The following is a 55,103-nucleotide window of genomic DNA, read 5'->3' on the forward strand; positions in this document are numbered from 1 at the left end:
TGAGTTAACCGCTGCATGCACTGCCGCTATCAGCTCAGACGAGGCCGTGCCGTCTCCGGTGCGCGAAAGTACGTAAATCAGTACCTGGCCCGGCATGCCATGCGTTTCCGGGCCGTAGGCCTCAACGTCCAGCACATCCCCATCAGCACCACTGGCAAAATATTTGTAGGCATCCCATGCTCCTGCCGTGCTCAGGCGAGACCAGGAAAGCTGTATGCGCTCGCGATATGCATCGTCACTTTCATATACTGCATCGACAGGGGGGATCGCATCAGGCTGGGCTGGCGCGGTTATCAGTCGCTCCACGCCAAAATTACCGCCAAGCTGGTCAAGGTCATCACCTTTGGAGCTGGCGAGCAAAACGGCGCGAATGGCCTCGTTGACGCGCTGGCGCAGCAGACTTTCGCGATTGCTGATGGCCTCCCCCTGAATATAGGCAGGGTCGGACTCCAGCAGGCCATCGTAAGCGGCGTCACCTGCAACAAGCGCGGCGATCCACTCCTGAAGTATTTTCTCAGGGTCAATATTTTCAACAATGTCCGGCGGTGGAATGCGGGACAGATCAATCATTTTTGTGCTCACGTTATCCTGACTCCGCTAGTGCGAAATTGCGCGCCGCTTTCCAGGCTTCGCCCCTCGATCACGATCTCGATAAAACCGTTACCTGCGCCAGTCACATACACCCGCGTTACCCGAATTCTTGGCTCCCAGCGGTTCAGGGCGTCAGCGGTAGCGCGGCGAATACGGCCGACCAGGGCGGCATCGACAGGTGCATCAACCAGTTCAGGAAGTTCGCTTCCGTACTCGCGGCGCAAAACGCGGGTGCCGACAGGGGTGGTCAGAATATTCAGAATGGACTGACGTAGATGGTCGTTTCCCGACAGCGCTCGCCCCGTCCTGGCATTCATACCTTTCATCGGATTTTTCCCATAAAAAAACCCGCCAGAAGGCGGGTGTAATGTAATTAATTACAAATAAATTTATATTCTAAGTATTGGGATTCAGAAAATGAATTACTGTTTTGTTACGACCATCATTTGCATAGAGTCGTTAATTTGCATATTTTTTATTTCATAACCATCTACATACGTTACCCTAGATTTATCTCTTCTAGTCCCAGGCACACTCATCACATATGGTATAGAATTATCCTTGTAGTTATCTGAGCCGATTACTGCTTTTATAAGATGCACTCTAGCTGTCAGGAGAAACTGCGGAAGCCCACCTCTTGATGATTGATATAAAATGCCTGCGCTCTCAATTACATCATTGAGATTCTCATCTTTAAGATACACAAACGCACTTCCACCACAACCAGTCATCCCCCCTTCGTTTCCCAGGCGGTATTTCTTTAATTTACTTATTTCAATATCACCATCTTCAGATGAACTAGTCAAAATTGCGCAATATTTATCATGCTGCTCGAGACTGCTTTTACCTTCCATAAAAGAGTGATATTTTTTCATGAAAGACTCAACAGTTAGATCCAGTTCTCCTGAAAAGCATAAAAATGGAAACATAGCTAATATTATGAATAAAAAATTAAAGAGTTTCATCGATATCCCTTGCAATCAAAAAAGGGCGTTATCATCTCAGAGAATTCATTAATCACTTTATTTTTTGTGCTCAATTGTTTTCCGTCGGAAAATGATATATTTAACTATCAAAATAACACTGATGCATATCCCTCAGAATGGATGTAAGAATCTCTAAGAGCAATCAGCGTACCGCGATTGCTGGATTTTTTTGTGTCTGTCATTCAGAGAGCATTGCTTGCGCATTCACCATTTCAGACCAGGGGTTACATACTCTGATTAGGCTTCAGGGTGACGCTGTCTGTCTCGTCATGGTCGTGCTCGTTGTACGTCTCACGCACCTCGCTCAGGCTGCCCTGACTGTCTGACAGCTCCGCCTGAGTCGAGATATTCCCTTCCGCCGCCAGCGTTTTTTCGCATGTCACCGCGTCTTTATGGGTGGTCTCATCCTCAAAAGTCACTTTTCCCTTAAAGAACCAGCCGTCCGGCGTCGCCGTCAGACTGACAGCACCATCAAGCAGGGATATACCGAACGCTTTTGTGTTGATGTCGTAGGTGAAGTACGTTCCGTCAGCATAACGGGTGGTGTGCACGCCAGGCTCACTAACCGGTGACGGGTTATCGTCATTGTGCAGGCCGGGATAGACCACGCCGTTTCGCAAATCACCCGATTCACTGAACACCTGAACCGCCTCCCCCTTCACCGGCAGGCGCGCCTCGTTAACATCGCCCGCAGCGGGCATGTGACAGCGTAACCAGTCAGTCAGCAAATCGCCGATCTGCACACGGCAGCGCAGTGGTTTTGCCTGGACGGAGTGCACCACTCCGGAGGTAACCAGATTATTCAGCCTACGCTGCAGGTCGGCCAGGATAGCCTCACTCACGGCGCACCTCCGGCAGCAGGGCGAGGTAATCCTCCTCGTGCCCGCGACCAATGTCCGGTGCTTTGCCCAGCCACACCTGCTTCAGCGGCGCGCGGGCAATATCATGCGGATCGACACCAACGGGCAGCTGCACGCTGAAATCAATCCGCCACAGGTGATAGTCGTCCATTTCCGTGTCGAACTCGTCCACTTCAGCGCTCACGAAGACAGAGGGTTCAATATTAAGGCCGAACGTCTGACCGTCCACAAGGCAGGTCAGCTCATCGGCAAGATCGCGGGCATAAAGCTCTGGCGACATGCTTCCCGCAATGTCAAGGCTTCGGTTGACGGCAAGATAGACGGAGCAGTCAGTATCAACATGAAGCTGATCGGTGCCCGCGTCCGCCCGGGACCAGGCGTTAATTGCAAAATAAAGCGCCGGGGTCACCAGGGCCGTTTTTATCTCCGGGTATGCGCCGACATCTCGCTGCCAGGAGACCCCCTTAAGGTGTTCCAGGACGGCATTATGAAGATCAAACACTGCCACTCTGGCCATTAAATTCTCCTTCCTCTTCCGTCTGTTCTCAGGTTCGTGGCCACGCGATACTTAATCTCATGCTCATACTGCTTCATGAAATAAGAAGGCATCTCGCGGATCAAATCGGAAATGACATCCCTTTCCATCGGCTCCTGGATGTCTATCGTCGCCTCACGGGTGCGGTATTTCCCGCGCACAAAAATGGTTCGCCTGCCGGCATAAGGCCGGGTCACATAACCATCCTCAAAGGCGGTATCGGGCAGGCTCATTCCGTCAGGTGAGAACACGGGCGCAGCGCTGCCTTTACGCCGCTTAATGAAGCGACCCGTTTTTTTATCCCGCCGGGCGTGGCGCTTTCCTCTCTTGCCGGTTATCTTCCCTTTCAGGTCGCTGACAGGCATGGCGTTCAGGCCAAACCAGAACTTCAGGGCGTCAGGATCGCCCGCAGCCGCCTTCCTTCGGTAATACCCCATGCGCTTTCGCAGGGTGTCGAGCTTTCTGACCTTGATACCCTCTCCGGCCATTCTGGCGGAGCGGGTTTTAAGCCACGTCGCCGTGCGGCCAAGCGCGCGTCCATACGCCTGCAGCATCTGCTTTTCAGTGGCCTTCAGATAAACAGCGAGATTGGATATATTGCCGAGGTCAATTAAAGGCTTATTTTCTGAGGTCATGGCGTGCGTCCCTCGCGCAGGGGGGCCGGATCACCGGGCTGACCACGCGCAAGCGTAACAGTGCACGTGCCGGTATCATCAGGCCCTACTTTCACCACCCAGAAAGGTTCACCGGCAACGCTTACCGCATCGCGCTTTTTAAGTCCGGCTATAAGCGCTGTTTTAACAAATAGCGTGGGGGCGACATCTTCAATTGTCGCCGCGCCACCGGGCAGGGAGGAATCAGCGGCAGGCTCGTCAAAAACCGCCCTGACCGGGGTGTCCACGCCATGAATCGACACGATGATATTTTTTCCCATCGTATCAATGATGCGATCGTCCGCATCGCTGAGCGCCTCATCAAAGAGGTTATCGAAATCCATAGCACCTCCATAAGTTCAGGCCAGACACGTCAGCCCGCCTTCACTTAAACACGAATAATCTGCTTCCCGAGATTGCCTGCATCATCAGTGGAGATAAAAACCTCACGGCCGGGTTTAACAATGTCGCCTTTCCAGCGGCCTTTACTGAAGATATTCAGCTGCAGGGTTTTGGTCGTGCGGATAAGCACCACGCCGGACGTTTCATCGTCAGTACCAGGCTGAATTTCCACGCCGGAAGCCACAGATGTCGACGCGGTGCCGGTTGCCACATCCGGATCGTCCGTCAGTGAGGCCAGCTCTTCCTCAGCCTCAAGCAGCCGGATTTCGAGTTCAGCAACAGTCCCGGATGTATCAATATCGCGCCCGAGCAGGGCCGATAGCTCGCCAAGGCGGGCAATCATTTCTGTCTTTGTCATGGGTTTTCTCTGGGCGGCAAGCGCCGCCCGTCAGGGAGGGTTACGCCAGGGTGATAACCACAAAGGCATTCGGGTCTGGCAGAACGATCAGCGGCGCAGACTGCGTCATGGTGAACTCGCTGCTGACATCGCCCTGAGTGATCCAGTTTTTAGGGTAACGCTTCGCTGCGGTGATGCCTTCAGCAAACGCCTGAGCATCATGGATCATGCCGTAACAGCGGATGCCGCCAGTCTGGGTATTACCCATAACGATGGTATTTTCAGGCATATAGCGCTGCTGCTCGCCACCCTCATCCACGTATTGTGCCTTTGTAACCACAATAGCCAGATCGCCGTAGTACCCCTTGAAGGACACGAGAGACCCGAGGTCTTTCAGCGCGGTTTCCAGCTGGGAATTCGACCCGCGACGGGTATCCATTTTCTCGCGGAACAGCTTAAAGCTGTTCAGGGTGCGCCAGGCCTGCCCGTCCATAATGGCAATATCAATCGTGCCGCTGGCCTGATCTGCGTATAAATCCAGATCATACGTTGGGTCGAAGGTCTCAGTGTCCTGAACGGACCACGCTGCGCTACCGGCCTGAGTGATGTTGTTTTCAGGATTTCGGCCAAAGTCCACCTCAACCGGCGCAAACTCCTCACCTTCCATGATAAACCGGCCATACAGAACCGCCTGGGTGGCCTGCATTTCCTCAACCTGAACGATGGACTGCTCCTCGAGCTGCAAATTTTGGGCAATGATGCGTTCACGGCGATACGCCGGGTCATTCAGCATCGCCGGATCTTCGCCCGGCAGACGCTCCACCACCATGTCAGGCGTAACCTGGTGTTTTGGCTTCACGTAGCCGGGCTTAAGAGTGCGCGTCGAGCCGCCAAGGTTACGCTGCACCCTGCCCTGTACCGTAGGGGACACGTACACGGCGATCGGTGCCTTGCCTGTGATTTTGTCCAGCATCACTTCTGCGGTATCGAAGGTGATCTCACGCTTGAAGAACATATTCAGGAACAGCGCGTTGAATTTAAGCTTGTCCTGCGTGACAGCGATAAGCTGTCGGGTGGTGAAGAGAGACATGTATTTTCCTCGGGAAACAAAAAAGCTGCCGAAGCAGCCTGATTTAATGGGTTATAGCAGCGAACTGTCAGGCCACGCTGATGGCTGTACCCGCAAATGCATTCCGTTTTTTAGCCCCGGAAACGCCTTCAGGCCAAACCAGCTCATTGATGTCAAAGGTGCCGGTTTTGTAATACGACGCCATCGTGGAGATACCATCGTGGTCAAGTGCCAGAACGCCCACGGCTGCACCAGCACTCGCACCATCCCAGGGCAAAAGAACGCCATTGGTTGAATCAAGCATGAGCGGGGTGAGTGCCGGTGTAGGTTCCGTAATGTAAGCTTCCCCCAGTGCGGTATGTGCCGGATCACTGCCGGCGAAAATACGATGTTCACTGCGTGTTTCAAAGGTCATGGTTATTGCTCCTGTCGTCCGATAAATGAGCCTAAGCGCGCGGTCTCTTCATCCCTGCCGTCAACATCATTCCCGACTGAAGGGGCGGCGTCTGAAGTCATAAAGCGCTCAAAGCTGGCTGCCAACACGCCGGTGCCGGTTGCAACTGGTGCGAGAGACAGCAGCTCAACCGCGCGATCGTGTGTCATGCCCGGATCAGAGGCCAGCGCCTCCGCCAGCGCTTCACGTCCCTTAGCGACAGGGCAGGCAAGCAGCTGATCGCGAAGCGATGCAGTCTCTACGGCAGCGGCCGGAGATGCGCTTAAAAGCGCCTCGGCTTTATCCAGCGTCATTCCCGGATCGTCTGCCAGCAGTGATGCAAGCGTTTCGCGTCCCTTCGCCGCCGGAAGCGCCATAATACGTTCGGCCACTGTCGGTGAGCCCTCAGCAGATGCCGGTGCAGCGTTAAGGATCCCCTCAGCCTGGACTACCGTCATGCCCTCCTGCAGGGCCAGCGCGTTCGCCAGTGCCTCGCGTCCTTTTGCGGCGGGGCTCCCAAGAATACCCATCACGCGCTGACGCTCCTGTGCGGCCAGCTCTGCCGCCTGTTGTGGTGTTGTCATGCTATCTCCTGTCGGTAAAGTTTTATTGGTAAGTGCGGCAGCCATCAGTTCGACGGCATCAACACTGTTAACAAGCTCATCGGCAAATCCCACCGCCACTGCCTGAGCGCCATCGTATACGGCGGCCTCCGTTGCCAGCACAGCCTCAACGGACATCCCGACCCCCTGCGCCACTTTCTGTGCGAACATCAGGCGAACGTCCTCCATTTTCGCCTGGAAGGCAGCGCGAATGGCATCCGGAAGCGGTGAGTAAGGATTGCCGTCAGTTTTGTGGCTTCCGGAAAAGATGAGCGTTATTTCTCGCCCCTCTTTTTCCAGTGCGCCAGCAATATTGGTGTGCGCCATCAGCACACCCACCGAGCCCATGCGCCCCGTCTGCGTCGTCAGCCTGCGGGTACAGGCCGATGCCATCAACATCGCCGCTGAACAGGCCATATCATTGGTTAATGCCCAGATGGGCTTCTGCGCACGCAGTCGGGTTATCAAATCGGCACAGTCAAACGCACCGGCTACCTGACCGCCAGGACTGTCGATATCCAGCATGACGCCTCGCACCTCCGGATCAGCCATCGCCTGTGTGAGCCGCGCGATAATTCCGTCGTAGCCGGTCATGCCCGAGAAAGGCCGCATTGCACCAAGTTTATGGACCAGCGATCCCGTCACGGGGAGCACGGCGATACCGTTGCGTACTTCGTAGAACCGCGCAGCCTTGCGATCGCCCGACATAAATGAAGCAGTGACCGCCTCCATGTCCTGCGCGCTCAGCAGGGCGTTTTCTTGTGGGATGATCAGACGCTCGGTGCCAGTCTCTTTTCCCAGCGCAGAAAAGAAAACCCGCGCATAGGCAGGCTCTAACATCAGGGGTTCGTTAAACGCCGTACTGGCGATGTGGGCCAAATTACGTGGCATTTTTATTGCCCTCACTCTGTTGTTGGCTGTTTACAATTTGCTGATTGTAGGTCTGCGCTATCCAGCTCGGGGATCGAAGCCCCGCATTTTCGCGCTCTTTCGACTCCCTGGTCTGCTGGCGGAACACTTCCTGATAATCCTCGCCCAACTTCGCCAGCTCCTTCTCGTAGGTGCTGAGTCCGGCCTCGATCAGCATAACGGATTCCTGCACCTCTTTAAGGCCGTCGATCGCCATGCGTCCTGCCCCAATCCATTCGGAACGGCTCCAGGCGCTGCGGGCCTCATAAAACCCAAGACGCGCAGCAGGCGGAACGAGAAGACCACGCAACAGCACCTCCTCGAGCCAGCAGTCGAACATTTGCCACGCCAGACGCGCAGCAATGAATTTGCGCTGCCCCATAAAGTAACGCCACGACTCGTTCGCCGAAGCGCGGGCGCTGGAGTAACTGACCTGGCTGTAGTCGTGGGAAAGCTGCTCGTAAGAAACACCGAGTCCGGCAGCGATATAGCGCAGCAGAGCCTGTTCAAACACCGAAAACCCGTTGTCCGAGTCCTGGGCTGACTGAAGGTTCAGCGAGTCGCCACTCATCAGGTGCGGGATTTTGACACCGCCCAGCCTGATATTGGTGTTGGCGTAATAGGCCGCCCGCTTCATCAGCATTTTATCAAGCGCACTCTGAGTGCCATTTTCTGCGCCGCCAATAAACGCCAGCGCCTCTTTGGTATCGAGGTCAGACTCAATCGTAACCGCATACATCGATTTAACGATTGTGCTCTGGAGCTGAGTTTTTTGAAGCGTATCGAGCATTTTTAACTGCTCCATTACGCAATAAAACTGATTGGCACCGCGCGTCTGCCCGTCCTCCGTTGGCTGGAAGATATGAATAATCCCCGGCCTGCCAAGGCGATTGCGCTGCGCTACCCGCAGATAACGGGAGGAGCCGTGATAATGCGGATCGCCCTGCCGAATATGGTAGGCAACCGCCCTTCCGCTGCTGTCGATATCAATACCCGCACGACGCTGAGAAGTATCTGCACCGTTAAACGGATTTTCGATGCGCTTGGGGCTGATCATTTTGAATTGTGTGCGGAACATGCTGCCGCGCCCGCCGCCCCAGATGGGCTGAACGAAAGCCTCGCCGTTGAAGGCGTGCACAGCAACTGCCTCCCGGATGAACTCCGTGAAATTGCGCTTTCCCTCAACGTCTATCGCGCTCATTACCGTGTCAGCAAACTCTGTCCATGCAGCCTCGACGTCATCGGCAAATGCCTGCGCGTCGGACTCCTTCATGCCCAGGAAGCGCCAGTTTGGTCGGTAACTGAGCCGGAACATGTTGCCGACTACGTGATCCTGATGTAAACGCACGCCATTAGTGGCAATGCCGTTGTTTCGCACCAGATCGTCAGCACGCGCGTTGCCCAGCTTAAGCGTCGGCAGTAGCGCCGCATCGGCGCTTTGCAGTGGGGGCACCCATTCGGCAAGCTGACCACCGAACCCCACACCGCCACCGCTGTACCCCATCGAATCGCGCAGTGGACGACCATGGACGTCAACCAGAACAACTTCCGTCATAGTCTTACTCCCGCTGGGGGCCCACGGCGCGAGGCCATACCAAGCCCGGTTTCAATCTCATTGATGTAGCGGCGAAGGTCGGCAATAGTCGTCTGATTAAACTGCACCTGACGCCCATCTTTAGAAATCGATACCGCTTTTTTACCCAGTAAAAGCTCGTGCAGCGCCTTTCTGGCCTCGTTTAGCATCTCTTGTGTGTACATTTAACCCCCTCCCAGTTGGGCATAAACAGCTTTCATGGCGGCATCCTCCGCGTCGGGACGCGTTCGGGACGCGGCAAGCACATCCAAATCAACTTGCCATCTTTGCATCGACAGCCGTAATGCGGCATAGGCGTAGACAAAACAGTCCAGCGCCTCGTTTCGCCGCCCTTTTTTGTCCCACAAGCGACGCATCTTCCCGCGTTCATATTTTTCAGTGAGTTCCTCTGACACCAGCTGCTTCGCCTCTTCTTCGGCAAAAACATCCGGGTTTAAGGGGAACCTTATTGCGCCAGGCGTCGGCTCGCTGAAATCAACTGGCTGAGCGGCCATGCGGGCATAGAGGATCTCTTTCGCGGTATCCGTACCAATTTCGCAAAGATAGGTGCCGTGTTCGTTGCGGGTTTTTGGCATGGAAATAACCGTTTTCCCGTAAACGCTGGCCCCTTTAATCGGGATAACCCGGAACAGACCATGCTTTCGGGAGCGGCGATGCACGATTGTCGGGTCGATACCGCCAGTATCCCAGCAGATGCGGGCGATGATCATGTCCGAACCGTCCTCATGACGGTAACGCGCGTTGATAGCCTCATCGACCCTCATGAGGGTTTCTTCTGCGTCATGTCGTCCCATGATGATCTTTTTATCAATGAGGAAAGCCTCCTCACCCGGTGCCCATCCCCAGACGTACACCTCATAGCGGTTTAGCTGTGAATCTATGCCGCACGAGAGGTACACGACGCGGGCCGGAACCTGGGCCTTGTAAGCCCCTCTCTTCTCCAGAAGAATATCGTGCTGCAGTTTTTCGCCTATGGACTCACTCCAGGTCTCGCCCAGCGTCGTATTCCAGAAGCCTTTCATCCCGTTCGGATCTTTCAGGGCGGCGAGATAATCCCAGATAATTTGTTCCCAGGTGGTGAATGGGCTATAGGCCGTCCAAATGTGAAATGAGACGGAACGCGGCGCCGGAATTTCGCCACCACTACCGCCAAACCATTCCAGCCCATCCCGCGTCCATATCTGTGTGTTTTCACATATCCAGCGCCCCGCTTTCTGATCCAGCTCGGGTTGGCGGATAACACAGCCATTATGTTCGCAGAGGTAATAGACGGTCGCGGGCTTGCCCTCCTCCCATTTCAGACCAAAAGGAGTGTCATCTTCGCCCCACTTAAGAAATTGCTCTTCGCCGCAATGCGGACAGGGAATGTTGAAGCGGAGCAAGTGATCGGACTCACGCGAAGCCTTCTCAATCTGACAGACATCCCTGATTTTAGGCGTGGAGCCGCGAATGGATTTAGGCCAGACGGAGCCCTCGATACGTTTGTCACCGAGCTGCGTGGGTGAGCCTTCTTTCTCGATATCTGCGTCAAAGGCTGCCAGCTCGTCATACATCACCGCATCCACTGATTTCTCGCGATAATTCTTGGCGGCCTTACCGCCGAGACACCACAGGCCAATACCATGAGAAAATCGCTTCATGGATAACGTGTTGTCACGGTGTTTTTTGCCGTACCAGGGTGCAAGAATTTTCAGCGCCGGCACTTCACGGATCGTCGGTTCGACGTGAGACTTCATGAAGTTCTCGGCATCGCCATCCGTCGGCTGAAACATCAGGCAATTGCGATTTTTGTGCTCAACAAAATAGGCCATCACTGCCAGCAGCATTTTTGTGTAACCGACACGGGCTGATTTAATGAAGTTGACGGTGCGGATCCTGTCGTTGCCCATGCTGTTCATAATCGCAACCTGAAACGGCAGGGTCTCCCATCGGCCCGGGTTATAACTGGACTCCTTCGGGAGGTAGTAATATTCGTTGGCCCATTCAACAACAACCATCGGGATCGGACGTTTCAAACCAGCCAGGCCATCACGGGATGCCTGCACCATATTTTCAATCTGTGCTGCTGAGATATTCATCAAGGGCTTCCGGTATTTTTTCACTGGTCATAACAGCGGCATTCATTGCTTTCGCGATCAGGGCTTTCAGGTAGTTGAGTTGGATTTCATCCATCTCGATAAAGCGTCGCTGCATCGACAGCGGGATCGTGTCCAGCACTGAAGCAATATCATTGGCAAGCCTCGAGAGCGCAAACGTACAGAATGCAGTGTCGACAACCAGTTTTTCATCTTTCAGATTTTTGAGTTCCTGCGCATCAGCCTGTGCCCTCGTCAGTCGGTATCTCTCATAGTCAATAGATCCGGGTTGCAGATCTGACTCACTGGCTTTACGAAGCTCATTAACTTCCTGGCGAAGCCTGGCGTTCTCAAGTTCACAGTCACGCTCGACGTACCATTTGATCACAGCGCTGGAATCAAAGGTCACCTCAACACCTTTGCCACCTCCAGATGAAACGGGCATGCCCTGCGTTTGCCAGCGCTCTATCGTCCTGGCGTCTACCTCAAAAATCTCAGCAAGCGTCTTTTTATTAACATTCATTTAACACCTTGATTAAAAAATGAGTTCCGACATGAAATGAAGAAAATGAGCCAAAAACGGCGCTCGGAATGTCGGTTTGTTACGCACATAAAAATCAATTAATACAAGAAGTTAAAAGAAAAAAGAACCGACATGATTTTTCCCTGGAAAATTTTCATAAATAGCGAATCCGTGCGAGTTTTTGCACCCTCGGTGCTCTCAAGTGCTGGAAAGTACCTTTTCGGAGGGGGGCTGCGTGTATCGTGCGCGTCAGTCTCTGCGTTGGAGTCGAACCATCCCTGGTGTTACCCTTTGATTTCTCACAAACAAAGAACCAGGGAGGTTCGACATGACTGCACAAAATGAAAAATTGGCTGATAGCATTGCAAAAGCATTAAAGGAATCAGAGTTGCTCAGACCACCAATTTCGCTGGGATTAACTCCATCTCAATTCAATGCCCGACTACGGGCCGCGATCACAAAGGGATTAGAGCTTGATCCCAGTTCTGGCCGACGCCCTCCTGCAGGGGTTAAGCTCTGAACGATGAGGGGTGATAGCCCACTCAGGTCCGCAACCACTAACACAATACCGGGCAATTAAATCGTTGCGGGGGATCGACCGGAAATAATCAGCAATGAGATCCCCCGCCTCAATCGCTCCCGCTTCAGACACAAAAGCCCACTGGGCCATACCCAGCCCGCCACCTATGTCCATGAAGTCAGGTGTGGCAGGTTGAATGTTGTGTCTGCTGAGAAGATCGGTGATGTCATTAAAAAGCGCCCGGTTTATCTCTCTGGTTATGCGAACGAGATCCGGATAAACATACATTCTCAACATAATGCCCACCTCTTATTAAAATCCGTTACTGCGCCAACTTTGGCGGTTTATTTATAACCGGTTCGCGTGTTTTAACGCGACGTGAGAACAATGCGAGCAGCCCCGTATGCATATGCTTTACGCCCCCAGATCTGCGTAGGAGGTGTAACGCTGAATTTCCCGCCCGCGCCTTCTGTGTGCCCCTCAACTTCCGCAAGTGGAGCGGCATCGGCATCAACGTACTCGAGCACACCAGACTTTACCTGGATAAACGAGGTCGTTGCTCCATCCGTTATCTGCTGCCATTCACCGCCGAGGGAAATGATTCGTGTGCTTACTGTCATGAATTACTCCGCGTTAACCTGGCGATAAATGCGCACAGATACTGATGTCAGGGTTATCGTCGCGCCGCTGTCGTTTTGCAGACCAACAATTACGCCCTCTGTTGTGAAAGGGTCAGTCGCTCCGGACGTGTGGGACTCCAGCACCGAATCACGGTTATCAATGCTGTTCCCGCTCGTTTTGCTTGCGTCCGTAGAGCCGATGATGGTCGTTCCGTTTGCACGGCGCGTCTGGAACTTCCATTCACGAGCCGTACCGGATGAGCCGCCGACCGCTCCGGTAATTCGAAACGAGAAGGTCACGCCTGATGGCTTTGTTTTTGCCGGCAGCTTTGCCACACCAGCAGCAACTGTTACGCCTGCAGTTCCACCCGTCTGCTGAGTAATGCCAGCGAGGGAGAGGAAATTCAGAAACGCGGCATTGGCTATGGTCTGGCTGCCCGTCCAGTTGAAAACATCCAGCAGAAAAGTATCGACAATGGGCGCTGGCGTTCCGGCAGGACCAGGTGGGCCCGCGGGCCCAGTTGCGCCGGTGTCACCTTTTGGCCCGGGTGGACCAGGCGGCCCTTGAGGGCCAGGCGCACCAGAGCCACCGCCTCCCATACCGCCGGGAATAATTGCCATAACAGAATAATCCTCTGAGAAATGAAGTTTTGCCGCGTGGCGCCATAAAGGCTTGTGCTGCTAAATGTGGATTTTGAAGATAATAATTATCAAGCCCACCAGCTGATGGGCTTTGGAATGATTACTCTTCGACTACAGCGCCTGGCGGCAAATCAAGACAGCCGAACACTGGCGAACCAGGGGAGCGCTCGTCTTCTACGGCCAGCAGTTGCGACTCGGAATACCAGCGCGTGGTCGCACATTTATCGGCAGCCTGGTAGTGAATGAAATACTGATTTTCGTCACTACGGTATTGAGCGCGAGCCTGTACCTCTCCCCATTCGTCGCTGATACGGATATTCACCAGCTGACCAAGGTGAAATTTAAAATCTTTTGCTCTTTTTTGCATTTGCGTCTCTCTTAAATGAAAAAGCCCCGCATTAGCGAGGCATGTTTAGAATTTTGTGCTGAGTTGTGAAATATATTGCCGGGAAAACCCGATAGCACACCCCATAAAAACAGATCGTTTATGCTGATTTTTCTGTTGGCCATCGTGACGCGGCAGCAGAAAATAAAATCACCCTCGCCAGCGCGCTTTGACCTGGCGGACATCAATGTGCGTAAAGCTGCTGTAGCGGCCGACACCGTAGCGGTCCGGGTATTTGCGTTCGAGATAGTCGGCCACCAGCGCCGGGGTACGACCAGAAACAACGATGTCAGCAGCGATACCCTGGACGTGCTGGGAGTTCGGTACGCCACCCACCTTCGCATTATGCTTTTCGCAGCGGCATCCGCTGTTTATTTTCACCGGCGTGCCGAAGTGCGTGCGCACATCTTCCAGCACCGTAATGAGCTCAGGAGAAACGGTGTCGAATCCACAACCGCAACGACATGCAAACTCACTCCTGCTGAAGTGCTCGCTTAAATCACCCACAATTCAATCCTCAAAATCACAAAGAAATGCCAGAAGCAAAAAAAAGACAGCCATCGAGAGCAGGAAAGAGAAAAGCATGCTGATCATCTTCCGAACTCACCATAGCGACCTGATTATTAAAACCCACATGACAATCGCGAAGGCGCAGACAACACCCCAGCAAATCTCTTCAACCATCACTTAATAATCCTCTCCGCAGCATCCCGGATACGCATCTTCACGTAATCCTCATTTTCTGGCTGCTCAGCAAATCCTACTGCCAGCATACCAATCATCGTCCCGAACTGAGGAGGGATAGCTGCAGCACATACCCATTTCACCCCCGCTTCGCGCGCCGTCTTTCCAACTACGGTATTTGCCACGTGAGGCCAGCATTTCGTTTTGCTGTTTATGAGCTCGATTATCTCAGCCGTAAGCTTTGACTGGGGCCTGAGGGCAAGGTCTCCCGTCCCCTCCTGATTTGTCAGGCGCTCATTACGCACACGAACAAATAACGCCCTGCGCTGGTTGCTCTCAAGGTTGACCGACCACACCGCCGCACTGAGCGCAGTAGTATCAGCCATCAGCGATGTGACCTCAGGCTCTACGCGCTCCTCATCAATACGCGGATTGCCAAAGCTCGCCATCGCCCAGAAGGCAAGCTCCCGTCGGTAATCCCATACCGCGTACCCGGATGCGCAGAACGTTACCAGCACCATAAAGATAATCAGCTTCTTCCAGGTGTTGACGTAGCGAATGACCGCCAGCGCGCGGCCAGCCTCTTTTTGTGTTTCGTCCATAGGGTTCCGTTGTGCCATACCGGCACTCCGGCGGCTCTGTCATTGAAAATACTGCTCTGTCGCGGGCATTGGTTCAATGCCCGCTGCACAGCACTATTCGCCGGGCTTCGCGGTACGCGAATCTGCCAGCTCCTTACGCACCTTGAAATTACCGGGACAAATTTGTCGGACGGTCTTACCGGCGATAGTGGTGATATATGCCTCATCAGAAACAATGATTGATTCAGCCCCAAGGCGATTGCCATTGCTGAAGTGGATGCGGGCAACAACATCAGAGGCCGGGGAAGCTGGCACGAATTCGAGCTGGTAGTAATCACCAATTACTGTGACCTCCTCAATATGACGACCATCGGGAGAGACAGTTATTTTCTTCAATGCGTACATAGTTAGCACCTTAGTTAGTTGGTTGGTTAGTTGGTTAGTTGGTTGGTTAGTTGGTTAGTTGGTTAGTTGGTTAGTTGGTTGGTTATTTTTCGGGTTTAACCAGCGGCCACATCACAATGACCACCATCGCCACCAGCACGCCATCGGCAAGAACCGACATCAGCTTACTGGTGAAATCGACCATCACCACCAGCGCCAGCAGCAACGCCGCCAGCACCAGTCTTGCCTGATTAATCAAGGTACGTCTCCAGACGCAGGCCCAGACGGTTGGCGATTTCGTCCAGCACTTTCTTCTCAGATTCCTGGATATCGCCATCCGCTTCGGCGATCGCAATCGCCGTCACCAGCACATCTTCAGCTTCACGCTGATCGCCTTTACAGTCTTCAATCTCACGATACGCTGCCAGGCGGCCAACTTTATAGTTAGCATCGAGCTGCGCGATGATGGTCTGGCTAATACCCTGAATCTCAGAAGTGAACGCGCCCAGCACCGGATTAGCGCGAAGAACCTGATCCACGGCCGCCTTTTCCACGTTAGAGCACTCGCCATCGGCATACGCCACCAGCCAGGCCGCATTAATCACAGCCTGAGCCAGATCGCGTTTCTCAAATTTCTTTACTTCAGCTACTGCTTTACGTGCTTTTTTACCAAAACCAAACATCGTGACCTTCCTTTAGTGGTGAGCCTTACGCTCAGAGTGGACAGCCCGCAGATGTAGTCACACTGACCACTGCTAAGGCTCACCCTGAAAGACTCTGCGGTTGATGTGCGCCGAGCGTGGCGCGGGAATAAAAAAGCCCTGCATCTCTGCGGGGTCATTGAATGATTAAATCAGCATGCAGACTCTAAATATTATCGGCTACCTGGTGATTAGGGCTTTTTTGTTGAGGTATAGTAACTCCCTGTGTGGCAACAATTTCCGTATCCATACATCTGCGTCGATTTTCTGCAGTAACAAATGCTACGGCGAGGCAACGTATTGCAACATCCCACCCATGCCGGGTTTGAGTTAGAGCAAAAATACGCTCAATGGATACAATAGAATCAGCAACGGAGCCTGTAATGCAATTATCAAAATCATTAACTATATCCACCAAAGAGATCATCTATGTACTCCCTTAAAATTAAGTGTCCGCATTGTTTGCATCAGGTTAACTTACATCTACAAAACGCAACTGAGTACGCCAGTCGCATACCTGCAAAGGTGAACATGCTACAACCATTGCAAACAGTAACGGTGTCAAGTGTAGTATCGACATCCAGTGTTTCCGCTTATTCAACAGCTATGTGCCCGGAGTGTCATGGACCGGTCCTGATATCCTACAGATTCCAAATCAGAGAACTGGCAAACGTTAAACAGGCCTTTAAAAATAGCGAATGGGTTCTCACAAATATTGACATGTCTGACCTTAAAGTTTTCCCTGAAATCAAAGAACCAGATGACTCTCCGCATTATCCGGAAAAAATCAGGAAGATTTTCGTTGAGCTCCAGGAAGATATTCAAATGAAAAGATCTGCTCCACGTATTGTCGTTGGCTGCCGTAGCGTTCTGGAGGTTGCGCTGCAAAATTTAGGCTATGAGAAAGGAAATTTATTATCCCGAATTAATCAAGCAAGGACGGATGGACATCTGACCGAAGCAATGAAACACTGGGCTCATCGTGTAAGACTTGACGGCAATGAGGCTGCTCACGAACTGGAAGCCAGTGACTCAGAAGCTTCTGAGCTTGTCTCGTTCATCAGGCTTTTTCTCGAAATTTCCTTTGTTCTTCCTCATCGAGTTTCAGACGCTCAAAATGCTGCGAAATAGGCTAACAAAAGCCCCGGCGGATGCCAGGGCTGAGATTAAAATTGCTGTGGTGGCTGGCGTCGATAGTGCCAGCGTTCAGGGCCAGGCGGTTAGCAGCATAACCTGTCTAATGATCTCGCCTCGTTCGGTACGTTTAAAGCTTGTCCCGCACTGATATTTATTCAGCCGTATCGACCTACGGATTCACCACTAAGAAAAGGCCACTCACCAGAGCGGAATTTGTTTCAACCAACCGTGAATGAACATCCAGGAGATCATCAGGGGATCTAAGTGACCTTTTCTGTTGTGTACAAACAATACAACCCCGCCGCGGCGAGGTTTTTATATTTTCCTTCTAACCGTGGACATACAAATCCCATCGTTAGTGTCAAATTACATCAAAAACGGCAACATTGCAAGCATCGTGACGTCTATTTACGCGATATCCGTCAAATTATCGTTTCTTGTTACTTTTTTGAGCTGAGTATTGGAATGGCTCTCTTCCTGAAAACAGCGAGAAACAAGCATTTCGTAGAATGGCTTCCAGCTGTAGCGCCATGTGCGATCAGGAAGGCTTGGCAGTTCAGAGAATATTCCCCGGTATGCAACAGATGATTTTGGCCTGCTGTAGCCTCGACCTTCGCAGCGTTTGCATTCCTTATAAACAGGCAATCCCTGCAACTCTGTTGCTTTACGGTCAAGTGTCTTTCCCGTTCCACCACACTGGCAGCGCTTACTTATTTTCCCGGTACCGTTGCATTTTGTGCAGAGTGATTGCTCAACGTTCTTCACCTGACGCTTCTTTTCGAAAGATGATGGCGACTGTCCAAGGTCTTTTGCCCACTGTGGAATTCTCATTGTGTAATGGCTTTTGGTGACAGTACCGACTTTTTCAATGAGGCCCTTACCGTTGCATTTAGGGCAATCTGATAAATCAGCAGCGGACGATGCATAGTCGTTATATGCGAACTTAGCGAGGATAAGCATGCATAGAGGGAATTTCTTTCCGGCGAGGCGGCGTACTGCAAAAGGCGCGGATTGTTTGGCATATTCAGCCAGCCAGTTAATCGAGGCGTCTCTGTCCTGCTTGCTTACACCGGCTTTGCCAAGATACATGGCAAGGCCAATCCCCGCATCTGCCTGGGTCATGCCCAGCGCAGCCATAACATCAGTAACCGTCAGTTGTTCGCTGGCAGTAGCGCGAACACTATCGGAAATATGCATTCCTTTTGGGGCAAAGAATTTAACAACGTTATCGAGGTCCATGAGCGTCTCCACTTACGTCAGTACGCCGATTGCCAGCGCACGATCTAAAAACCGAAACAGCAGCGTTAACTGGTCGCCGTGCTTCGCTTCAAATGCCACAGGATCAGCGTGCAACTCGTCGTGATGTGCTCTGCACAGCGGTATCACAAACAGGTCGTGCGCTTTGGTACCCATTCCACCCTGCCCGTGGCCTATCAGGTGGTGGGGGTCGTCTGCCGGCTTATTGCAGCAACTGCACTGCTGCGACTTAACCCAGCGGGTATACTTCCCGTTCTCCCAGCGACGGCGCTTTGGCCTCAGCATGAAAGATTCTGGTGATTCAGGATCGACCTTCACCGCAACAATCTTCTTCACTTTCTCCTGGAGGATTTTTGTCGCCGGTAATGATGGAACAATCTCGCTTTCACGCATTACTGAACTGTGCGATTCAGGCTTAATCCTTAGTGCTTTGCTTGCCAGCGGCTCAGGTATTAGGTCAGCCAGATCGTTACGTACCATCCACCAGCAGAACTCCGGCAGCGTCAGGATATGGTCTTCGCTGAATCCCAGCATAATATTCACCCTCTCAAGCATCCATTCTACCAGGTTATCTCTGGCAATTCCTGCAAGCCTTTCAGTGGTTTGTGAGCGCAACTGAGTATCACACCCCCAGCAAAGTCGTATGCTTCCAGGGGCGTGACGCATTACAGTGAAGTCCCTTGCGTGCCAGTCAGTATGAGGCCACTGACATTCGAATTTTCTTTCCAGCCACGCATCAAGGCTACTCACCCCCCCGGCACGCATGATGACTCGCTCATTTTCGAACAACAACGCAAGCGTGCTTTCTTGAGCAAGAGATTGTTTACCAAGAGGCAGTATTCCAGACGGCAGCTCCTCAGCCCATTCTGGCTCAGGCTCAATTATCACTCGGCCACGATTGAATACGCTGAGTAACTCTCTCCCCGGGCGGAACAGCACCACACCGGTTCGCGGTGCTATTTCAGGCGTCAGTAAAACTCTCACGCTGTATACCCCGCTTGTGGTTTGTGCTTAGATATTGATATCTCTACCCGTCCCCCGGGTACTTTTGGGCACCACTCAACAACCATGCGTCTTACCTGATTGTCGTCCTCCCAGACGCCAGCTCGTGTCAACGAGTCGAATAGCGCCTTGTTGTAATTATCAATATCCCGGCGGCGTTCATCAGGCGGATACAGAAAAATTTCTACCGCAGCTGGCGAAGATGACGGCTTTGGCGGGCATGTTAACTGCCTGATAATTGCCCGCATCACCTCCCTCTGATATGCCCTGCCTTTCTCGCTCACCAGCGTCCTCCCCTTAAGAGGACCGCTGTTGGGTGAGCGCCAGTAAGTGTTTACGCTAGGTGGGAACGGTAACACCAGCTTCATGAATCAACTCCATAGCGCCCGTTAAGGCGTCCGATTACACTGTAGAACATCACCAGTCTTACGCCCATTGGTTTAACCTTCTCGTGGTACTCCTTCAGGATCGGAGGCACAACGACATTCCAGACTGGCTTTGGCTTCTGCTTCAGGGCTTTTTTAATGGCATCGCTGCATTGCCTTGCAACGTCACGTAAAGCGTTCTCCTGCTCGGTTGATAGATTCACCGGATTTCACCTCCAACAAATATTCCTGGCGGACAGTAATTTACTCCCGTAATTTCTAATCTGGCCTTACGCTGGCAGTCGATTCGGCAACGAAGAGCGCGCTCTCTCAGGTCCTTAACTCTCGCAGTGGTGAAAACCTCAAGCCAAACTTTGGCGGCACGACGGTATAGACCTTTGACCATCAGACCTTCAGCGATGCCAACCAACTTCAGAATGCCATCATCTGTGGCGGGTTCTGCGAGCGGTTCATGAGACGACACGTTTGCAACGTAGTAACGGTAAAGCCCAGGCTCACCATGTTTCTCGCGTCTCAAAACCCCAATCCCGTAGAGCTTGATAACCGACCGCTGAACCGTTCTTCCGGAACATGGAGCACCCGACAGCCCCTGCGCAATCTCACGGCTTGTCAGACCTGGATTTTCCGCGATGAACGACTCCAGTGTTTTCATCATGCTCACTGGGAACCTCCCGTCACACGGAAACCAGAGTTGGGTGGAACTTCGTATTTTTTTTGCTGGAATGAATCGGAAAATACCCCGGTGTTTTTCCTGGTGCGTAGAGCGTCCCAGTCCTCGCGCTGAGGCCTACCCTTCGCATCCCAGCGAGTAGCAACCTGCAGGTAGCCTGGGAAGTTTCCGGGGATGAACAGAGTTTTTGGCCGCATGTACTGGTAATCCTTCAGGCCTTGCCAGTGCTCGTGCTTGTAGTCGACCACCAGCATGAGCTCTTCCGGAGTAAAGCCCTCGCGAAGTCTTGCGCGGATGTTATCCAGCGAAGCAGAGCAGTTCTGGAAACGAGAGCCGCTCACCTGGTTGAGATGTTTCAACACAAGTTTTGAATTATCTGTCAGCAAAACTTCAGGATCAGGCATCTGACCAACATCCAAATCGTCGGGTTGCGGCGCAACCTGACAAGAGGGTTTTTTATATGATGGATCAGTAGTTGATTTTACTGACGGATCCCCGCCAGATTCTGGAGGGTCAAACTGCGGTTTTTTGCCAGATTTTGACGGGTCAGATTTTGACGGGTCAGATTTTGAAGCATCAGATTTTGACCCGTCAGAATCTGACAGGTGAGAAAACGCAGCAGCCTGAAGTTTTGCCACATTCAGCTGGTACACGTTGGACGCGTTGCGGTTGCCCTGTCGGCGAGATTTACGGGATAGCCAGCCTTCGGCTTCCAGCTTCGCGATTGCGGTGCGCACAGTGCTGATACCCGCCCCTAGCTGACGCGCTATTGTTTCGATAGAAGGCCAGCAGACCCCCTCGTCGTTGCTGAAGTCAGCCAGGCGCGCCATGATGGCCACACTTGACAACTTCATTCCAGACGATGCACAGCCATCCCAGACGTATGAGGATAATTTAACGCTCACTTCTGTACCTCCATGCGCTTACAGTTTAGTGAGCGATCCACGAGGCCAGCTACAAATACGGCATCATTCACGTAGTCATACAGGCTATGGGCTATTGGGGATTGAGAGGCCACCAGCATCGGGTAAAGCTGAGTAATCCAAACACGATGGATTTCAGCCATGTAGAGATAGGCTACGTGCGCATTGTGCGCGGTCAGGAAGGTATCAGTACTATCGAGCAGCAACTTTTCCATGTTGTTGAAGGCTGTGATGTACGATTCTTTGAACTGCGCTGCACGCTTACCAGTGAATCCCATAGCGAGGAACGCGAAGCCGTCGCGGGTGATTTGGTAGCAGGGAAGTTTGCGGCCTGTAGCGTCGGTATACTCACTCAGCACAAAATTGTGCTCAGCAAATGCAGGTGAGCATTCAATGTTGCGTATTTTGTCTAAAACACGCTCGTGGCGTTTCGTGAAGTAATCGGCAATAGCCAGAGAAGAAGTAACGGCCTGACCGTTGATAACAGTAATTTCAGGTTGAGCAATAGCGGGGATAGTAGCCATGATGGCAGCCTCTGCTGAGTAGTTGTTACTACCACCCACAGATGCGAAGCCATGATTGGTGGTAGCCCAGACGGAGTTCGCATTACCGGCCTCAACAGATACCGGCGCCCCCGAAGGAGCCCCCGCCTGAGCCACCATAAACAGGTGCACTAAGGCTGCGCGCATAAAAAAACCGCTTAAAGCGCGGTTATGCGCTGTTGAGAATTCCGGGATGCGAAGCCCGGCAACGGATTTTGCCGCTGCCAGGACAGTGTAACGCCCGGAGTTGTCATAATCAATTTTTTGTGGTGCGTTCATCTTCGCCCTTTAATTCTGTAAATTTACGCAGGAATTGTTTAAGAGGGCTGAAGCACTCATGATCGTACCCTTCGCGAAGGTATATAACGCGTCCACATTCCTCTTCCCACCTGATGACCCGCACTTCATTACCCCGCCAGTCCCTGAAAATCCTGTTAAGCTCGCGCATAACCTCTTCATCTCTAAACGCCACTCTCCCACAGCAGCAATCGCCTCACTGTGGTTACACGGCACCCATTTACCCGATACCATTCGCTCATAACGGAACTTATTGCTTCCCATTACCGGTATACCCCGCAGTTGCGGAAGTGATGCCTTTGCCGTTAAACTGTTCATGCGTTAGTTTCTCCACTGATTCGACACGCCACGACGCCCGGAGCTGCATACTCGCGGGCGTCACTTCTTTTCTGGCTCACAAAAAACGCGATACAGCAGCGTGATGTGCTCCTGCCACTTAGCCATAACCTGATAGCTATTCTCATCAATCGCCTGCTTCTCACGATCATCAATCACGCCGTCAGCTATAAAGCCGCGGATCATCTGTGAGTGTCGGCCTATCCACTCAATCGTCTCCAGCAGGCGAGTGTTGATGTCGGCATTCTCAATGTCATCGAGCGCTACCAGAGGCACAAAGACGCCTCCAGAATTCCGCGCTACGGCATCAGCGACGTAGTGGGTTCCACCAGCCAGCTGCAACACCATCGCCCAGCCGAGCGGGAAAATTTGATCGCCGTCGGTACGCAGGCGGTTGAATAAGGCGTTTTCGGTCGCCCCGAGCCAATCAGCAGCTTCGGTATATCCACCCTGCAGATCGGTGATGGACTTCTTGATAGCGGCCACCAACCAGGCTGGCTGACGCTCTACTTTCCATTGCGGTTCATTACCCACGGTTAACCCCCAATTTCTGTGGTTATGCCTGATCTGGCTCTGCGATAATCTCGGTATTAAGCGAGTCGATTATTTCAACCGCCGTTAGTTGCCCATTGGTTGCAGCAACAAGTCCAGGTATGTATTGAGAGCGAATCCCTCCACCCCGAAGCCACTTGCTTACGGCGGATTGATCCACTCCAACTTTTTTTGCAAGTTCCTTTTGAGAGCCCACGATAGATATGGCCCTCTTAATGACTCTGTTCATTGGTTATACCTCATGACCTTGGTACTGCAAATATGACTTGAGTAATAGATAAAGTCAATGATTTGGGTAATTTGACTGGTGATTACATAGGTAATATTTTCACGTCATGAAGACACTATGCGAACGACTACAGCGCGCTATGACGGATACGGGAATCACTTCTCAAAGCGATTTGGCTCGGCTGTCAGGTGTAAACCAATCAATAATTTCGAAGATACTGGCCGGGAAGAATGAAACCTCGAAGTATTCCGGGAAGCTTGCTGCTGCCCTCGGAATCAGTGCCGACTGGCTGATCAACGGCACGGGGAATATGGCTGGCGGATCTGACTCGATTATTGAAAAACTTGATGCGTCCAGGGTTGTTTCAGTATGGGATGTGAATGGGCAAACAGATGATGTGATTTCATGGACTGAGAGCGTCCCTCAGCATTACCGCGCATATATCATGCGAAAGAACACAGGCATAATGCAGGCTCCTGCGGGCTCTGTAGTTCTGACTGATCCTACCGTTGCCCCTGGTAATGATGAGCTTGTTGTTACGTCTATTAGGGGGGATATATCTGTTTACCGTTACCTTGAGGGTGGCTCAGGATATGGTTTTTTGTCGGTAGATGATGAAAGAATTCCAGTGACAGAGATCAAGGAGCCTTCGTGCATTTTAGGAGTGGCCGAGCAGATTCTCGTACGAAAATTACGAAAGTAAATTACCTCCGCATCATCAACATCTATGGGGATGTAGCCGCCACTACGGTTTTTTTTATAAAGAACTCCCATCATCCCCTCCTCTCGCTTTAACTGATAATTTTATAAATAGCCCGCAAATTTTTTTGCCCTAAGCAAAAACCACTGTACAAACGTATAGTAGATCATCATTCTTACCCAGCGTACTAAAAATTTTTAATCCCGCCTCAAAATCACACTATTACCTAAATCATAAAAAATCCAGTTCTTCAGGTTGACTTTAATTATTCCCTAAGTCATAGTTATTCCATCGACAGCGAACAGGCAGGACGCCCACGAAGTAGCCGCCCGGGGCATATGAAGGCCGGGATGATTCGCAACAGTAACGATAGATGGAGCCGCTATGAATAGTTCGAATTTGAAGATGGTTATTGCTGGACTTCTTGAAGATGCTCGCCGCATCCAGACACTGGAGCCAAATGCAGGTACAGCAGCACGAATTGAAGAGGCCGAGTTTATCCTGCGGGAGGAAAAAGACGCGGCCACTGGTATTGCAAAAGCGTTAGTGATGCAGATTAAAGCCTGTGATTCACATGGGCATAAAGAAAGCGAACCATGTCAGCAATCTCTTGCGTAGCTTGGATATGTTCCGGCTGGAGTGTCGGTTCATTCATCGCCTTCTGAAAACTACGCTCTGCGATGCTATGTGATTCCCTGAGTTGCTCCGGCGGTAGTGAAGACAAAATAGCCCGAATTACAACCTCCAATGCATTTATACGGATCATTGGATCAGATGACATAGGTGGTTCAAAGTCTTGCATGAGTACCTCTAAGTGGTTGGTTAAAAAATGCAATTTGATACTACCACTTAGCGCCCGGCAGTTTTGGGCAAAAAACCACGCGCTGGATTGCGCAATGACAGCAGGGAAAGACCGCCGCCGACGACGGGCGTAATCGGGAGGGCGGATGTCCGGCCAGACAGCGGCAGTGACAGCTCGGAAGTAGACGGCCCTGCGCGGCGAGCAGAGGAAGCGCGCTGACCGCTGGGAAAGACCAGCACACAACGATGAGTGCATTGACGAGCAAGGTTTAATGTCCGGTTCAATTCCAGACACCACGAAGCGGTGGCAATGGGCAGGAAAAAGGTCCGTTCAATTCGGACACCGGCAGTGCTCTCTTCGTTGTGGTAATCCGCGAAACGGCGCGGCGGTAAGTATGGCCAGGTGCCTCTCCTTTACCTGATTAGGACACCGGGTTGCCAGGTTGACCATACGCCTGAGTGGCAGCCCCACCACAACCTCGTTTCATTGCTGTGGTAGGCAAAAAACACGCGCCGGGCGTGGTGAAATATCCCGGCACACAACTGAAAGCGCGTTCTGCATCTTTTTTACTGAGAGGCCGCAGTCGTTAAATCAAACTCAGGGGAACGCGCTCCCAGTTGTGGAGAAACATAAGGTCATTTTAAGCACCCGTGCAATTTGAATAAGCACTCGCTTATTAATTGCAAAAATATTTCCATCGTCACACAGAACTGAACTCATTTATTAAAAACCTGGCATTGTGCAGGATGCCATCAATAAGGAAAATTTATGACTACCACGCATGAAATAAAAGAAATTCAGCCGCGAATGACACGAGAGCAATTAATTAAAAAAGCTCGCGAGACATCAAAATTACTCCCAAAGTCATGGGCGGCTCTCATGGAAGAAATTGCAACACGGCTCGACATTAATAGCATTGTGCTTTGCGAGGCAATGACACAACGGAAAATCCTTATCGATTCGCTTAAGCAAGTTATTTCAGTAAATGAAAAGATTATGGAAAAAATTAACACCAGTGAGAATACCCTGGATTCTAACTCCCTGGCCGAAATGCAACATATTATGTCCGAAGCTAAAGGCATAATTGAAACATTCGGCACCAACCGTCAGGGATAATAATCATGTCTAACTCATTCAAACAAATGTCGCGCTCGGGAGTAATTAAACGCACCGACACCGGGATGTTTATCAGCCTTAACGATATTCATGTTCGTGAGGGTTTCAACAAGCGCGAAGACGACGAACGCACCCGCCAGGCAGATGATGGCCTGTTTAACTACCTGATGAACGGCGGCTCAGTTCCTCCCCTGGAAGTTATCGCACGTGATGAGGGTGGTGTTTGGGTTGTTGAAGGCCACCGCCGACGCCGATGCTATGAGCGATGCCGGGATGCAGGAAAACCAGTTGATCGCATTCATATCATGCCATTCACAGGTAATGATGTGCAGCGCCTGGCTCGCATCATGACCAGTAACAACCAGCTCCCTCTCTCCGATATGGAACAGGCTGCTGTTATACAGGAACTTCACAACGCGTTTAACCAGACAACAAGCGAAATCGCGAAGCTGGTTAACAAGTCAGTTCCGACTGTAGAAAAGCTCCTGCTGCTTAGCACTGCTAACCACGACGTTCAGCAGGAAGTTAAATCCGGTGCGGTATCAGTGGATGTCGCTGTCGACCGGGTAAAAGAATTTGGCGAGCTGGCCGGTGAGGTTCTTCAGAAGGATAAGGCTTCAGCGGCATCTCAGGGCAAGAAGAAAGTCACACGCAGCGTTATTGCGCCAGAGATCAGCGTGAAGAAATCGCGTCGTTTCGTTGAGTTGATGGCTCAGGCCACCATCAGTGATGAAGGTGTTTTCACTCTTGATGGCGCTGCTCTGGCCGAAGCGCTGTCGATTATGGACGAGCACAAGGCTATCTCATCAAAACGATAGCGTACTCGAAGATATCGCCGCCAATCTTCGCAAATATTTGTGAAATTAAAAAAATAAGGATTTGAAATGTTCGACTTAATTAAGCATCTCGTTAAAAAGGATATTCAACACACTGTTTCCGATAACGGGAATATTACCGTGGGCGGCTCGCTCGACCTGCACAACACCAGCATCACCGCGCTGCCGGACAATCTGACCGTGGGCGGCTCGCTCGACCTGCGCGGCACCAGCATCACCGCGCTGCCGGACAATCTGACCGTGGGCGGCTGGCTCGACCTGCACAACACCAGCATCACCGCGCTGCCGGACAATCTGACCGTGGGCGGCTCGCTCGACCTGCACAACACCAGCATCACCGCGCTGCCGGACAATCTGACCGTGGGCGGCTCGCTCGACCTGCGCGGCACCAGCATCACCGCGCTGCCGGACAATCTGACCGTGGGCGGCTGGCTCGACCTGCACAACACCAGCATCACCGCGCTGCCGGACAATCTGACCGTGGGCGGCTCGCTCGACCTGCGCGGCACCAGCATCACCGCGCTGCCGGACAATCTGACCGTGGGCGGCTGGCTCGACCTGCACAACACCAGCATCACCGCGCTGCCGGACAATCTGACCGTGGGCGGCTGGCTCGACCTGCACAACACCAGCATCACCGCGCTGCCGGACAATCTGACCGTGGGCGGCTCGCTCGACCTGCGCGGCACCAGCATCACCGCGCTGCCGGACAATCTGACCGTGGGCGGCTCGCTCGACCTGCGCGGCACCAGCATCACCGCGCTGCCGGACAATCTGACCGTGGGCGGCTGGCTCGACCTGCACAACACCAGCATCACCGCGCTGCCGGACAATCTGACCGTGGGCGGCTCGCTCGACCTGCACAACACCAGCATCACCGCGCTGCCGGACAATCTGACCGTGGGCGGCTCGCTCGACCTGCGCGGCACCAGCATCACCGCGCTGCCGGACAATCTGACCGTGGGCGGCTCGCTCGACCTGCGCGGCACCAGCATCACCGCGCTGCCGGACAATCTGACCGTGGGCGGCTCGCTCGACCTGCACAACACCAGCATCACCGCGCTGCCGGACAATCTGACCGTGGGCGGCTGGCTCGACCTGCACAACACCAGCATCACCGCGCTGCCGGACAATCTGACCGTGGGCGGCTCGCTCGACCTGCGCGGCACCAGCATCACCGCGCTGCCGGACAATCTGACCGTGGGCGGCTCGCTCGACCTGCGCGGCACCAGCATCACCGCGCTGCCGGACAATCTGACCGTGGGCGGCTCGCTCGACCTGCACAACACCAGCATCACCGCGCTGCCGGACAATTTCGAGTGCGAATCCCTTTATTTGCGCCCAGAGCAATTCTCCAATGTGGCCTATCGAGAAAATTGCGGCATGTCCAGCAGAACGATTTTTGCGGTCTGGACTCGCGACAATTTCCACATCGCAGCTGGTTGCTTCTTTGGAACTCAGGGGGAGTTTGAGGAGGCTGTTGATGAACGGTATTCAGGCGATGCCGCTGAAACCTACAAGCAAGCTGGCCGCCAGTGTATTGAAGAATTAACGCTGAAAATTGGCCTGTAACACGTGCCGCCTACGGGCGGCTGATAGCGATATTGATTATTTGAGCGGAAAACAATTCCGTGTGTGACGATTTTATAGATTTGCTGCCGCTTGGCATGGTTATTTTTGTTTTTCTCTGCCTTCTGGTTTTTGTAATTGTCGATTTTTTTACTGATGAGGAGTGAGCATGGTCTTTATTGACTGGGTAATGAACTGCATAGGCTGGACAATCTCAGCACTTATTGGTGTGGCAGTAGTGTTTTTTCTCGTGGGGATTGTGGCTGAATATGCATGGGAAAAAATGAAAGCGGTTCATAAGCTGGTAGTTATTCAACGCGCAGTGCAAGCGTACAAAAATAAAGGCGGGGAGTGAGATGAGTACATTTACCAGGGAGCACATAGAACAGGCGCTGCCGTCGATTAAGCCCGGCAAAATACTGGATCTGAGCGATGCATATCTCATTCGCGAAACGATGCGTATGGCGCTGTCTCTGCTGGATGAGCGTGACGCAGCAGGGAAGCGGATTGACGAACTTGAAAAAATTAATTCGCAACTCATACAGGCCAGAGACTATTACAAGCGGCTTCGCGGTGAGGGGTTTCTACGCATCAGTCAGGGTATAAACCTGAGCATTAATGGAGAGGGGGGATCCATGAGCGCTATTACCAGAGAACGGGTGAAAGACATTTTAGAGTTTGGCGCTGGCCGAATTATATCTCCAATCACTGACGACGAAATCATGGAGCTGGCGCGTATCGCGCTGGCATCTCGCGAAGCGGAGCCTGCCGGGTATCACATAATCATAGAATGCGGCGCAGTTGGTTGTAACGTGGCGACGCTGAAGGAAGCGGAAGAAACGCGAGATTTATGGAATAAAAGCTGGACTATTAAGCCGTATTTCTACACCGCCCCAGCGCCGGTATCTGTGCCTGATGAGCAACATAGCGAGCGATTTGACTGGACATACGGACAATGGGCTGAGCATCTTGGCGGACGCCACCAAAAAAATGACCCAGCCAATTACTACGAATTCGGCTCATTTATGGCTGTTGCTGAAATGCTTCGCCAGTTCGGTAACGTTCAGCGTAAAGCTGGATGGAACGCCTACCGCACCGCCATGCTTCAGGGAGGTAAACCATGATTAATCACACCAAGCTTCAGCACATCCTGGAAATTTGAGAGCTAAATATGAACCACTTAATGATTGACCTTGAAACCATGGGTAGCAATCCCGACGCGCCGATTGTAGCCATTGGTGCGGTATTTTTTAATCCGCAAACCGGCGAGCTTGGCCCTGATTTTTACACAGCAGTAAACCTCAGCAGCGAAATGGAAATGGGTGCAAAACCAGACGGTGACACCGTTATCTGGTGGCTCAAGCAGACCGCCGAGGCGCGGGCGGCAATTTGCGCCGGTGACGCCCTTCACATCGCGAAGGCTATTTCGGGGCTCAGCGCCTTCATCAGTCGAAACTGCGAAAGGCCTGGCTCCCTGAAAGTCTGGGGGAATGGTGCCAATTTCGATAACGTCATTCTTCGTCAGGCGTACCGCCGGGTTGGACACTCGTGCCCGTGGATGTTCTGGAACGATTCAGACGTGCGAACCATGGTCATGCTGGGCCGCCAGTTTGGTTTCGATCCGAAAGTGAACATGCCATTTGACGGAGTGCAGCATAACGCACTCGCCGATGCCCGCCACCAGGCTAAATACGTTTCAGCCATCTGGCAACGCATTATCCCGCGAGAGCAGTAAGCCACGGCAATGAAATAGCGCGCCAAGCGTTAATAGTATATCGCTGTAATTTCTGTACTGAAGGCGCGCGTGTGTTTTTAAAGGTAATTTTTGATGAGGTTTTTATGACTACTACTGATTTTATGGAAGAGCAGGAAGTGTTCGACCTGCTCAAAAAGAAAAAAACTGCTGTGTGGCGCTTACGCAAAGAACGTGGCTTCCCCAATCCTGTTCTCACCTATCCGTCAAGATACAGCCGTAAAGCAGTTATGAAGTGGATTGAAGAGGGCGGCGTCAACCGAGCTGTTTAACATGCCAGAATATTTTATCGGCATAAATTTCATACGCATCTTTCTGCTCCACCAGCCAGTCGTGTTTATTGTATACGGCCATCACGCCACCCAGTTCATGCCCCAGCATCTTTTCGGTGACGTGGGGCATAACCCCCTCCCCTGACAAATTCGTTACCAGCGAGCGCCTGAAATCGTGCGTTCTCCATTCAGGTATATCAATTTTACCCCTTAATTTTTTCATGTAGAGATTTGCGGACGAACGATCTATTGCCTTATCAAGCTCCTGTCCAGGGAAAAGGATGCTATTACCAGAATTTAACAGCCTCTCTACAAAAGGCTTTACCTGCTCAAAAACAGGACGACGAATAACATTCCCCATTTTTGAATGCTCAGCTGGAGTTGTCCAAATTAAATCGTCCATATTGAATTCGCTGTTAGTGGCCAGGCGAAGTTCTGACAATCTGGCTCCCCACAATAACAGCAGTTGGTGAAGTGCCTTGTTGGAAGTAACGATCTTGTTGCCTTCCAGCGCGACCCATATTTTTGCCAGCTCGGTATAGGTTAAAACCCTGCTTCCAACATCTGGCTTCTTTCCGATCGCCTTAACGCTGAGCTTGAGAACCTCGCACGAAGGTATGAGTTGTCGGCTAATACACCAGTTCATTACGGATCGCAGCTGCAGTAGAAGTACCCTGGCCTTTTTACCGTTTTTCTTTTCCTGCTTATCGAAAAACCTAACCCATGCTGAAACAGGAATATTGACGACGGGGGCGTCAGGGAATTCTGTGTACATAGTGTTGTACACAACTGACTTGTATAGCGTCTGTGTATTAGGCTTCAGGGTCTCAACATACTTGTTCCACCACTGATCGAGACACTCTTTCAGTGTCAGCTCGCCATCCTCTTTTGCAAAATAATTTTTAGGGTTTAACCCCTTGAGGTACAATTCGCGCATCCCGCCAACTATGACGCGCGCATCTTTCAGAGATGTGGCAGGATAGCGTCCAATCGTAAGGCGAACGGGTTTACTATTCCATCGGTACCGAAACTGAAACGTAATCGTTCCGGTAGGGGTAATACGCACGCTGAGACCGTCACCATCTGTGACTTCTGGCGCGCCGTCGTATGGCTTGTCATTGATGCTGCGAAGTTTGGTATCACTGAGGGCCACGGTTCTGCATCCTGTACACACTGATTTTCTGAATTCTGTACTCAATCTGTACGCAATGGCAAGTGAACCAAATGATTTTCTTCGCGTACAGACATGAACAAACAGGAAATAAAAGAGGCTAAAGGCTTGAAGCTGCGTGGACTCTTGCGATAATATGCAAAACAAAGCGAACGCTTAAAAATCAGTTATTTCTACGTCCTCTTAGTTAAATGGATATAACGAGCCCCTCCTAAGGGCTAGTTGCAGGTTCGATTCCTGCAGGGGACACTTTCGTTCTTCCTGACTTCATAAAATCACTGCATTTTCCACAACTCCACACAATTCCGCCCGCGTCGTTTTGCACCATACAGCGCTTCATCCGCTGCCTGTATCAGACGTTCGTAGTCAGGATGCCCATTGAACATCGCCGCCCCGATTGAAAGGGAAAGAGAGATCGTCTCGCCGGTCGGGGAGCTAACCTTAATTTTTTCTACGCGCTTGCGGATCCGTTCTGCAATACGCAGGGCGTCAGCTTCGGTGATTTCCGTCAGCACAATTAAAAACTCATCGCCACCGTAGCGAAATACGTAGTCGCAGGTGCGAACGTTGTCATAAAACGCACCCGCCACTTTTCGCAGGATTTCATCACCCGTATTGTGGCCCCAGGTATCATTGATTTGCTTGAATTTATCAACATCGATCAGTAGCGCCGACAGCGGCGTACCGGCGCGGGTGGCATGGGTGATTTCACGTTTAAAAATGGTCGGCAGGAAGCGACGGTTCAGCAGCCGGGTGAGCACGTCCATTCCCACCTCATGCCGGGAAACCTCATCAAACAGCTCACGCAGCAGGGTAACGATTTGCGAGAGGGTGTTACGCACCTGCCGCAAAAATTTGACCTGCCGTGACCTGTCACGAAGCGCATCCTCAGCCTGGCGAACCTCATTAAACGCCTCGTCAAACTCCTGAATAAGACGGGAGATATGCCCTGCTTCGGCAATACCGCTGAAATAGTGACGTCCTTTATGGCTAAACCACAGCCCAAAATCTGATTGCCCGAGCGGTCGGCTGTTGCCTATGCTGGAATCTAACATTACCTTATAGAGCAGCGTCATTTCCCAGGTCAGCAGCGCAGCGGTCTGACGCTCCTTCTCTTCTTCCGCATTCTCCATCAGCGAGAAAATCCGGTAGTTTTCATCCTCTTTCGCCGCATTGTTCTCGCTGAAGACATACGCACGCGACATCACCTCCATCGCCAGATCGATACTGTTAATGGCGTAGTGATAAACGCTGAGCTTCACGTCAGAGGGATGGGGCGTGGCGTTAATGATAGGTAACAGCAATTTTTTCAGCACCCTGAAACCCATTTCGACCAGGTCGACAGAGATGCCGATACGGGCATGCACATCTGCGGCACGCTGCTGGGCGCGTATCTGCTCCTCAACCTGCCCAACCTGACAGGAGAGAACCTCAACCAGCCACCGACGCAGCGCTTCCTGCAATTGCCTTTCCACCTGTTCAGTGGTCAAAAACTCAGCAACAATAGGATCGGCCAGAACAACACGATAGAACTCAGCAATCAGAGCAGTGGCATGATCGCTGGCAAGTTGGGCGGTAACTTGATGAATGTGTGGCTCAGTTTCATTGATCAGTTGCACCCACTCATCTTTCACCGTTTGCAGATATGTATCCATCGTAACGCCCTCAAAAGAGTGACTTTCGCTCATTTATAACAATAGCAAAATCAAGCCTCTCCGTAATCGCCGCTTTTTTAATCAAAAACGAGTAATAGCACATAACATATAAGGGTGCTACATTATGCCGCCCATCCAATGTCAGCTATGGCCAGGTAACGCCGTAAAGATCGGTAAAGCCTGCAACCATGACCTTGCACTACGGTCTAATAGGCACGTGGTATCGCTAAGCGCGTTACTTTTACCGGTTTTACAAAGGTTCCTCTAATTTGTCTGAATCCTCATTCAAACGCGCGTTCTTGCACCCGCGTTACTGGTTTACATGGTTTGGTCTTGGCGTACTTTGGTTGCTGGTCCAGCTTCCTTACCCGGTGATCCGCATACTGGGCTCAAGACTCGGCAGCGCATCGCGCTATTTCCTTAAACGTCGCGAGTCTATCGCACGTAAAAATCTTGAACTTTGCTTCCCGCACTACAATGCGCAGCAGCGCGAAAAGCTGATCGCTGAGAACTTTAAATCTATCGGCATGGCATTGCTGGAAACCGGTATGGCCTGGTTCTGGCCTGATGAACGCGTGCGTAAATGGTTTGATGTAGAAGGTCTGGATAACCTGAAGCGTGCCCAGGCGCAGAATCGGGGCGTGATGGTCGTCGGGGTTCACTTTATGTCCCTCGAACTCGGTGGACGCGTGATGGGGCTTTGCCAGCCGATGATGGCAACCTACCGTCCGCACAACAGCGCGCTGATGGAGTGGGTTCAGACTCGCGGCCGTATGCGCTCAAACAAGGCGATGATCAGCCGTAACAATCTGCGCGGCATGGTCGGTGCGCTGAAAAAAGGTGAGGCCGTCTGGTTTGCACCCGATCAGGATTATGGCCGTAAAGGCAGCAGCTTCGCGCCTTTCTTCGCAGTTAAAGACGTTGCCACGACCAATGGCACCTTTGTGATTTCACGCCTTTCTGGTGCCGCTATGCTGACCGTAACGATGGTCAGAAAAGCGGATAAATCAGGTTATCGCTTGCACATCTCCCCGGAAATGGCGAACTACCCGGAAAATGAGTGTGAAGCCGCGACCTTTATCAACAAGGTTATCGAGTTCGAGATCATGCGTGCGCCTGAGCAGTATTTGTGGATGCACCGCCGCTTCAAAACCCGTCCGCTGGGCGAAGCCTCTCTCTATATCTAAGCCTTCCAGAAGGTTAGTTTCGCGAAGAAACTAACCTTTTCAATCACCTGTAATTACCCTGAGTAACCGTCTTTTTTCTGCGTCGCTCAACGGGAATTTATTGCGTACTGAAATCAAACTGTCGCCGTTCCACGACACTCGTAAGTGTCGGAAAGTATTTAGAAAAATCCCACTTGTCACCCCCTATTTTTAGGCGTACATTAGCGCCGTCTGACAATGGGAAGCGCAGAATTCTGAGGTGGAGTCTGAGGCGTAGCGGGATAATTCCGATTTCCGTTTTAGCCCGATTTCAACTCTCTATAATCAGGTGGACTCTGTTTTTGAATGCGTACCACAAGATACGCGGAGTGATGAAACGTGAAATATTTCTTTATGGGCATTTCGGTGATTGTTTTAGTCTGGGCCGGAACCTTTGCCCTGATGATCTAGCAAAGAACATGCAGTCAAAAAAACAGGCGCTCAAGGCGCCTGTTTTTTTGTGTCGTCAGGTTTCGGGCTGTTCAGCCACATTTTTTGATGAGAGAAGCCCGTCAGCCCGGAACATGCTCTTAATTCCCCTGACCGCCTGACGAATGCGGTCGCTGTTTTCAATCAACGCAAACCGCACGTGGGTATCGCCATAATCGCCAAACCCGATGCCCGGCGAGACGCACACCTTCGCATCCTGCAGGAGCTTCTTGGCAAACTCCAGCGAACCCATTGCCGCATAGGGCTCAGGAATTTTAGCCCAGACGTACATGGACGCCTTCGGCATTTCCACCATCCAGCCCGCTTCATGCAGACCTTTCACCAGCACATCGCGACGCCGCTTATACTGGGCAGCAATATCCTGTACACACTGCTGATCGCCTTCAAGCGCAGCAATTGCAGCAACCTGTAGCGGCGTAAATGTGCCGTAGTCGTGGTAACTCTTAATACGCGCCAGCGCATTTACCAGCGTTTTGTTACCCACCATAAAGCCAATGCGCCAACCCGCCATGTTGTAACTTTTCGACAGCGTGAAGAACTCGACCGCCACATCGCGTGCGCCCGGCACCTGCATAATGGAAGGCGCCTTCCATCCGTCGTAGACAATATCCGCATAGGCGAGATCGTGAACCACCAGCACGTCGTAACGTTTTGCCAGGGCGACCACTTTCTCAAAGAATTCGAGCTCAACGCACTGGGCCGTTGGGTTCGACGGGAAACCGAGGATCATCATCTTTGGTTTCGGGTAGCTTTCACGAATCGCGCGTTCCAGTTCGTTAAAGAAGTCTACGCCTTCCACCAGCGGCACAGAGCGAACCTGCGCGCCAGCAATCACCGCACCGTAGATATGGATCGGATAGCTGGGGTTTGGCACCAGCACGGTATCACCGTGATCCAGCGTCGCCAGCATCAGGTGCGCCAGCCCTTCTTTCGAGCCAATGGTGACAATGGCTTCACTTTCAGGATCGATGTCCACCTGGTAGCGATCCTGGTACCAGCGGGAAATGGCACGACGTAATCGAGGAATACCGCGAGACGTTGAGTAACCATGCGTATCCGGGCGCTGGGCAACGGTACAGAGTTTCTCAACAATATGCGGCGGCGTTGGGCCGTCAGGGTTACCCATGCTGAAATCGATGATATCTTCGCCGCGCCGACGCGCAGCCATCTTCAGCTCAGCAGTGATATTGAAAACATAAGGGGGGAGACGATCGATACGCGTGAAACGGCGTTCAGGACTGAATTCAGCCATAGATTCCTCAGATTAACGTTAGCGCCCGGACCGTCCGAGCGACGCTGCCACCGATGTGGCGTGCTTAGAAAATAACCTGAAAAAAAACATGCTGTCGAGAGGGAAAGTAAAAAAAAGATATCGCGTTAAAACAGGAACCCTGCTGTCGCTAAAAGCGGAAGGCTGATGACGTAAAAGGGTATTTTAATACCTGTTATTTAACATGACGTTATCATAACCATTACCTCGCTGCGCTTCGTTCAGAAAAATTCAGCCGGACTGAAGAACTTTCCGAACAATCCCCTTTGTAAAATGTGGTTTTTCCTCATTTGATAAACCTGACGGATAGCTGGTCAATACGCGCCAGGTTTTTTATCATGGTTCTTTCCCGATTCTCCAGGTTCACTTGTGCACGAAATATTCGATATGCTGCTGGCGGTATTTGATCGCGCAGCACTAATGCTGATTTGTCTGTTTTTCCTCATTCGCATTCGCCTGTTCCGCGAGCTTCTGCACAAGTCAGCGCACTCGCCAAAAGAGCTGCTGGCCGTAACCGCCATCTTTTCGATGTTTGCCCTTTTCAGCACCTGGTCCGGAGTGCCTGTCGAAGGGTCGCTGGTCAACGTGCGCATTATCGCCGTGATGTCAGGCGGGATACTGTTTGGCCCCTGGGTTGGGGTGATCACTGGATTGATTGCCGGCACACACCGCTATTTGATTGATATCGGCGGCGTGACGGCTATTCCGTGCTTTATTACCAGCATTATCGCCGGGATCCTGTCCGGCTGGATTAACCGCAAATTCCCCAAAAAGCAGCACTGGCGCGCCGGGATCATCGCGGGCATGGTGTGTGAAACCTTGACCATGATTTTGGTTGTGGTGTGGGCACCCACGACCGCTCTTGGGCTGGATATTGTTTCGAAAATCGGTATTCCGATGATCCTCGGCAGCGTCTGCATAGGCTTTATTGTTCTGCTGGTGCAGAGTGTCGAAGGGGAAAAAGAGGCCAGCGCCGCACGTCAGGCCAAGCTGGCACTCGATATTGCCAACAAAACGTTGCCGCTGTTCCGCCACGTTAACGTTGAGTCTTTACGCCAGGTCTGCGATATCATCCGTCGTGATATTCACGCCGATGCCGTCGCCATCACCAATATCGACCACGTGCTGGCCTACGTGGGCGTCGGGGAGCACAACTATCGTGACAACGACGACACCATCAGCCCAACCACCCGACAGGCGATCAACTACGGTAAAATCATCATTAAAAACAATGATGAAGCCCACAGGACGCCCGAAATACATTCCATGCTGGTGATCCCATTGTGGGAGAAAGGGGTCGTCACGGGCACGCTGAAGATTTACTACTGCCATGCGCACCAGATCACCTCCTCATTACAGGAAATGGCGATTGGTCTGTCGCAAATCATCTCAACTCAGCTGGAAGTCTCGCGCGCGGAGCAGCTGCGCGAAATGGCAAATAAGGCAGAGCTACGCGCGCTGCAAAGTAAAATTAATCCTCATTTCCTGTTTAACGCGCTGAACGCCATCTCCTCCTCCATTCGCCTTAATCCGGACACCGCCCGCCAGCTGATTTTCAACCTGTCACGCTATCTGCGCTACAACATTGAATTGAAAGATGACGAGCAGATCGACATCAAAAAAGAGCTTTATCAAATCAAAGATTACATCGCGATCGAACAGGCCCGCTTTGGCGATAAGCTCACCGTCATTTACGATATTGATGAAGAGGTCAACTGCGTGATCCCAAGCCTGCTGATCCAGCCGCTGGTAGAAAACGCCATTGTCCACGGAATTCAGCCGTGCAAAGGCAAAGGCGTAGTGACCATTAGCGTGACCGAGAGCGGGAATCGCGTGCGCATTGCGGTGCGCGATACCGGCCACGGTATCGACCCAAAGGTTATTGAACGCGTGGAATCCAACGAAATGCCGGGCAATAAGATTGGCCTTTTGAATGTCCACCACCGGGTCAAACTGCTGTACGGCGACGGGCTGCACATTCATCGCCTGGAGCCGGGCACAGAAATCGCGTTTTATGTGCCGAATGAACGCACGCCCGTTCATGCACCGATATCCCTGATGCCATAGGCCGGAGTTACAGATGAAAGTCATCATTGTGGAAGATGAGGTTCTGGCTCAGCAGGAGCTGAGCTGGCTCATCAAAACGCACAGCCAGATGGAGATTGTAGGCACCTTCGAAGATGGACTGGACGTGCTAAAGTTCCTCCAGCACAACCGGGTCGATGCCATTTTTCTCGATATTAATATTCCGTCGCTGGATGGCGTGCTGCTGGCGCAAAATATTAATCAGTTTGCCCACAAGCCCTTTATTGTCTTTGTTACCGCGTGGAAAGAGCACGCCGTGGAGGCTTTCGAGCTGGAAGCGTTTGACTACATCCTCAAGCCTTATCAGGAGTCGCGTATTATCAGCATGCTGCAAAAGCTGGAAGCGGCATGGAAACAGCAAGCCGCGCCTGCGACCGCAAGCCCTGCTATCCGGGAGAATGACACCATTAATCTGGTGAAGGATGAAAGGATCATCGTCACGCCTATCGACGATATTTATTACGCCGAAGCACATGAAAAGATGACGTTTGTCTATACGCGACGTGAATCGTACGTGATGGCGATGAACATCACCGAGTTTTGCAGCAAGCTACCTGCGGCGCACTTCTTCCGCTGCCACCGATCGTTTTGCGTCAATTTGAACAAGATCCGCGAGATCGAACCCTGGTTTAACAACACGTATATTTTGCGACTGAAGGATCTCGACTTCCAGGTGCCCGTGAGCCGCAGCAAGGTAAAAGAGTTTCGCCAGCTGATGCACCTGTGAACGTTCCCCTCCCCCGATGGAGAGGGGAATGACCATCAGAGAATTTGTCCCAGAACCTGACGCAAATGCGCACCCGATCCCAGCAGCCCTGGATTATCGTGCACAATCAGGTAAACAGGGATGTCCTGCACGTAGCTTCTGAAGCGCCCTTTATCTTCAAACCCGCCGCGGAAACCGGAGGCTTTAAAGAACTCGAGGAAGCGCGGCATGATACCGCCCGCAATATAGACGCCGCCAAAGGTGCCCAGCGTCAGCGCCAGGTTGCCGCCGAAGCGCCCCATAATCACGCAGAACAGGGACAAGGCACGACGGCAATCGATGCAGCTGTCCGCCAGGGCGCGCTCGGTCACGTCTTTAGGCTGCAGATTTTCAGGCAGACGACCATCAGATTTCACAATCGCACGGTACAAATTGACCAGCCCGGGACCCGACAGCACGCGTTCGGCAGAAACGTGGCCGATCTCAGCACGTAATTCTTCGAGGATAATGCCCTCTTCTTCACTGTTCGGCGCGAAATCCACGTGACCGCCTTCGCCCGGCAGACTGACCCAGCGCTTATCGACGTGGACAAGGTGAGAGACGCCCAGCCCGGTTCCCGCACCGTAAACCGCAATCGGCTTGCCTTCGACCGGCGCGGTGCCGCCAAACTGGATCAGGTGTTCCGGCTTCAGCATCGGGATCGCCATCGATACCGCCGTGAAGTCATTGATGATTTCAAGATGCGCAAAGCCGAGGTTTTTTTTCATTTCGGCAATGGAGAAGGCCCAGGTGTGGTTGGTCATAGCCACCCAGTCACCGGTAATCGGGCACGCAATAGCGATACAGCCGTCTTCGACGCTGACCTTATGCTCTTCAAGATATACGCGAACCACGGCTTCCAGACTTGGATAATCCAGCCCTGAATAGGTTTTCGCCTGGGAAATGTCACCGCTATTTACATCGCAGAGTGCAAGGCGCGCGTTCGTGCCGCCCACATCACCTACCAAAGCATACTTTGTCATTCTTCTACTGCTCCGCTAAAGTCAGAATAAATCTTTGGAACACTGTAAATTCAAGGCGTGATAACAACAACGACCAGAAAGTGAATGCCCCAGGATTATCGATCTTCGTCACAGAATAACTTTACCGTTTCAACACCTTTTGCACTATTGCCATAAAGCTGATTGTGCAAAGTAACGTTATACCGTTTTGTACAAGGAAATCATCATGCTCCACCCGCGAGCCAGAACCATGCTGTTATTAGCAATACCGGCGCTCGTTATTGGCGTTGCTTCAAGCCTGGTGCTCATCGTCGTGATGAAAGTCGCGTCGGTACTGCAAACGATGTTATGGACCGCCCTGCCTGCCAATATGGGCTTCAGCCCTGATTCTCCTGTATGGATTATCGTCATGCTGACGCTCACCGGTATTGCGGTGGGTTTGGTGATTCGTTTCAGTCCGGACCATGCCGGGCCCGATCCCGCGCAGGAACCGTTGATCGGCGCGCCCGTCAGCCCGGCAGCGCTGCCGGGACTGATCGTTGCGCTGATCGTGGGTCTGGCGGGCGGCGTCAGCCTGGGGCCTGAACATCCGATCATGGCGGTCAATATCGCGCTGGCGGTTTTCCTGGGTTCGCGCATTTTACCGCGCGTCAACGCGCTGGACTGGACGATCCTGGCCTCTGCAGGCACCATCGGCGCGCTGTTCGGCACTCCCGTCGCCGCCGCGCTGATCTTCTCCCAGACGCTGAGCGGTAATAATGACGTCCCGCTCTGGGACAAACTCTTTGCGCCGCTGATGGCCGCCGCTGCCGGTGCGTTGACCACCAGCCTGTTTTTCCATCCCCACTTCTCTCTCCCTCTCCCCCACTATGGCCAGATGCAGGTCGCGGACATTTTCAGCGGCGCAATTGTGGTCGCCATCGCCATTGCGCTCGGCATGGTCGCAGTATGGTGTCTTCCGCGCCTGCATCGGCTGATGCATAAGCTCAAACATCCGGTGCTGATTCTGGGCGTCGGGGGGCTGCTTCTCGGCATTCTGGGCGCTATCGGCGGAAAAGTGACGCTGTTTAAAGGCCTGGACGAAATGCAGCAGCTAGCATTCAGTCAGGTGTTTAGCGTGTCGGATTATCTGCTGTTTGCGGTGATAAAGCTGGCGGCGCTGGTCGTGGCCGCCGCGTGCGGTTTTCGGGGCGGACGCATCTTCCCGGCGGTGTTTGTCGGGGTAGCGTTAGGTCTGATGTTGCACGAGCATGTGGACGCCGTACCGGCTGCGATAACCGTTTCGTGTTCGATTCTCGGGCTGGTACTGGTAGTGACGCGGGATGCATGGCTGAGCCTGTTTATGGCCGCCGTGGTGGTGCCTGACTCTACCCTCTTCCCTCTGCTTTGTATCGTGATGTTGCCCGCCTGGCTCCTGCTGGCGGGCAAACCGATGATGATGGCCTGGCGAAACGATAAGTGATCAGGCGTTATTTCGCGCCTCCAGCGCTTTGGTTATCGCGCCCAACAGCGGAGGAATATCCGCTTTGGGCAGCATGACCTCAATGAGCGAAAGCCGCTCATGGTGCGCCACTTTTTCCAGCACGTCCGCCAGCTGATCGACTTCACTGACCCGCCAGCATTCGGCCTGAGGATCCAGGCTCAGTGCCTGCGGGATCTGCGTCCAGTTCCACAGCGCGATATCGTTGTACCGCTGTTCAGGTCCGTGTATGGCCCTCTCAACCGTGTACCCTTCGTTGTTGAGCACCAGGATAATCGGGTGCTGCTTATCGCGCAGCATTGAGCCCATTTCCTGAATCGTCAGCTGTGCGGCACCATCCCCGGTCAGGACAATCACGCGCCGGTCCGGGCATGCCGTCTGCGCGCCAAAGGCCGCCGCCAGCGTGTAGCCAATCGACCCCCAGAGCGGCTGAACAATAAAATTAACGTCCGCAGGTAAGCGAAGATCGATCGCGCCGAACGCCGAGGTGCCCTGATCGGCAAGAATAATGTCGCCGGGACGAATGAAGGTTTGCAGCGTGCTCCAGAAGTTCTCCTGCGTGAGCGAAGCGCCCTCTGCAGGCCAGGAAAAACCACTGTGTGTCGAGGGTGCAGGGCTTTCACGCACATGTTGTTTGCATAACTCTGCCAGCGTCTCAATCGCCTGCAGCATGGGAATGCCCGTAAACCAGACGTCGCCCACGCGGGAAGCATGAGGCTGAACTTCGATGGTCTGAGCGGGAGTGAGCTGGTGAGTGAACCCGGCGGTCAGGGTATCGGTAAACCGCGTACCAATGCACAGCACTGTGTCAGCTCTTTCAATCGCCTCTTTGACCGGCTCCGCGCTCGCTGAACCACTGTAAGTGCCGTAAAAACCCGCCTGACGCTCATCAAAAATCCCTTTCCCCATCAACATGGTGGCGTGTGCCATCGGCACCTCTTTCACCCATTTCTGTAGCGCAGGTTTTAGCCCATGACGGAGCACCAGAAAATCGGCCAGCAGCGCGGTCCGTTTGCTCATGGCCAGGCGACTCCGGGCGGCATCACGAAATGCTTTGAGACAGGCATTGTCCGCGTGAACAGGCTTAACGGTGAGAGCGCTTACAGGTGGTGTCGCGGCTTTTTTCGCCACATCCGCAGGCAACATCAAATAGCCAGGACGGCGTTCGCGCAGCATGGTGGTCAGCACGCGGTCAATTTCGTAGCAGGCATTTTGTTCGGTCAGGATCGCCTGCGCGACAGTGATGGGTTCGCTCATATGGTAAAAATGACGGAACTCACCGTCACCTAAGGTATGGTGCAATAACTCGCCTTTTTGCTGCGCCGCCATTCCCGGCGCCCCCACAATATGCAACACGGGAACGTGTTCGGCAAAGCTACCCGCCACCCCGTTCATAGCGCTTAGCTCTCCGACGCCGAATGTGGTTAACAGCGCGGCAAAGCCCTTACATCGGGCATAGCCGTCTGCGGCATATGACGCGTTAAGCTCGTTGGCACAACCCACCCAACAGATATCCGGGCTGTCTATTACATGGTCGAGAAACTGCAGGTTATAGTCGCCCGGCACGCCAAACAGATGATCGGTTCCACAATCAGTCAGACGGTCCAGCAGGTAATCGGCGACGCAGTATGGGGTACGCATAAACAGGTATCCTTCTAATGTTGTTGTCACCTTGAGTATTAAATAAGCGTGATGACTGTCCAGAAAAGGCAGTAAGAAGGAGTTGGAAAGAATGCTTTACAAAAAATGCTGCGCTATGCTCTCTTTCTTCGCGTTAGTGTAACCGTATACACACGTTTTTCTTATCAGCGTCAGAGGTCACGATCATGCGTTATCAGCCGGATAAAAATCGTTATCAGACAATGCAGTATCGCCGCTGCGGACAAAGCGGGCTGAAATTGCCCGCCATCTCGCTTGGGCTTTGGCATAACTTTGGTGATGCCACGCTCATCGAAAACAGCCGTCAACTTTTACAGCGCGCGTTCGATTTGGGGATTACGCATTTCGACCTTGCCAACAACTATGGTCCTCCTCCCGGTTCAGCCGAACGTAATTTCGGACGCATTTTGCTGGAAGATTTTCTCCCCTGGCGCGATGAGTTAATTATCTCGACGAAAGCAGGATATACCATGTGGGACGGTCCCTACGGCGACTGGGGCTCGCGTAAATACCTGATATCGAGTCTGGATCAGAGCCTGAAACGCATGGGGCTGGAGTATGTCGACATCTTCTACCATCACCGCCCGGACCCGGAAACACCGCTTCAGGAAACAATGAAAGCGCTCGACCATCTGGTGCGACAGGGCAAGGCACTGTACGTCGGGTTATCCAACTATCCTGCGGAACTGGCGCGCCAGGCAATTGAAATCCTTCACGACCTCGGTACGCCTTGTCTTATCCACCAGCCTAAATATTCGATGTTTGAGCGTGCCCCTGAAGCGGGCTTGCTGGATGTACTGCAGCAGACAGGGGTTGGGTGTATTCCCTTCTCTCCTCTCGCGGGTGGTCAATTAACCAACCGTTATTTGAACGGTATTCCAGCGGACTCCCGTGCGGCCAGCGGCAGCAAGTTCCTGAACCCGGATCAGCTCACCGAAGAAAAGCTGGTAAAAGTGCACAAGTTAAACGCCCTTGCCGAAAGCCGCGGTCAGAAGCTGTCGCAGATGGCTCTGGCCTGGATTTTACGCCACGATACTGTGACTTCTGTACTGATTGGGGCCAGTAAAACCGCGCAAATCGATGACGCGGTGGGCATGCTGGACAATCGCCATTTCTCGGAAGATGAACTGACGCGGATCGAAGATATTCTGGCCTGAACAAATTAAAGCCGATTTTAGCAAAAAGTGCTCTTATCCGGGAATTCGGAGTTGAGGCGATGAAACGAGGCTTTACCAACTCGTAATATTGCGTTAACAGGCCCACAAGGCCCCGATCGTGAAGGAGAAGAGTATGTTCAGGTCACTGATTTTAGCAGCGGTATTAATGGCTTCTGCCCCGCTGGTCGCCAATGCTGGCGAGATCACCCTGTTGCCATCAGTAAAATTACAAATTGGCGATCGTGATGACTACGGCAGATACTGGGACGGTGGCTACTGGCGCGACCGTGATTACTGGAACCGTCATTATGAATGGCGTGGTGACCGCTGGCGCAGGCATGATAATGGCCTGCATCGCGGCTGGTATAAAAACAACGCCTATGAACGCGGCTACCGTGAAGGCTGGAACGATCGCGATGACCGTCGTGGCGGCTGGGGCGGACGCGGTGGTAAAGGTCATGGTCACGGTGGTCACGGCCATCGTCACTAACGTAAAAAGGAGCCTTTTGGCTCCTTTTTTTATTTTAAAGACCCAGCGCGGTTCCGACTAACAACCACAGATTCAGCGCCACCACCACGACCACAATCGCCCACCCGGTCCTTTTCACCAGCGTCGAGTTCACGAGATCGCCCATCAGCGTTTTATCGCTGGTAAAAATCAGCAACGGCACCAGCGCAAGGGCAATACCAAAACTCAGCAGGACCTGGCTCATTACCAAAATGCGGGTAGGATCCAGCCCCATCAGAATCACAATAAACGACGGCAGCATGGTGACGGCGCGACGCACCCACAGCGGAATATGAAAACGCACGAATCCCTGCATCACCACTTGCCCCGCCAGCGTACCTACCACCGTGGAAGAGAGGCCAGCAGCCACCAGGCTCAGGCCAAATATCGTTGCTGCGGCATGGCTCAGTAACGGTTCCAGCGTCAGATAAGCCTGATCGAGATCGGCAATCCCCGTGTGACCATTAAAGTGGAAAGCGGCAGCGGCGGTCGCCATCATCGCCAGATTCACGAAACCGGCAATCGTCATGGCAAACGCGACATCCCATTTTGTCGCGGAATAGCGTTCCTTACGGGTGCCACCGTGCAGATGTTGTGTCAGGGAGGAGTGCAGGTAAATCACATGCGGCATAATGGTCGCCCCGAGGACGCCAGCTGCCAGGAATACCGCTTCAGAGGTGGGCAGACTTGGGATCACCATCCCTTTACTCAGCTGCACCAGATTCGGCTGGGAGAAGATCAGCTCCACAATATAGGCTGCAGCAACAAACAGCAGCAGACCGCCGATGACTTTTTCCAGCGGCTTCTGTCCTCGGCGCTGCAGCATCAGAATAAGGAAAGTCGCAATCCCGGTCAGCACAGCCCCCTGCAACAGCGACACGCCGAGGATCAGTTTAAATCCAATCGCAGCCCCAATGAATTCGGCAAGGTCGGTTGCCATGGCGATAATTTCAGCCTGGACCCAGTACAGCCAAACCGCCGGACGCGGGTAGTGGTCGCGGATCTGCTCGGCCAGGTTTTTGCTCGTGGCAATGCCGAGCTTCGCTGAGAGCATCTGGATCAGCATGGCCATCAGGTTTGCCCAGACGACCACCCACAGCAATGTGTAGCCAAAGCTGGCCCCGGCCTGAATGTTGGTCGCAAAATTGCCCGGATCGATATAGCCAATGGCAGCAATGAACGCAGGTCCCATTAATGCGAACCGCAACTTGCGCGCTGCTCTGCCACTGCTACCCTCTACGCGACTGTTTGTCATTTCTGCCTCTGAAATATAGCCTTTGCTATGTTTAATGCTATCAAAATGAGAATGATTATCAAGATCATTTGTAAGGTTTGTAATGATTTCTCTGATAGCTTTTGACGATAGATGGGCAGGTGAGATGCGGGTGCTCTAAATGAAGCAGAGTTAGCGCACACTTTTGTGAAGCCTAGCACACAAACTTAACTTTTCACTCATTTACCTAACATAACAAAAATGTATTGTTGATCACTATTTTTGAGACTCGTCACAGGATGTAACTATAGTGTGTTCTTGATCTCGTTTTCTTTTCGCTTGTTACATAGAATGTGCACGAAAATTAAACCTGCCTCATATTTGGAGCAAATATGGACCGCGTCCTTCATTTTGTCCTGGCACTCGTTGTCGTTACTGCACTCGCATTGCTGGTCAGCACAGACCGCAAAAATATTCGTATTCGCTATGTTGTCCAACTGCTGGTCATTGAAGTATTACTTGCGTGGTTCTTCCTGAACTCCAACGTGGGCCTCGGCTTCGTGAAAGGCTTCTCCGAGATGTTCGAAAAACTGCTCGGGTTTGCTAACGAAGGGACTAACTTCGTCTTTGGCAGCATGAACGATCAAGGTCTGGCCTTCTTCTTCCTGAAGGTGCTGTGCCCTATCGTCTTCATCTCTGCACTGATTGGTATTCTGCAACACATCCGCGTTCTGCCAGTGGTTATCCGCGCGATTGGCTTTCTGCTGTCCAAGGTGAACGGCATGGGCAAACTGGAATCCTTTAACGCCGTGAGCTCACTGATCCTCGGTCAGTCTGAGAACTTCATCGCGTACAAAGATATTCTGGGCAAAATGTCGCGTAACCGCATGTACACCATGGCGGCAACCGCAATGTCTACCGTATCCATGTCTATCGTGGGCGCATACATGACCATGCTGGAGCCAAAATACGTGGTGGCGGCGCTGGTCCTGAACATGTTCAGCACCTTTATTGTGCTGTCGCTGATCAACCCTTACCGTGTTGATGCAAGCGAAGAGAACATCCAGATGTCAAACCTGCATGAAGGGCAGAGCTTCTTCGAAATGCTGGGTGAATACATTCTGGCAGGCTTCAAGGTCGCCATTATTGTTGCCGCTATGCTGATTGGTTTTATCGCGCTGATCGCCGCCCTGAACGCCCTGTTCGCAGCGGTGCTCGGTATCTCCTTCCAGGGCATCCTGGGCTACATCTTCTATCCAATCGCATGGGTGATGGGTGTTCCGGCTCATGAAGCACTGCAGGTTGGCAGCATCATGGCAACCAAACTGGTTTCTAACGAGTTCGTGGCAATGATGGATCTGCAGAAAATTGCCAGCACGCTCTCTCCACGTGCGGAAGGCATTCTGTCCGTGTTCCTGGTTTCCTTCGCAAACTTCTCTTCCATCGGTATTATCGCCGGTGCGATTAAAGGCCTGAACGAAGAGCAGGGTAACGTGGTTTCTCGCTTCGGCCTGAAGCTGGTGTATGGTTCTACGCTGGTGAGCGTACTGTCTGCCTCTATCGCAGCGCTGGTACTCTAACTCGCAGAGTGAAAAAAAACCGGGAGCATGAAAGCTCCCGGTTTTTTTATGCCCGTAATTCGGCAAGCGGTCTGGGTTTACCTAACAGGTAGCCCTGCAGATAATCGACACCAAAGTGCAGCAACATATCCCGCTGCGCCGGGGTTTCCACATATTCCGCAACCACGCAGAGCGATTTTGTTTTCGCCAGATTACATATCGACTGCACAATCATCGCATCCATGTTGTCGCTGCAGATATCCTTTACGAAACAACCATCAATCTTGATGATGTCGGCCTGCAGGCGCTTCAGACGCTCAAAGTTGGCATAGCCTGTTCCAAAGTCGTCAATAGCAATACGGAACCCATGATCCCTCAGCTGCTGGATATTGTTAATGCTACTGCCCGAATTGGAGAAAGCCTGTTCTTCGGTAATCTCGATGACAACAGCCTGGGGCGGGACGGTATAGCGAGCGAAGAGCGCGATAATCTCCGTGGCGACCTCTTTTTGCATCAAGGTCATCGGCATCAAATTGACGGAGAAACGGGTGCCAGCATGTGTGGCGGGATTATCCCGCAGCCAGACCAGTAACTTCTCAACCACATTCAGATCAAAGCGATGGCTCAGGTTAAACTGGGCAATCAGCGGAATAAAGCGATCGGGGGTGATCATCTCTCCCTCGCTCTCCAGGCGCGAGAGGATTTCGTAATATCCTTTCCCCTCGGCATTCTGAATCGACTGGGCATACAGCTGGAGCCCGTCAGCATCAAGCGCACGTTTAATACGCCCTAACATCAGCACCCTGTCGGTGGTTTGCCCGGAGACGTCCTCAATGCTGTTCGTCAGAGCAAGCACATTATGCGCAGCACATGACTGCTCCGCCAACCAGCTAAGCTGCCCAAGCGTATGGTGCAGGTTCTCACCATCTTCAACCTCACCCCAGGACGCCCCAAACTCTACATCCAGCCCAGTGTTGTTCCAGTAAATCTTGCGGCTATTCAGTTGGTCGACCATATGTTGCAGGCGCTCTGACGTTCCCGGCCCCAGCAATACCAACACCAGCTCACTGCCGGGCAACTGGAAAAGCTGCTCATCTTTTTGCAATAAGGGCTGGAGCGACGCGGTAATCATCCGCTTGCAGTGAACCCGCATCAGAATGCCGTAGTGGCGGCTAAGAAACTCCAGATTATCCATTCGCAGACAACACACCTTGGCGTCAGGATGGATCAGAAGAAAGTCATCCAGGGCGCGAATGTTAGGCAAACCGGTCAACGGATCGGTTAACGCCCTGTCCTGCCAGCCCTTCTTCATCCATTCGCTTCGCCGGTAAATCCGCGACATATACAGCAAACAGATGGCGAAAGAGATGAGTACAGACAGGATAAAGGAGAGCGAGTGACCCGACTCCACCCCGTTCAAAAAGTTGTCGTTGTAGGTCAGTAGCAGGAGTGCGGATGCCGCCCAGAGCAATGACATAAGCGCATAACTTAAACAGCTGATGCCCAACGTAAAAAGAATAAAAATAATGGGCACAAGATATCCTGCAATTATAGGTGACTTTAGCGGTGCACATAAAATTGCCATGAGGGCGATCAGAAGCATCAGCCAGACAAATATAAACAATGATTTCTTGTGAAAAAACACCGGCTTCACGCTCCGCAGCCAGAAGGTTCTGGCGTAGCGAGGATTAATAATCATTCTTAATGGATAATAGAACATCATGGTGAAAATCAACGCCGCGCAGATCAGGCTTTGAATATCCACAACGCTGTAAATAAGGGTGCCTTCACCGAAGTAAGTGGAGATTGTTACCGGGAAATCGAATAAATAGCCTGCCAGATACATTGATATTTTGATACCTATCGGCACCATAAAACCCAGCCAAAAAATACGGATCCCGATGTATTTATTAGGCACGCTGTGGCGCCAGCGCCTGCCCAGCACAAGACGGATAATGCCACACACAGCGAAAACTGAAAAAGTCTGACAAAACAGGAGAACTGCATATTGTAGCGGTGCTAAATCAACAGAGAATATATTAGTAATAGTAAAACCTAACAGAACGGGAATAATTGCACGGCGGCCAAACAACAAAATAACGGCCAGCATAACGCTTAAGGGTAGCCATGCTAAATAGACGTCATGCCCGTTAACAATAGCGCGCGGGGAGATATAACGGGAAAATGGCACCGCAATCAGGCATAGCGCTAGGGCAATCATAAATATTTTTACGTTATTGTAAGTTTTTCTATTCATTCAGTCAGGGAATCTATTTTACCAACGTATCATTGACCGGATGGATAATAGGTTTATTAATTGCTCGAATCAAGTTCAAGTCTATTTATAGACTCGTTTATTGATTTGAATTGAGGTGAGGTATAGAAAAAGCGTTTTATCGCAACAAAAGCAGTATAAACATTTTACAAAGGCATAAAAAAACCCCCGTCTTTCGACGAGGGTTCAAATTTTGGTGGAGCTAAGCGGGATCGAACCGCTGACCTCTTGCATGCCATGCAAGCGCTCTCCCAGCTGAGCTATAGCCCCACATGTTACTTTACTTACCGCACTCTGTTGGGTTCAGAGTTTGGTGGAGCTAAGCGGGATCGAACCGCTGACCTCCTGCATGCCATGCAGGCGCTCTCCCAGCTGAGCTATAGCCCCGTCGTAAAGCTGTCATGTTGACGGGCGGCATAATATGAATTCCGCCGCTGAGTGTCAACGGCAAAATCAGTCCCCACCTTTCAATCGCTGAAAAATCATGCAAATGAATCACTTTGCGAGCCTGCTCGCAGTCAGGAGTTAAGCCTGTCACGTTTTCGCGTAAAACGGTGCTATAAGATGAACCACTAATTAACCCTACGAACACTCAGGAAATTGCATGATCAAGGAACGAATGACGCCAGAAGAGTTAGCCGTGCTCACTGGCTATAGCCGTCAGACCATCAATAAATGGGTACGTAAAGAAGGTTGGATTACATCGCCAAAACCAGGCGTTCAGGGCGGCAAGGCGCGTCTGGTGCATGTGAATGAAAAGGTAAGGGAGTTTATCCGCAGTGCCCGCAGGGCGTCTGAGACGCCTGAAGTGCCAGACAGCGCTGGCTACGAGGGTTCACTTCATACTTTACTTCTGACACTGGCAAATGAAATGACGCCGGATGAGCAAAAGCAGCTGACATCGCTGTTACTGCGGGAAGGGATTACCGGATTGTTGCAACGTTTAGGGATTCGCGACCAGAACTAATATGAAAAGATTACGCAGCAAAATGACCACGGATGAACTGGCTGACTGTCTGGGCGTCGCCAGGCAAACCGTTAACCGCTGGATACGCCAGAAGGGATGGAAGACGGAGGGTGTTAACGGTGTAAAAGGTGGAAGAGCAAGACTGATCCATGTCGATGCGCGAGTGAAGGAACATATTATTAGCCTTCCTGCCATCCGTCACCGGCAGGCGATTTACCAGGTGGCCGAAACGCCCTCTCTTTATGGGATACCGTCATCGTCTACCCTGCTCCCACAAATCATCGACTCGCTGGAGAACATGACGCAGGTTGAACAGGAGCGTCTTCTCGTATTGCTGAAGCGCGAGGGGGTAAAAGGATTTCTCTCACGTCTCGGTATTGCTGAATAGCAGACAAAAAAACGGCAGGTTCCCCTGCCGTTTGATTTACTGGCGATTGATTACTGCTGGCTTTCACGCTCAGCAATAAAACCCAGTGCCTTATTGATACGCGCCACGCTACGAGACTTACCAATAGCATGAACGGTAACGTCCAGCGCTGGAGACTGGCCTGCACCGGTCACGGCGACGCGCAGCGGCATCCCCACTTTGCCCATACCGACTTCAAGCTCATCTGCGGTTGCCTGAATCGCGTGATGCACATTCTCCGCGGTCCATTCCGTGATAGCGGCGATTTTGTCACGCACCACTTCCAGCGGCTGGCGGGCAACCGGACGCAGGTGTTTCTTCGCCGCGTCGGCATCAAACTCATCGAATTCTTCGTAGAAGTAACGGCAGCTTTCGGCGATCTCTTTCAGCGTTTTGCAACGCTCACCGAGCAGTTTCACCAGATCGGCCAGTTCAGGACCGGTACGGGTATCGATATTCGCCTGCTCAATGTGCCACTGCAGATACGTCGCGACATATTCTGGCTGCATGGTATTGATGTAATGATGGTTCAGCCACAGCAGCTTATCGGTATTGAATGCGCTCGCTGATTTGCTCACAGAGTTCAGAGAGAACAGTTCGATCATCTCTTCGCGGCTGAAGATCTCCTGGTCACCGTGGGCCCAGCCCAGACGCACCAGATAGTTCAGCAGCGCTTCCGGCAGATAACCGTCGTCACGATACTGCATCACGCTCACGGCACCATGACGTTTAGACAGTTTTTTACCGTCGTCACCGTTGATCATGGACACGTGTGCATACACCGGCACGGGCGCATTCAGCGCCTTCAGGATGTTGATTTGACGTGGCGTGTTGTTGATATGGTCTTCACCACGGACAACGTGGGTGATCTCCATATCCCAGTCGTCCACCACCACACAGAAGTTGTAGGTTGGTGAGCCGTCGGTACGGCGAATGATCAGATCGTCCAGCTCCTGGTTGCTGAATTCAATCGGGCCACGGATCTGGTCATCAAAGATGACAGAACCCTCTTGCGGGTTAGCAAAACGCACAACGCAAGGCTCATCAGCCGCATGCTCGCTATGGTCGTGGCGGCAACGACCGTCATAACGCGGCTTGTCACCGTTCGCCATCTGCTCTTCACGCAAGGCATCCAGACGCTCTTTGGAGCAGTAGCACTTATACGCCGTGCCCGCGACCAGCATTTCATCAATGACCGCGTTATAGCGGTCAAAACGTTTGGTCTGGAAATACGGGCCTTCGTCCCATTCCAGATTCAGCCAGTTCATACCATCCATAATGGCTTCGATTGCTTCCGGCGTGGAGCGCTCAAGATCGGTGTCTTCAATACGCAGCACGAACTCACCTTTGTTGTGGCGTGCAAAAAGCCAGGAATAAAGAGCGGTACGTGCACCACCGACGTGCAGATAGCCTGTCGGGCTCGGCGCGAAGCGAGTTTTGATTTTCATGAAATGGCCTTACGTTATAAAGATGCCGGCAATCGGCAAATCCTGGGGAAAAAACAATGGGCAATATTCTATCACTGTGCGGCGATTCCTCAATGTTGTTCCCTGAATCGGGCCTGAGTTTACTGTTTTTGTTTAGAAATCATGCGCCACTGCCCGTTTCGCGATCGTTTTGTCTAATTTTACGACGAACGAATAAAAACTTTAGAAAATGCGTTGACTCATTTTCAACTCTCCCTATAATGCGACTCCACACAGCGGGGGTGATTAGCTCAGTTGGTAGAGCATCTCCTTTACACGGAGGGGGTCGGCGGTTCGAGCCCGTCATCACCCACCATCTACTTTAAGTAGACTCGCAGTGTAGATAAGAATTGAGATTGGGCGATTAGCTCAGTTGGTAGAGCATCTCCTTTACACGGAGGGGGTCGGCGGTTCGAGCCCGTCATCGCCCACCATTCTCACCTTATCGCAGCAGTTCCGAAATGGGCGATTAGCTCAGTTGGTAGAGCATCTCCTTTACACGGAGGGGGTCGGCGGTTCGAGCCCGTCATCGCCCACCATTTCGGGTCGTTAGCTCAGTTGGTAGAGCAGTTGACTTTTAATCAATTGGTCGCAGGTTCGAATCCTGCACGACCCACCAATGTAAAAAAGCGCCCTAAAGGCGCTTTTTTGCTATCTGCAATATGGATGATTCGAACCTGCTGCAGGTTCGAGCCGAACGCAGAGAGGCAACAGAGCCGTTTACGGCGACGGCCCAAAGGGCGAGCGAAGCGAGTCATCCTGCACGACCCACCAATGTAAAAAAGCGCCCTAAAGGCGCTTTTTTGCTATCTGCGATTTAATCAATTCGAACCTGCCAGATATGGCAGTTTTGCTCAAGCTAATCCTTTCCTTGCCGATACCTCTGTTTTATGGCGAAAAGGATCTCATGATGACAACCCTCAATGCAGTTTCTCTGTCGGCGATGGAAATCGGCAGTGCTGATAACAGTTCTGGTAGCAATGACATTGCCTCCCAGATCAATCGGCTGATGAAACAGATAACAAAAGCCACTCAGCAACTCAAAGAAGTGGCACTGAGTGATGCAACAACAGAAGAAAAACAAAAGCAGCAGGAGTTACTCGAATCTCAGTTGACTATGCTGCAGGCACAGCTGGCGCAATTGCAGCGTCAGCAGGCAGAAGAAGAGATGCCAAAACAGGAAAGCAGTCAGTCAGTGGCGGAAGGCGTCAACAACCCTTCCGCTGAGCACAAGATTGATATCTATATCTGATCGTTAAACAGGGGATCGCGCGTGCGGGCTTCCATTAAGCGCTGAGCCTGCATGCGCACCACGTCCCAGCAGGCGTGAGCCGCCCCTGAGAGAGAACGGTTTTTACGTCGAACCAGCATCAGCTGGCGTTGAACGCTGGGCGTAAAACGCCTCACCGTTAAGCGACTCCCCTGCGGCAACGGCAGCGCAAGCGCCGGTAGTACGCTTATCCCAATCCCGGCTTCGACCATGGGGAACAGCGTGGCCGGGTGCCCTATCTCCTGCACAATGGTTGCCTTCACACCTTGTGCGACAAGTGCGGCATCAATCAACGGGCGGCTTCCTGAAGCATAATCCTGTAGCACTAAATTTGCCCCTTGCAACGCCTGCCATGTCACGTGCGGCAGCGATGCCAGCGCGTCGTCATCGCGACAAAGCAACAAAAAAGGTTCTGAGAGCACCGCTTCACATTCCAGGTCGCTTACCGCACCAGGGTCAATAACAATGCCGAAATCCACATCCCCCTGACGGATACTCTCCAGCACCCACTGCTGCGGCCTGTCATGCAAAACAAAATCAATATCCGGATAGCGATGATTACTTTCGGCAATACACTGAGGAATAAGATGTGCAGAGATGGTCTGGCTCGCCGCCACCCTCACCGTGCCGGAAAGCTGTTGTCCGAGTCGCCCCACATCCCTGAGCGTGCTGTTCAGTTCGTCCAGCAACCTCTCCAGACGCGTCGCCAGCTGCTGCCCCGCTTCGGTAAGCACCACCTCACGCGTCGTTCGGTCAAGCAGTTTCACTCCCGTCTGCGTTTCCAGCTCCTTAACGCTATGGCTGACGGCCGACTGGCTTAGGCCGATCATCTCCCCCGCCCGGCTAAAACTGCGAGCCTGCGCCACGGTGACAAAAACACGAAGCTGACGTAATGAATAATTCATCTGTTTAATTCATGAATGGATGCAATAAATCAATTTTATTTCTCAAACGGAAGAAAGCACAATAGCGACATCTGCTTTCAGGAGTGATTATGAAACTTTTTCGTATCCTTGATCCGTTCACGCTTACCCTGGTGGTGACCGTTTTACTGGCCTCGTTTTTCCCGGCTCGCGGCGGTTTCGTCCCCTTCTTTGAAGGGCTGACCACGGCGGCCATCGCCCTGCTGTTCTTT

The 55,103-nt window shown here is 52.3% G+C and carries 64 protein-coding genes, 7 tRNA genes and 1 pseudogene (1 of these 72 running past the window's edge); 27 read left to right on the forward strand and 45 right to left on the reverse strand.

Annotation, left to right across the window (positions count from 1 at the left end):
• From EXW94_RS19975 to EXW94_RS20090, 24 genes are all read right to left on the reverse strand, one after another.
• On the reverse strand, positions 1 to 582 hold a 582-nt coding region (locus EXW94_RS19975), incomplete at its 3' end, for a baseplate J/gp47 family protein (protein ID WP_309232514.1).
• Positions 579 to 917, reverse strand: a complete 339-nt coding sequence (locus EXW94_RS19980) for a GPW/gp25 family protein (protein ID WP_174340830.1) — start codon at positions 915 to 917, stop codon at positions 579 to 581. The genes EXW94_RS19975 and EXW94_RS19980, both read right to left, overlap by 4 nt.
• A 96-nt stretch (positions 918 to 1,013) precedes the next feature.
• Positions 1,014 to 1,556: a hypothetical protein gene (locus EXW94_RS19985; protein WP_174340831.1), complete on the reverse strand. Its 543-nt coding sequence runs from the start codon at positions 1,554 to 1,556 to the stop codon at positions 1,014 to 1,016.
• 245 nt (positions 1,557 to 1,801) lie between these two features.
• Positions 1,802 to 2,419 carry a phage baseplate assembly protein V gene (locus tag EXW94_RS19990; protein ID WP_174340832.1) on the reverse strand — a complete coding sequence of 206 codons (618 nt, stop codon included), beginning with the start codon at positions 2,417 to 2,419 and terminating at the stop codon, positions 1,802 to 1,804.
• On the reverse strand, positions 2,412 to 2,954 hold the full coding sequence (locus EXW94_RS19995; RefSeq protein WP_174340833.1) for a hypothetical protein: 543 nt from the start codon (positions 2,952 to 2,954) through the stop codon (positions 2,412 to 2,414). Before EXW94_RS19995 ends, EXW94_RS19990 begins: the two co-directional genes overlap by 8 nt.
• Entirely contained in the window at positions 2,954 to 3,607 is a 654-nt protein-coding gene (locus EXW94_RS20000; protein ID WP_174340834.1) for a hypothetical protein, read from the reverse strand. Before EXW94_RS20000 ends, EXW94_RS19995 begins: the two co-directional genes overlap by 1 nt.
• Positions 3,604 to 3,969 carry a head-tail joining protein gene (locus EXW94_RS20005; protein ID WP_174340835.1) on the reverse strand — a complete coding sequence of 122 codons (366 nt, stop codon included), beginning with the start codon at positions 3,967 to 3,969 and terminating at the stop codon, positions 3,604 to 3,606. Before EXW94_RS20005 ends, EXW94_RS20000 begins: the two co-directional genes overlap by 4 nt.
• Before the next feature lie 44 nt (positions 3,970 to 4,013).
• The gene (gene gpFI, locus EXW94_RS20010; RefSeq protein ID WP_174340836.1) at positions 4,014 to 4,385 is read right to left on the reverse strand and encodes a DNA-packaging protein FI; all 372 of its coding nucleotides are present in this window, start codon (positions 4,383 to 4,385) and stop codon (positions 4,014 to 4,016) included.
• 40 nt (positions 4,386 to 4,425) lie between these two features.
• Positions 4,426 to 5,454, reverse strand: a complete 1,029-nt coding sequence (locus EXW94_RS20015) for a major capsid protein (protein ID WP_174340837.1) — start codon at positions 5,452 to 5,454, stop codon at positions 4,426 to 4,428.
• A gap of 67 nt (positions 5,455 to 5,521) precedes the next feature.
• Entirely contained in the window at positions 5,522 to 5,848 is a 327-nt protein-coding gene (locus EXW94_RS20020) for a head decoration protein (protein WP_174340838.1), read from the reverse strand.
• A gap of 2 nt (positions 5,849 to 5,850) precedes the next feature.
• On the reverse strand, positions 5,851 to 7,359 hold the full coding sequence (locus EXW94_RS20025) for a S49 family peptidase (RefSeq protein ID WP_174340839.1): 1,509 nt from the start codon (positions 7,357 to 7,359) through the stop codon (positions 5,851 to 5,853).
• On the reverse strand, positions 7,349 to 8,932 hold the full coding sequence (locus EXW94_RS20030) for a phage portal protein (RefSeq protein WP_174340840.1): 1,584 nt from the start codon (positions 8,930 to 8,932) through the stop codon (positions 7,349 to 7,351). The genes EXW94_RS20025 and EXW94_RS20030 overlap by 11 nt, the downstream gene beginning before the upstream one ends.
• A complete protein-coding gene (locus tag EXW94_RS20035) occupies positions 8,929 to 9,135 on the reverse strand; it encodes a phage head-tail joining protein (RefSeq protein ID WP_174340841.1) in 207 nt (68 codons plus the stop codon). The genes EXW94_RS20030 and EXW94_RS20035 overlap by 4 nt, the downstream gene beginning before the upstream one ends.
• Positions 9,136 to 11,049, reverse strand: coding sequence for a phage terminase large subunit family protein (locus EXW94_RS20040; RefSeq protein WP_174340842.1), 1,914 nt, complete (start codon positions 11,047 to 11,049; stop codon positions 9,136 to 9,138).
• Positions 11,024 to 11,569: a terminase small subunit gene (locus EXW94_RS20045; RefSeq protein ID WP_174340843.1), complete on the reverse strand. Its 546-nt coding sequence runs from the start codon at positions 11,567 to 11,569 to the stop codon at positions 11,024 to 11,026. The genes EXW94_RS20040 and EXW94_RS20045 overlap by 26 nt, the downstream gene beginning before the upstream one ends.
• A 466-nt stretch (positions 11,570 to 12,035) precedes the next feature.
• Complete coding sequence (locus tag EXW94_RS20050; RefSeq protein WP_174340844.1) at positions 12,036 to 12,386, reverse strand: hypothetical protein; 351 nt, start codon at positions 12,384 to 12,386, stop codon at positions 12,036 to 12,038.
• 71 nt (positions 12,387 to 12,457) lie between these two features.
• On the reverse strand, positions 12,458 to 12,709 hold the full coding sequence (locus EXW94_RS20055; RefSeq protein WP_174340845.1) for a hypothetical protein: 252 nt from the start codon (positions 12,707 to 12,709) through the stop codon (positions 12,458 to 12,460).
• 3 nt (positions 12,710 to 12,712) lie between these two features.
• Positions 12,713 to 13,330 carry a protease gene (locus EXW94_RS20060; RefSeq protein ID WP_174340846.1) on the reverse strand — a complete coding sequence of 206 codons (618 nt, stop codon included), beginning with the start codon at positions 13,328 to 13,330 and terminating at the stop codon, positions 12,713 to 12,715.
• 121 nt (positions 13,331 to 13,451) lie between these two features.
• On the reverse strand, positions 13,452 to 13,718 hold the full coding sequence (locus tag EXW94_RS20065) for a hypothetical protein (RefSeq protein WP_174340847.1): 267 nt from the start codon (positions 13,716 to 13,718) through the stop codon (positions 13,452 to 13,454).
• A gap of 168 nt (positions 13,719 to 13,886) precedes the next feature.
• On the reverse strand, positions 13,887 to 14,243 hold the full coding sequence (locus tag EXW94_RS20070; protein WP_174339198.1) for a D-Ala-D-Ala carboxypeptidase family metallohydrolase: 357 nt from the start codon (positions 14,241 to 14,243) through the stop codon (positions 13,887 to 13,889).
• Between the two features lie 176 nt (positions 14,244 to 14,419).
• Positions 14,420 to 15,022 carry a hypothetical protein gene (locus tag EXW94_RS20075; RefSeq protein ID WP_174339197.1) on the reverse strand — a complete coding sequence of 201 codons (603 nt, stop codon included), beginning with the start codon at positions 15,020 to 15,022 and terminating at the stop codon, positions 14,420 to 14,422.
• Between the two features lie 93 nt (positions 15,023 to 15,115).
• Entirely contained in the window at positions 15,116 to 15,406 is a 291-nt protein-coding gene (locus EXW94_RS20080) for a hypothetical protein (RefSeq protein WP_174340848.1), read from the reverse strand.
• An 82-nt stretch (positions 15,407 to 15,488) separates the two neighbouring features.
• Positions 15,489 to 15,641 (reverse strand): DUF3927 family protein, encoded by a 153-nt coding sequence (locus tag EXW94_RS20085; RefSeq protein ID WP_375336635.1) that lies wholly within the window; start codon positions 15,639 to 15,641, stop codon positions 15,489 to 15,491.
• Positions 15,637 to 16,068 (reverse strand): tellurite resistance TerB family protein, encoded by a 432-nt coding sequence (locus tag EXW94_RS20090; RefSeq protein WP_174339195.1) that lies wholly within the window; start codon positions 16,066 to 16,068, stop codon positions 15,637 to 15,639. The genes EXW94_RS20085 and EXW94_RS20090 overlap by 5 nt, the downstream gene beginning before the upstream one ends.
• A gap of 549 nt (positions 16,069 to 16,617) precedes the next feature.
• Between EXW94_RS20090 and EXW94_RS20095 the strand changes: the two genes are divergently transcribed.
• Positions 16,618 to 17,217 carry a DUF4145 domain-containing protein gene (locus EXW94_RS20095; RefSeq protein ID WP_174340849.1) on the forward strand — a complete coding sequence of 200 codons (600 nt, stop codon included), beginning with the start codon at positions 16,618 to 16,620 and terminating at the stop codon, positions 17,215 to 17,217.
• Positions 17,218 to 17,631: 414 nt separating this feature from the next.
• Here EXW94_RS20095 and EXW94_RS20100 read toward each other — a convergent pair whose 3' ends face one another.
• The 10 genes and pseudogenes from EXW94_RS20100 to EXW94_RS20145 all read right to left on the reverse strand — a co-directional run bounded on the left by EXW94_RS20100 (position 17,632) and on the right by EXW94_RS20145 (position 23,417).
• Positions 17,632 to 18,462 carry an antitermination protein gene (locus tag EXW94_RS20100; protein ID WP_174340850.1) on the reverse strand — a complete coding sequence of 277 codons (831 nt, stop codon included), beginning with the start codon at positions 18,460 to 18,462 and terminating at the stop codon, positions 17,632 to 17,634.
• A 12-nt stretch (positions 18,463 to 18,474) separates the two neighbouring features.
• Entirely contained in the window at positions 18,475 to 19,464 is a 990-nt protein-coding gene (locus EXW94_RS20105; protein ID WP_174340851.1) for a DUF968 domain-containing protein, read from the reverse strand.
• A complete protein-coding gene (locus tag EXW94_RS20110; protein WP_174340852.1) occupies positions 19,461 to 19,850 on the reverse strand; it encodes a RusA family crossover junction endodeoxyribonuclease in 390 nt (129 codons plus the stop codon). Before EXW94_RS20110 ends, EXW94_RS20105 begins: the two co-directional genes overlap by 4 nt.
• Positions 19,847 to 20,071 (reverse strand): hypothetical protein, encoded by a 225-nt coding sequence (locus EXW94_RS20115; protein ID WP_174340853.1) that lies wholly within the window; start codon positions 20,069 to 20,071, stop codon positions 19,847 to 19,849. Before EXW94_RS20115 ends, EXW94_RS20110 begins: the two co-directional genes overlap by 4 nt.
• Entirely contained in the window at positions 20,068 to 20,523 is a 456-nt protein-coding gene (locus EXW94_RS20120) for a PerC family transcriptional regulator (protein WP_174340854.1), read from the reverse strand. Before EXW94_RS20120 ends, EXW94_RS20115 begins: the two co-directional genes overlap by 4 nt.
• 2 nt (positions 20,524 to 20,525) lie before the next feature.
• Positions 20,526 to 21,443: a conserved phage C-terminal domain-containing protein gene (locus tag EXW94_RS20125; RefSeq protein ID WP_174340855.1), complete on the reverse strand. Its 918-nt coding sequence runs from the start codon at positions 21,441 to 21,443 to the stop codon at positions 20,526 to 20,528.
• Positions 21,440 to 22,282, reverse strand: coding sequence for a Rha family phage regulatory protein (locus tag EXW94_RS20130; protein WP_174340856.1), 843 nt, complete (start codon positions 22,280 to 22,282; stop codon positions 21,440 to 21,442). The genes EXW94_RS20125 and EXW94_RS20130 overlap by 4 nt, the downstream gene beginning before the upstream one ends.
• On the reverse strand, positions 22,260 to 22,451 hold the full coding sequence (locus EXW94_RS20135; RefSeq protein WP_174340857.1) for a DUF4222 domain-containing protein: 192 nt from the start codon (positions 22,449 to 22,451) through the stop codon (positions 22,260 to 22,262). The genes EXW94_RS20130 and EXW94_RS20135 overlap by 23 nt, the downstream gene beginning before the upstream one ends.
• Before the next feature lie 163 nt (positions 22,452 to 22,614).
• Positions 22,615 to 23,170, reverse strand: a pseudogene (locus EXW94_RS20140) (YmfL family putative regulatory protein).
• A 22-nt stretch (positions 23,171 to 23,192) separates the two neighbouring features.
• Positions 23,193 to 23,417, reverse strand: coding sequence for a YdaS family helix-turn-helix protein (locus EXW94_RS20145; protein WP_174340858.1), 225 nt, complete (start codon positions 23,415 to 23,417; stop codon positions 23,193 to 23,195).
• Between the two features lie 139 nt (positions 23,418 to 23,556).
• Between EXW94_RS20145 and EXW94_RS20150 the strand changes: the two genes are divergently transcribed.
• The 9 genes from EXW94_RS20150 (at position 23,557) to EXW94_RS20190 (ending at position 30,465) form a co-directional block, all read left to right on the forward strand.
• Entirely contained in the window at positions 23,557 to 24,120 is a 564-nt protein-coding gene (locus tag EXW94_RS20150; RefSeq protein ID WP_174340859.1) for a helix-turn-helix transcriptional regulator, read from the forward strand.
• A 381-nt stretch (positions 24,121 to 24,501) separates the two neighbouring features.
• Positions 24,502 to 24,735 carry a hypothetical protein gene (locus tag EXW94_RS20155; RefSeq protein ID WP_174340829.1) on the forward strand — a complete coding sequence of 78 codons (234 nt, stop codon included), beginning with the start codon at positions 24,502 to 24,504 and terminating at the stop codon, positions 24,733 to 24,735.
• 952 nt (positions 24,736 to 25,687) lie between these two features.
• Positions 25,688 to 26,035 carry a hypothetical protein gene (locus EXW94_RS20160; RefSeq protein ID WP_174340860.1) on the forward strand — a complete coding sequence of 116 codons (348 nt, stop codon included), beginning with the start codon at positions 25,688 to 25,690 and terminating at the stop codon, positions 26,033 to 26,035.
• 5 nt (positions 26,036 to 26,040) lie between these two features.
• Positions 26,041 to 26,853 (forward strand): chromosome partitioning protein ParB, encoded by an 813-nt coding sequence (locus EXW94_RS20165; RefSeq protein ID WP_174340861.1) that lies wholly within the window; start codon positions 26,041 to 26,043, stop codon positions 26,851 to 26,853.
• A gap of 66 nt (positions 26,854 to 26,919) precedes the next feature.
• The gene (locus EXW94_RS20170) at positions 26,920 to 28,443 is read left to right on the forward strand and encodes a hypothetical protein (RefSeq protein ID WP_174340862.1); all 1,524 of its coding nucleotides are present in this window, start codon (positions 26,920 to 26,922) and stop codon (positions 28,441 to 28,443) included.
• Positions 28,444 to 28,609: 166 nt separating this feature from the next.
• Positions 28,610 to 28,795, forward strand: a complete 186-nt coding sequence (locus tag EXW94_RS20175; protein WP_174340863.1) for a hypothetical protein — start codon at positions 28,610 to 28,612, stop codon at positions 28,793 to 28,795.
• Position 28,796: 1 nt separating this feature from the next.
• A complete protein-coding gene (locus EXW94_RS28300) occupies positions 28,797 to 29,564 on the forward strand; it encodes a hypothetical protein (protein WP_254797864.1) in 768 nt (255 codons plus the stop codon).
• Positions 29,565 to 29,611: 47 nt separating this feature from the next.
• Positions 29,612 to 30,175, forward strand: a complete 564-nt coding sequence (locus EXW94_RS20185) for a 3'-5' exonuclease (protein WP_174340864.1) — start codon at positions 29,612 to 29,614, stop codon at positions 30,173 to 30,175.
• A gap of 104 nt (positions 30,176 to 30,279) precedes the next feature.
• On the forward strand, positions 30,280 to 30,465 hold the full coding sequence (locus EXW94_RS20190; RefSeq protein WP_165298120.1) for a DNA-binding protein: 186 nt from the start codon (positions 30,280 to 30,282) through the stop codon (positions 30,463 to 30,465).
• Here EXW94_RS20190 and EXW94_RS20195 read toward each other — a convergent pair.
• Entirely contained in the window at positions 30,449 to 31,618 is a 1,170-nt protein-coding gene (locus EXW94_RS20195) for a site-specific integrase (RefSeq protein ID WP_174340865.1), read from the reverse strand. The two genes, EXW94_RS20190 and EXW94_RS20195, sit on opposite strands and share 17 nt — an antisense overlap.
• A gap of 195 nt (positions 31,619 to 31,813) precedes the next feature.
• Between EXW94_RS20195 and EXW94_RS20200 the strand changes: the two genes are divergently transcribed.
• Positions 31,814 to 31,885, forward strand: a tRNA-Arg gene (locus EXW94_RS20200).
• Between the two features lie 26 nt (positions 31,886 to 31,911).
• On the opposite strand, the gene EXW94_RS20205 is transcribed toward EXW94_RS20200, so the two are convergent.
• Positions 31,912 to 33,291, reverse strand: coding sequence for a diguanylate cyclase (locus EXW94_RS20205; protein WP_174340866.1), 1,380 nt, complete (start codon positions 33,289 to 33,291; stop codon positions 31,912 to 31,914).
• Between the two features lie 269 nt (positions 33,292 to 33,560).
• Here EXW94_RS20205 and lpxP point away from each other — a divergent pair, with 269 nt between their 5' ends.
• Positions 33,561 to 34,478, forward strand: coding sequence for a kdo(2)-lipid IV(A) palmitoleoyltransferase (gene lpxP, locus EXW94_RS20210; RefSeq protein ID WP_010433190.1), 918 nt, complete (start codon positions 33,561 to 33,563; stop codon positions 34,476 to 34,478).
• A 357-nt stretch (positions 34,479 to 34,835) separates the two neighbouring features.
• Positions 34,836 to 34,907: a membrane protein YpdK gene (ypdK, locus tag EXW94_RS28530; protein WP_099458937.1), complete on the forward strand. Its 72-nt coding sequence runs from the start codon at positions 34,836 to 34,838 to the stop codon at positions 34,905 to 34,907.
• 55 nt (positions 34,908 to 34,962) lie between these two features.
• Here the strand turns inward: ypdK and alaC are convergent, their stop codons facing one another.
• A complete protein-coding gene (gene alaC / locus EXW94_RS20220) occupies positions 34,963 to 36,198 on the reverse strand; it encodes an alanine transaminase (RefSeq protein WP_108416665.1) in 1,236 nt (411 codons plus the stop codon).
• Between the two features lie 387 nt (positions 36,199 to 36,585).
• Here alaC and EXW94_RS20225 point away from each other — a divergent pair, with 387 nt between their 5' ends.
• Entirely contained in the window at positions 36,586 to 38,283 is a 1,698-nt protein-coding gene (locus EXW94_RS20225) for a sensor histidine kinase (protein WP_174340867.1), read from the forward strand.
• Positions 38,284 to 38,296: 13 nt separating this feature from the next.
• Positions 38,297 to 39,028 (forward strand): LytTR family DNA-binding domain-containing protein, encoded by a 732-nt coding sequence (locus EXW94_RS20230; protein WP_010433183.1) that lies wholly within the window; start codon positions 38,297 to 38,299, stop codon positions 39,026 to 39,028.
• A 35-nt stretch (positions 39,029 to 39,063) separates the two neighbouring features.
• Here EXW94_RS20230 and glk read toward each other — a convergent pair whose 3' ends face one another.
• Positions 39,064 to 40,029: a glucokinase gene (glk, locus tag EXW94_RS20235; protein WP_089597886.1), complete on the reverse strand. Its 966-nt coding sequence runs from the start codon at positions 40,027 to 40,029 to the stop codon at positions 39,064 to 39,066.
• Positions 40,030 to 40,234: 205 nt separating this feature from the next.
• Here glk and EXW94_RS20240 point away from each other — a divergent pair, with 205 nt between their 5' ends.
• Positions 40,235 to 41,470, forward strand: coding sequence for an ion channel protein (locus EXW94_RS20240; protein ID WP_108416669.1), 1,236 nt, complete (start codon positions 40,235 to 40,237; stop codon positions 41,468 to 41,470).
• Here the strand turns inward: EXW94_RS20240 and ipdC are convergent, their stop codons facing one another.
• Entirely contained in the window at positions 41,471 to 43,129 is a 1,659-nt protein-coding gene (ipdC, locus tag EXW94_RS20245) for an indolepyruvate decarboxylase (protein ID WP_174340868.1), read from the reverse strand.
• Between the two features lie 185 nt (positions 43,130 to 43,314).
• On the opposite strand from ipdC, the gene mgrA reads away from it, so the two are divergent.
• Both mgrA and EXW94_RS20255 read left to right on the forward strand, forming a co-directional pair.
• The gene (mgrA, locus tag EXW94_RS20250) at positions 43,315 to 44,304 is read left to right on the forward strand and encodes an L-glyceraldehyde 3-phosphate reductase (protein ID WP_174340869.1); all 990 of its coding nucleotides are present in this window, start codon (positions 43,315 to 43,317) and stop codon (positions 44,302 to 44,304) included.
• A gap of 133 nt (positions 44,305 to 44,437) precedes the next feature.
• Positions 44,438 to 44,794 carry a DUF2502 domain-containing protein gene (locus EXW94_RS20255; protein ID WP_100165803.1) on the forward strand — a complete coding sequence of 119 codons (357 nt, stop codon included), beginning with the start codon at positions 44,438 to 44,440 and terminating at the stop codon, positions 44,792 to 44,794.
• A gap of 34 nt (positions 44,795 to 44,828) precedes the next feature.
• Here EXW94_RS20255 and EXW94_RS20260 read toward each other — a convergent pair whose 3' ends face one another.
• Positions 44,829 to 46,067 (reverse strand): Nramp family divalent metal transporter, encoded by a 1,239-nt coding sequence (locus EXW94_RS20260; RefSeq protein WP_108416672.1) that lies wholly within the window; start codon positions 46,065 to 46,067, stop codon positions 44,829 to 44,831.
• A gap of 350 nt (positions 46,068 to 46,417) precedes the next feature.
• On the opposite strand from EXW94_RS20260, the gene nupC reads away from it, so the two are divergent.
• Entirely contained in the window at positions 46,418 to 47,605 is a 1,188-nt protein-coding gene (gene nupC, locus EXW94_RS20265) for a nucleoside permease NupC (RefSeq protein ID WP_010433166.1), read from the forward strand.
• Between the two features lie 46 nt (positions 47,606 to 47,651).
• On the opposite strand, the gene EXW94_RS20270 is transcribed toward nupC, so the two are convergent.
• From EXW94_RS20270 to EXW94_RS20280, 3 genes are all read right to left on the reverse strand, one after another.
• On the reverse strand, positions 47,652 to 49,841 hold the full coding sequence (locus EXW94_RS20270) for an EAL domain-containing protein (RefSeq protein WP_174340870.1): 2,190 nt from the start codon (positions 49,839 to 49,841) through the stop codon (positions 47,652 to 47,654).
• 212 nt (positions 49,842 to 50,053) lie between these two features.
• A tRNA-Ala gene (locus tag EXW94_RS20275) sits at positions 50,054 to 50,129 on the reverse strand.
• Between the two features lie 41 nt (positions 50,130 to 50,170).
• A tRNA-Ala gene (locus EXW94_RS20280) sits at positions 50,171 to 50,246 on the reverse strand.
• Positions 50,247 to 50,463: 217 nt separating this feature from the next.
• Between EXW94_RS20280 and EXW94_RS20285 the strand changes: the two genes are divergently transcribed.
• Positions 50,464 to 50,826, forward strand: coding sequence for a YfeC-like transcriptional regulator (locus EXW94_RS20285; protein WP_100165800.1), 363 nt, complete (start codon positions 50,464 to 50,466; stop codon positions 50,824 to 50,826).
• Position 50,827: 1 nt separating this feature from the next.
• Positions 50,828 to 51,214, forward strand: coding sequence for a YfeC-like transcriptional regulator (locus tag EXW94_RS20290; RefSeq protein WP_089597879.1), 387 nt, complete (start codon positions 50,828 to 50,830; stop codon positions 51,212 to 51,214).
• Positions 51,215 to 51,264: 50 nt separating this feature from the next.
• Here the strand turns inward: EXW94_RS20290 and gltX are convergent, their stop codons facing one another.
• A complete protein-coding gene (gene gltX, locus EXW94_RS20295; RefSeq protein WP_089597878.1) occupies positions 51,265 to 52,680 on the reverse strand; it encodes a glutamate--tRNA ligase in 1,416 nt (471 codons plus the stop codon).
• A 258-nt stretch (positions 52,681 to 52,938) separates the two neighbouring features.
• Between gltX and EXW94_RS20300 the strand changes: the two genes are divergently transcribed.
• The 5 genes from EXW94_RS20300 to EXW94_RS20320 all read left to right on the forward strand — a co-directional run bounded on the left by EXW94_RS20300 (position 52,939) and on the right by EXW94_RS20320 (position 53,950).
• Positions 52,939 to 53,014 (forward strand) — tRNA-Val (locus tag EXW94_RS20300).
• A 42-nt stretch (positions 53,015 to 53,056) separates the two neighbouring features.
• A tRNA-Val gene (locus EXW94_RS20305) sits at positions 53,057 to 53,132 on the forward strand.
• Positions 53,133 to 53,161: 29 nt separating this feature from the next.
• Positions 53,162 to 53,237 (forward strand) — tRNA-Val (locus tag EXW94_RS20310).
• 4 nt (positions 53,238 to 53,241) lie between these two features.
• Positions 53,242 to 53,317: transfer RNA gene (locus EXW94_RS20315), tRNA-Lys, on the forward strand.
• A 291-nt stretch (positions 53,318 to 53,608) separates the two neighbouring features.
• Positions 53,609 to 53,950 carry a FlxA-like family protein gene (locus EXW94_RS20320; RefSeq protein WP_108416674.1) on the forward strand — a complete coding sequence of 114 codons (342 nt, stop codon included), beginning with the start codon at positions 53,609 to 53,611 and terminating at the stop codon, positions 53,948 to 53,950.
• Here EXW94_RS20320 and EXW94_RS20325 read toward each other — a convergent pair.
• Complete coding sequence (locus tag EXW94_RS20325) at positions 53,941 to 54,873, reverse strand: LysR family transcriptional regulator (RefSeq protein WP_120157758.1); 933 nt, start codon at positions 54,871 to 54,873, stop codon at positions 53,941 to 53,943. The genes EXW94_RS20320 and EXW94_RS20325 overlap by 10 nt on opposite strands.
• 89 nt (positions 54,874 to 54,962) lie before the next feature.
• Here EXW94_RS20325 and EXW94_RS20330 point away from each other — a divergent pair, with 89 nt between their 5' ends.
• Positions 54,963 to 55,103: the beginning of a bile acid:sodium symporter family protein gene (locus EXW94_RS20330; protein ID WP_010433751.1), read on the forward strand. It continues 855 nt past the right edge of the window; only the first 141 of its 996 coding nucleotides appear in the window; it begins with the start codon at positions 54,963 to 54,965; its stop codon lies beyond the right edge, outside the window.

Origin of the sequence: Enterobacter sp. JMULE2 (genome assembly GCF_013337145.1) — a bacterium.
GTDB lineage: Bacteria > Pseudomonadota > Gammaproteobacteria > Enterobacterales > Enterobacteriaceae > Enterobacter > Enterobacter mori.

Excerpts from the sequence above, each read along its gene's own strand:
- EXW94_RS19980 (WP_174340830.1), bottom strand. The coding sequence starts at position 917 with ATGAAAGGTATGAATGCCAGGACGGGGCGAGCGCTGTCGGGAAACGAC.
- EXW94_RS19985 (WP_174340831.1), bottom strand. The coding sequence starts at position 1,556 with ATGAAACTCTTTAATTTTTTATTCATAATATTAGCTATGTTTCCATTT.
- EXW94_RS19995 (WP_174340833.1), bottom strand. The coding sequence starts at position 2,954 with ATGGCCAGAGTGGCAGTGTTTGATCTTCATAATGCCGTCCTGGAACAC.
- EXW94_RS20000 (WP_174340834.1), bottom strand. The coding sequence starts at position 3,607 with ATGACCTCAGAAAATAAGCCTTTAATTGACCTCGGCAATATATCCAAT.
- EXW94_RS20005 (WP_174340835.1), bottom strand. The coding sequence starts at position 3,969 with ATGGATTTCGATAACCTCTTTGATGAGGCGCTCAGCGATGCGGACGAT.
- gpFI (WP_174340836.1), bottom strand. The coding sequence starts at position 4,385 with ATGACAAAGACAGAAATGATTGCCCGCCTTGGCGAGCTATCGGCCCTG.
- EXW94_RS20015 (WP_174340837.1), bottom strand. The coding sequence starts at position 5,454 with ATGTCTCTCTTCACCACCCGACAGCTTATCGCTGTCACGCAGGACAAG.
- EXW94_RS20020 (WP_174340838.1), bottom strand. The coding sequence starts at position 5,848 with ATGACCTTTGAAACACGCAGTGAACATCGTATTTTCGCCGGCAGTGAT.
- EXW94_RS20025 (WP_174340839.1), bottom strand. The coding sequence starts at position 7,359 with ATGCCACGTAATTTGGCCCACATCGCCAGTACGGCGTTTAACGAACCC.
- EXW94_RS20030 (WP_174340840.1), bottom strand. The coding sequence starts at position 8,932 with ATGACGGAAGTTGTTCTGGTTGACGTCCATGGTCGTCCACTGCGCGAT.
- EXW94_RS20035 (WP_174340841.1), bottom strand. The coding sequence starts at position 9,135 with ATGTACACACAAGAGATGCTAAACGAGGCCAGAAAGGCGCTGCACGAG.
- EXW94_RS20040 (WP_174340842.1), bottom strand. The coding sequence starts at position 11,049 with ATGAATATCTCAGCAGCACAGATTGAAAATATGGTGCAGGCATCCCGT.
- EXW94_RS20045 (WP_174340843.1), bottom strand. The coding sequence starts at position 11,569 with ATGAATGTTAATAAAAAGACGCTTGCTGAGATTTTTGAGGTAGACGCC.
- EXW94_RS20050 (WP_174340844.1), bottom strand. The coding sequence starts at position 12,386 with ATGTTGAGAATGTATGTTTATCCGGATCTCGTTCGCATAACCAGAGAG.
- EXW94_RS20055 (WP_174340845.1), bottom strand. The coding sequence starts at position 12,709 with ATGACAGTAAGCACACGAATCATTTCCCTCGGCGGTGAATGGCAGCAG.
- EXW94_RS20060 (WP_174340846.1), bottom strand. The coding sequence starts at position 13,330 with ATGGCAATTATTCCCGGCGGTATGGGAGGCGGTGGCTCTGGTGCGCCT.
- EXW94_RS20065 (WP_174340847.1), bottom strand. The coding sequence starts at position 13,718 with ATGCAAAAAAGAGCAAAAGATTTTAAATTTCACCTTGGTCAGCTGGTG.
- EXW94_RS20075 (WP_174339197.1), bottom strand. The coding sequence starts at position 15,022 with ATGGACGAAACACAAAAAGAGGCTGGCCGCGCGCTGGCGGTCATTCGC.
- EXW94_RS20080 (WP_174340848.1), bottom strand. The coding sequence starts at position 15,406 with ATGTACGCATTGAAGAAAATAACTGTCTCTCCCGATGGTCGTCATATT.
- EXW94_RS20090 (WP_174339195.1), bottom strand. The coding sequence starts at position 16,068 with ATGTTTGGTTTTGGTAAAAAAGCACGTAAAGCAGTAGCTGAAGTAAAG.
- EXW94_RS20095 (WP_174340849.1), top strand. The coding sequence starts at position 16,618 with ATGCTACAACCATTGCAAACAGTAACGGTGTCAAGTGTAGTATCGACA.
- EXW94_RS20100 (WP_174340850.1), bottom strand. The coding sequence starts at position 18,462 with ATGGACCTCGATAACGTTGTTAAATTCTTTGCCCCAAAAGGAATGCAT.
- EXW94_RS20110 (WP_174340852.1), bottom strand. The coding sequence starts at position 19,850 with ATGAAGCTGGTGTTACCGTTCCCACCTAGCGTAAACACTTACTGGCGC.
- EXW94_RS20120 (WP_174340854.1), bottom strand. The coding sequence starts at position 20,523 with ATGATGAAAACACTGGAGTCGTTCATCGCGGAAAATCCAGGTCTGACA.
- EXW94_RS20130 (WP_174340856.1), bottom strand. The coding sequence starts at position 22,282 with ATGAACGCACCACAAAAAATTGATTATGACAACTCCGGGCGTTACACT.
- EXW94_RS20135 (WP_174340857.1), bottom strand. The coding sequence starts at position 22,451 with ATGCGCGAGCTTAACAGGATTTTCAGGGACTGGCGGGGTAATGAAGTG.
- EXW94_RS20145 (WP_174340858.1), bottom strand. The coding sequence starts at position 23,417 with ATGAACAGAGTCATTAAGAGGGCCATATCTATCGTGGGCTCTCAAAAG.
- EXW94_RS20150 (WP_174340859.1), top strand. The coding sequence starts at position 23,557 with ATGACGGATACGGGAATCACTTCTCAAAGCGATTTGGCTCGGCTGTCA.
- EXW94_RS20155 (WP_174340829.1), top strand. The coding sequence starts at position 24,502 with ATGAATAGTTCGAATTTGAAGATGGTTATTGCTGGACTTCTTGAAGAT.
- EXW94_RS20160 (WP_174340860.1), top strand. The coding sequence starts at position 25,688 with ATGACTACCACGCATGAAATAAAAGAAATTCAGCCGCGAATGACACGA.
- EXW94_RS20165 (WP_174340861.1), top strand. The coding sequence starts at position 26,041 with ATGTCTAACTCATTCAAACAAATGTCGCGCTCGGGAGTAATTAAACGC.
- EXW94_RS20170 (WP_174340862.1), top strand. The coding sequence starts at position 26,920 with ATGTTCGACTTAATTAAGCATCTCGTTAAAAAGGATATTCAACACACT.
- EXW94_RS20175 (WP_174340863.1), top strand. The coding sequence starts at position 28,610 with ATGGTCTTTATTGACTGGGTAATGAACTGCATAGGCTGGACAATCTCA.
- EXW94_RS28300 (WP_254797864.1), top strand. The coding sequence starts at position 28,797 with ATGAGTACATTTACCAGGGAGCACATAGAACAGGCGCTGCCGTCGATT.
- EXW94_RS20185 (WP_174340864.1), top strand. The coding sequence starts at position 29,612 with ATGAACCACTTAATGATTGACCTTGAAACCATGGGTAGCAATCCCGAC.
- EXW94_RS20190 (WP_165298120.1), top strand. The coding sequence starts at position 30,280 with ATGACTACTACTGATTTTATGGAAGAGCAGGAAGTGTTCGACCTGCTC.
- EXW94_RS20205 (WP_174340866.1), bottom strand. The coding sequence starts at position 33,291 with ATGGATACATATCTGCAAACGGTGAAAGATGAGTGGGTGCAACTGATC.
- alaC (WP_108416665.1), bottom strand. The coding sequence starts at position 36,198 with ATGGCTGAATTCAGTCCTGAACGCCGTTTCACGCGTATCGATCGTCTC.
- EXW94_RS20230 (WP_010433183.1), top strand. The coding sequence starts at position 38,297 with ATGAAAGTCATCATTGTGGAAGATGAGGTTCTGGCTCAGCAGGAGCTG.
- glk (WP_089597886.1), bottom strand. The coding sequence starts at position 40,029 with ATGACAAAGTATGCTTTGGTAGGTGATGTGGGCGGCACGAACGCGCGC.
- EXW94_RS20240 (WP_108416669.1), top strand. The coding sequence starts at position 40,235 with ATGCTCCACCCGCGAGCCAGAACCATGCTGTTATTAGCAATACCGGCG.
- ipdC (WP_174340868.1), bottom strand. The coding sequence starts at position 43,129 with ATGCGTACCCCATACTGCGTCGCCGATTACCTGCTGGACCGTCTGACT.
- mgrA (WP_174340869.1), top strand. The coding sequence starts at position 43,315 with ATGCGTTATCAGCCGGATAAAAATCGTTATCAGACAATGCAGTATCGC.
- EXW94_RS20255 (WP_100165803.1), top strand. The coding sequence starts at position 44,438 with ATGTTCAGGTCACTGATTTTAGCAGCGGTATTAATGGCTTCTGCCCCG.
- EXW94_RS20260 (WP_108416672.1), bottom strand. The coding sequence starts at position 46,067 with ATGACAAACAGTCGCGTAGAGGGTAGCAGTGGCAGAGCAGCGCGCAAG.
- nupC (WP_010433166.1), top strand. The coding sequence starts at position 46,418 with ATGGACCGCGTCCTTCATTTTGTCCTGGCACTCGTTGTCGTTACTGCA.
- EXW94_RS20270 (WP_174340870.1), bottom strand. The coding sequence starts at position 49,841 with ATGAATAGAAAAACTTACAATAACGTAAAAATATTTATGATTGCCCTA.
- EXW94_RS20285 (WP_100165800.1), top strand. The coding sequence starts at position 50,464 with ATGATCAAGGAACGAATGACGCCAGAAGAGTTAGCCGTGCTCACTGGC.
- EXW94_RS20290 (WP_089597879.1), top strand. The coding sequence starts at position 50,828 with ATGAAAAGATTACGCAGCAAAATGACCACGGATGAACTGGCTGACTGT.
- gltX (WP_089597878.1), bottom strand. The coding sequence starts at position 52,680 with ATGAAAATCAAAACTCGCTTCGCGCCGAGCCCGACAGGCTATCTGCAC.
- EXW94_RS20320 (WP_108416674.1), top strand. The coding sequence starts at position 53,609 with ATGACAACCCTCAATGCAGTTTCTCTGTCGGCGATGGAAATCGGCAGT.
- EXW94_RS20325 (WP_120157758.1), bottom strand. The coding sequence starts at position 54,873 with ATGAATTATTCATTACGTCAGCTTCGTGTTTTTGTCACCGTGGCGCAG.